Raw genomic sequence first — 57671 nt, 5'->3', positions numbered from 1 at the left:
TTTATTCGATTGCCGTTACCAACATGCATCAATATGCAGATACAGGTACAAAAATGATTCATATTGGTAAGAATACTCGTTCAACGATTATTTCTAAAGGTATTTCTGCAGGAAAATCGAACAACTCCTACCGTGGATTGGTAAAAGTAATGCCGTCTGCAAAAGGAGCGAGAAATTTCTCACAGTGTGATTCTTTACTGATGGGGAATGAATGTGGAGCACACACCTTTCCATACATCGAAATCAAAGACCCAACCGCACAATTGGAGCACGAAGCAACAACATCGAAAATTGGTGAAGACCAAATTTTCTATTGCAACCAAAGAGGAATCGACACCGAAAGAGCAATTGCATTAATCGTAAATGGTTTCAGCAAAGAAGTTCTCAACAAACTCCCAATGGAATTCGCCATTGAAGCTCAAAAACTTCTGGAAATTTCTTTAGAGGGAAGTGTAGGATAATACGTTTTGTTTTGAGTTTAATGTATAAAGTTTAAAGTTGGGAAAAATCACAAGATTCGAAGATTTAGAAATTTGGATTGAAGCTCGCAGAATTTCAAAAAAACTTTATGACTTAATTCAAGCAAACGAAGAATTAAAAAGAGATCATAGATTCAAAAGTCAAATCTTAGCAGCGATTGGTTCAGTAATGGACAACGCAGCAGAGGGATTTGAAAGAGGAGGAACAAAAGAATTCAAACAATTTCTTTCGGTTGCGAAAGGTTCGGTTGGAGAAGTTCGCTCTCAAGTTTATAGAGCATATGATTTTGGATATTTCGACCAAGAAAATTTTGAATCTTTGCTTTTAGAATTGCAAAATTTAAGCGGAAAAATAAGCAACTTTATAACTTATCTTTCCAAAACAGAAATAAAAGGAAACAAGTATAAATAGTGTTTTTTGTTTAATGATAAAGGAAAATGGCTTTCAAATAACATAAGAACTTTAAATGTTCAAACCTTGAACTTTAAACATGAAACCTTAAACCTCGAACTTTAAACTTTAGACTTTAGACCTTCAAACATCAATAATGTTAGAAATTAAAAACTTACACGCCAGAATTGAAGATGGCGCAGAAATTTTAAAAGGAATCAATTTAGAGATAAAACCGGGTGAAGTTCACGCGATTATGGGGCCAAACGGCGCTGGTAAATCTACGCTTTCATCGGTGATTGCTGGTAAAGAAGATTACGAAGTAACGGATGGTGAAATCCTTTTCGAAGGTGAAAATATCATCGAAGATGCACCAGAAGAAAGAGCGCACAAAGGGATTTTCTTGTCGTTTCAGTATCCAGTGGAAATTCCAGGAGTTTCGGTAACGAACTTCATTAAAGCGGCAATGAACGAAAACCGCAAAGCAAACGGTCTTGAAGATATGCCAGCAAAAGAAATGTTGGGGTTGATTCGTGAAAAATCTGAGCTTCTGGAAATTAAAAAAGATTTCCTTTCTCGTTCGTTAAACGAAGGTTTTTCGGGTGGTGAGAAGAAGAGAAATGAGATTTTCCAAATGATGATGCTGAATCCGAAATTAGCGATCTTGGACGAAACCGATTCAGGTTTGGATATCGACGCTTTGAGAATTGTTTCGGATGGTGTTAATAAATTCAGAAATGAAGGAAACGCTGTGCTTTTAATTACGCACTACCAAAGACTTTTGAATCATATTCAACCCGATTTCGTACACGTTTTAGCGGACGGAAAAATCATCAAAACAGGAGACAAATCTCTTGCATTAGAATTAGAAGAAAAAGGCTACGATTGGCTGCTTAAATAGTTTATGTTTGAAGTTCAATGTTTCATGTTTGGAAACGCACAACCTTAAACCATAAACCCTAAACTCAAAACAGGAAAATGGCTCTATTAGACCAAATTTTAGAAAAACATACTTCTTTTTTAGAAAGCTTGAAGCATCGTTTTCTCGATGACAAAAGAAAGGCGGCTTTGCAAAAGTTTGCTGAATTGGGCTTTCCAACAAAGAAAGACGAAGAATATAAATACACCAACCTTGCGGAAATTGTAAAAAAAGAATACAATTTTTTCCCAATCAATGAGCATCACATTACGAAAGAGCAAATTGATGAATTGCATTTGGGCGAGGATAACTTCGATTACATCGTGTTTGTAAACGGAGAATTGCACAAAGAATTGTCGAAAATTTCGATTGCGAATATCGAAATGTTGTCTTTCAACCATGCGTTGAATGATGAAAAACATAAAGCGGTTTTCGATAAATATTTCAATACCATTGCGTTGGAAAACAACCCATTTGTGGATTTGAACGATGCCTATTGCAAATTCGGATTTTTCCTTCACGTTCCAAAAAACACGGTGATTGAAAAACCAATTCATGTGTTCTATCTTTCTCAAAATCAACAAGAAAACACGTTTTACAATACACGTAACTTGTTAATTGTTGAAGAAAATTCGAAAGTAGAAGTTATTGAAAGTCATCATAATTTTGATGAAAGTTTTACGTTCACCAATTCGGTGACGGAAATTTTCGTTTATCCAAATGCAAAAGCAGATTGGCATAAACTTCAAAACGACAGCGACACATCGTATTTGATTGATAATACCTACGCAAAACAAGAAAAAGACAGTTTAGCAACAGTAAATACCTTTTCTTTTGGAGGAAAATTGGTGCGAAATAACCTTGATTTTATTCAAAACGGAAGTAATATTAATTCGTTTATGAACGGAATTACGGTGATTGATAAAGACCAATTGGTGGATCATCATACGGCGGTTCATCACAATCAACCGCATTGTGAGTCGTACCAAAACTATAAAGGAATTTTCGGTGGAAAATCTCATGGGGTTTTCAACGGAAAAGTTTTTGTAGATAAAATTGCTCAAAAAACCAATGCTTATCAGCAAAACAACAATATTTTGCTTTCTGAAGGTTCGTCAATCGACACCAAACCTCAGTTGGAAATTTTCGCTGATGACGTGAAATGTTCGCACGGTTGTACGGTTGGACAATTGGATAAAGATGCGATGTTTTACCTTCGTGCACGAGGAATTTCGAAAAATGAAGCGCAAGCTTTGTTGCTTTACGCTTTCGCAAACGATGCCATGCAAAATATTGATATTGAGCCGCTAAAATTAAAAATTTCAAAACTCTTAGCCGAAAAATTAGGCGTAGATTTGATTATTGAAGAATAAAGAAGTAGGGCGTTAATCGCCCTATTTTTATTTAAATGCAAAATTTTAAAAAAGTAATTCCCAAAATATTATTATTCCTGTTCATCGCTGCGCAGGTTTATTTTATTGTGGCCATCATCAAAGAAAAAACTTTGAAACCTTGGTTTCTCATTGCTTTTTCGTTGATTGTTTTGGGAATGGCTTTGTCCTATCGAAAAAAACACCGTTTGCACATCGAGCATAAACACGAAGTACATTACGATTTGTTCGTTTGGTTTTTGATAGGAAGTTTTGCAACCTATTTTTTACAAACTACTGTTGGTTTAAACACCGTTTTTGCTGCAGGATTGGTAGGTTTTACAGGAAGTTTTACACGAAATATAGAATATCAAATGAAATCGGCGGCGCATTGGCCGATTGCCATCTATTGTGGCGCTTTCGTGGGTATGACGCAACTTCCGTACGGTTATATTTTTATATTTCTTTCAACGATTTTAACGGCGGTTTTTTATACGTTTTCGCATCATTATTTCCATGGAATTGGCGGAAAATTGGGAACTTTAGCTTTTATGGGCGTTTTGTACGCGTATGTCATCTATAAATTATTTTTGCCATGGTAGAAACGCTGATCATCAATATCGTTTTAGCCACTTCTGGCGCTTGGTTAACCTATCATTTAAACAAAAATTTAAAATTAGGTCCCGTTCGAGCGTCAGGGTTAATAGCCATGTTGGTTGGCGGATTTTACCAGTTCAATACGTGGTTTTGGCATTTTGATTTACCGAAAGATATTCCGTTCATCGTGATTGGATCAACTTTCATTGGGATGATTTCGTCAAGAAAACATTTTAAAAATTTCAATTTATTTATCGCTCCAATTATTTTCACTTTGATTTATCACAATATTTCCAAAGAATTTAAAGGTTTTGGTGGCGCGCTCGGAACAGCAGCTTGTATTTCTTTGGTTGTAACCATTTATTTACGATCACTTCGACCAATTAAAAAAATGATTCGACCGTTTAGAAAGGTGAAGGTGAATGCGATGAAGAAAATGAATAAAGGCGAGAAAAACATTTAGCACAAACAAAGTTTTTTTTACATTCGTGAAAATTTATAGGATGAATTACGATCAGCTGATGTTTAACATTAATGCTTATAAAGAGAACAATCAAATTTTGGATTTGGCTAAATTTCTTGTTTATGAATTTGAGCTCGATCATCCAAATTTAGAAGGTTTTGGTTTTCGCGACGAGTTAGAGAAAAACTCTATTTTGTTGACTGCAAATGGTGATATTGGTGAGCGTCAAATGGTTTTAATACCCCGAAATTTATTTGATTTTGAATTTAATTTAGTTATTAATATGATTGCTCACGAGATGTTGCACGTCCGACAAAAATCTCCTGAAATGATGCTGGAAGACAAAAACGAACGCGAATGGCAAGCTTACTACGAAATGTTATTCCATACCAATTTTCCCAATGTTCCCGATGTTAGTGATTATCACAAAAAATTCTTTGCAGAAAAAGCTTTAGAATATTATCGAAGAATGGGCGAAGGATCTGAACTTCAAGCTAAATATGCAGATCAAAAATTAAAAGTTTTGAGTTTAATTGATAATATTCAACATAATCAAGCATAAAAAAAGAGCGAAATTTTCGCTCTTTTTCATTTGGGGATCACAATTAATTTTTAATAAATTTTTCGCTAAAGACTGTATTACCAATATTAAATTTGATAATGTAAGTGTCAGGCAACAGATGACGGACATCTATTTCATTGTTTTGTGTTTTTAGAATTTGAGTGTTTGTTCCAGCGATATTGTATACTTCGATGTTAGAAATATTTTCATTTATTTTTTTACTAAATTTATCCGCCACGGGATTAAGATATATGAGATTTTGGATGTCGTAAGATTATTGGTAGTTCCTAAAGTTGCGTCATCTAGATAAACAGCACAACCATACGCAAATGCTGCCATTGTTGAGTTGATGAAGCCTCCAATATATTTTCCATCTGAAGAAATTATTGATGCAGTTCCTAAAGTTTGATCTGTTGCTGTCGAAAAATCGATTCCGTTAGAAGACAGAAAATCTGTTAAATACATGGTAGTATTTCTCATTGAAGGATGATAAATGACAGCTTTTCTGGAATTTCCGCTCATACTTGCGAAACCAAAAGCAACTCCAGTATTGGAGATGTCCATTAAAGAGCACGAAATAGAACCTGCAGGAATTATCTATTGATTGGAAATTATTATTGTTCAGATCGTAATAAAAAGCTTGGTTTTTATAATTTCCAACAATGATATTGTTCGCATTGATGCCGCCTGCCGCATTAAGAATGGCTGAAGGCCTTGGCGAAAATTCGTTAACCTGCATATCATTAACATTAAGATAGACAGGCGTTCTTTTTGTACCAAGTCCCGTAAAGGTCAGCGCAGCCTACGACAATTCCGTTATCGTTAACGTTATAAGCGGCATAATGCTCATAATCGCCACCGATCACGCGTTTCATTTCCATTGTTTCGGTGTTGAAAACAAACATTCCGTATTGTTCTGTTCCAATTGACATTTGCCCAACAACCCATTTTCCGTTTGGCGAAATTTTGTAAGTTGTAAATTGAGATTGACTTGGGACAGACTCCGAAAACCCAGGAATTGCTTGCCAATTGCTAGATTTTTTAAAATTTGGTTGAAAAATATAATTGACTTCATCCTAAAAAGTAGCGCCTGCATATTGTCCGTTATCGTTGACTGATGCAAGAGCTCCAACTTGTGATTCGGCAGCGGTAAGCGTATTTGTAGCAAAATTATAATATCTTAAACCCATAACACCTTGACCGTTTTTATTAATGCCGTAAATAGCAGTCCCAAATGTTTGATTAAGAAAGTTAAACTTCTTTTGCGAAAATAAAAATGTAATGGATAATAAACTAATTGCAACGCCTAAGTAGATTTTTTTCATGATTTTTATTAAATATCTGATGCTCAAAAATACTAAGCGCCTTTTTTTATTAAAAAATTAAGTGTTTTAAAATTCATGAATCTTGATATTTTAATTAGTGTAAATATCAATAGGAGAGTTGTTTATGCTGTTTTCGTTGCTTTGGATTATTTATGATGTCTTTTAAAAATTCATTCATTTTAAAACTAAAATTTAAAAAAGACAAAAAAAAATGATGCCAGATTTGACATCACTTTATATTTAAAATAGATTGTAAGCAAATTTATACCTACTCAAAATTTTGTAACTCAACCAATTTTCTGTAGACACCATTTTTTTCCATAAGATCATGATGGCTGCCTTGTTCGACGATTTCACCTTTTTCCATCACAACAATATGATTAGCTTTTTGGATGGTTGATAATCTGTGAGCAATAACAAGCGAAGTTCTGTTTTCCATCATTTTTTCTAAAGCATCTTGTACAAAACGTTCAGACTCTGTATCTAACGCAGAAGTTGCCTCGTCCAAAATCATAATTGGAGGATTCTTGAGAACAGCTCTCGCAATTGAAACACGTTGTTTTTGTCCGCCAGAAAGTTTGTTACCATCGTCGCCGATATTGGTGTTGTAACCTTCAGGAAGACTTTCGATAAAGTTGTGGGCGTTAGCAATTTTCGCAGCTTCGATAATTTCTTCGCGAGTTGCATTCTCTTTACCCATCGCAATATTGTTATAAACTGTGTCGTTAAACAAAACCGACTCCTGTGTAACCATTCCTAAAATCGAACGGTATTGTTTTAAGTTTAAGTTTTTAATATTAACGCCATCAATGTTAATACTGCCTTCTGACACGTCATAGAAACGCGTTAGCAAGTTTGCGATCGTTGTTTTTCCGCTTCCACTTTGTCCAACAAGAGCGACAGTTTGTCCTTTTTTAATTTCTAAATTAAAATTCTTTAGAATTAAATGTTCTTGATTGTAATAGAAACCAACGTTTTCAAAAGTGATTTTGTCTTTTAGCTCAAAAATTGGCACAGGATTCGGAATTTCATCAACTTTAACATCAGCGTCCAAAATATCCATCACACGAACCAAAGATCCTTCACCTTTTTGTACATTAGAAATCGAAGAAGAAAGACTTTTGATAGGCGGTAAAATTTGGAAGAAAATACCTAAAAATACCAAGAAATCTTCTGGACGAATACTTTGGTTAACGATAATCTCTTTACCGCCATACCAAGTAATCATTAAAAAAGTTAACGCACCCAAAAACTCGCTGGTTGGTGATGCTAATTCTTTTTTGCGACCAAGACTTACAGAATTATTAATCCATTTTGTCATCGAACCAGAAAAGCGGTTACTTAGTAATTTATCAGCATTAAAGATTTTAATAATTTTAGTGGATTTTAAGGTTTCATCAACGATAGAGAAGATGTTTCCTAATTCATTTTGAGCTTCGTGAGAATCTTTTTTAAGACTTTTTCCAATTAAAGAAATAAGTGTTCCCATGATTGGTAAAACCACTAAACTAAATAAAGTTAATTGCGGACTTAGATAAAATAAGGTCACCAAAGTGCTGATTAACATGAATGGCGAATTGATTAAATCCACCAAACTTCCTAAAATATTACTCTCGACTTCGCCAACATCGTTCGACATTCTCGACATTAAATCACCTTTTCTCTGTTCTGTAAAGAACGAAACTGGCAAAGCTAAAATCTTATTATACATCGCACTTCGCAAGTCTTTTGTCACGCCAACACGATAGAAAATAAGTAAATATGCGCCTAGATAACGGAAAATATTACGTAGTAAAAACATGAATCCTGTTATCAAACAAAGCCAAGCCAAAACCGTTAATGCGCCTTTTTCGTTAACTTGAGATTGAATATAATAATACGAATATTCTTTAAGGTAATTAAAATAGTGTGAAATATGCCCATCATAAATTGGTTCTACAAGTTTGTCTTCCATTTTAATAGTTCCGAACAACATCCCTAAAACGGGCAAAATTGTCCCTAACGATGCTATCTGGAATAGTGAATATAAAACATTGAAAAATAAACTAGCGTAGATATATTTTTGGTGTGGAGCAGCAAATCGTAGAATTCTTCTATATAAATTCATTGAAAATTTATTAAGCTACAAATGTAATGCATTTCCGTAACAACATAAAAAAAACAGCTCCTTAATAAGAAGCTGTTTAAACTCAAAAAAATCGTTGTGTGATTTATCGAAGACGGTCGACAGATTTTACGAGCCTCTCGTCGCGACGGATATACAAATTACTCATGAGTAAAAAGATAATCGCCAACAACGGGAAAATTGGCTCAATACCCTTCTCAGGAAAACTAATTCCTCCGGATAAACTTAGTAACCAATACCCCAACAAACCGATCAACAAAGCGTTTATAACCATACTGATGTTGTTCAGTAGAATTTGTCTTTTTCTATTTTTGAAACTAAAAATACTTAGCAAGCCCAAAAGTACTAGGACAATACATGCAATAAGCATTACCGGTAAACTTTCTACAATGACAACATCTTGCGAAGTCAAAAATAAAAAGACTGCTGATAATACAGCAAAGAACATGGTAACGGACTGTATTCTTTGGATCATAAAATTTTAGTATCTTCTTTATCTTTAAAAGATTAGGCAAATTTAAAATAATTTTTGCGTATTTCAAAAATTAATGTAGATTTGCATAGTAATCACTCAGAAAATAATTAAGCCGCCTGGTTTAACTTTCTTACTTACAAAGTTTTAAAATACAATTTTTTACAACATTTATGTTTAACATTGATACGCTGAAGTCAAAGTCGCTCGACGAATTGACTCAAATTTCAAAAGATTTAGGCGTTAAAATCAGTAGAAAACCCGAACACGAACAAGTGGTTTTTGCGATTTTAGATTATCAGTCAACGCATCAAACCGAAATAAAATCCTACTTAGAAGCCAACAACCAACTTATGAAGGAAGTGGAAATTAAAGAAGAAGCAATAGTACAAAAAGCAACACCAGCCAAAAAACCTGGAAGAAAGCCAAAAGCTAAGCCAGAGCCAGTTGCTACAGAAGCTGCCCCAGTCGAAGAAGCGAAAGTTGAAGAAAAACCAGTTGCTGCTCCAGTAGCAGAAACGCCAACAGCAGAAGCAACTTCGGAACAGGAAGCAGACAAAACAACGAAGAGACCTCGCAAGAGACTTCCAAAAACGGAAGAACCAAAAGCTGAAGAAGCTAACAATGCAGAAACTCAGCCAGAGAGCACAACAAGCACTACACCAGTAGAAGCAGCAGCTCCCAAACCACAGCAAACGCAAAAGCCGCAACACCAAAACAGGAATTCTCAAGGTCAACAAAACCAAAACCGCGGCAACCAACAACACAATCACAACCAAAATAATCAGAATAAGGAACAACAATCTCAGCAGGAAGAAGTGCCAGCTAAGAAAGAATTTAACTTTGATGGACTTGTAACCATCGAAGGCGTTTTGGAGATTCTTCCAGACAACTACGGGTTCTTACGTTCTTCAGATTTTAGTTATATCTCATCGCCAGACGACGTTTATGTATCGACGGCGCAGATCAGAAATTATGGTCTAAAAACTGGTGATACTGTTAAAGGTATCGTGAGACTTCCAAAAGAAGGTGAAAAATACTTTTCATTACAAAAACCAACAGAAGTTAACGGGAGAGATTTAGAATTTATCAAAGATCGTGTAGCTTTCGAATATTTGACGCCACTTTTCCCTCAAGAGAAATTTAATTTGGCTGGACGAAATTCAACGATTTCAACTAGAATTGTAGATCTTTTTGCACCAATTGGTAAAGGTCAGCGTGCGATGATTGTTGCACAACCGAAAACTGGTAAAACGATTTTATTAAAAGATATCGCCAACGCTATTTCTGCAAATCATCCGGAAGCTTACATGATGGTGCTTTTGATCGACGAACGTCCAGAGGAAGTTACCGATATGCAAAGAAGTGTGAATGCTGAAGTGATCGCCTCTACATTTGATGAAGCTGCGGAAAAGCACGTTAAGGTAGCTAATCTTGTGTTGTCAAAAGCGCAAAGAATGGTAGAATGTGGTCACGATGTTGTGATTTTGTTAGATTCTATCACGCGTTTGGCAAGAGCTTACAACACGGTGACACCAGCATCTGGTAAAATTCTTTCTGGAGGTGTTGATGCCAATGCACTTCACAAGCCAAAACGTTTCTTCGGGGCTGCCCGTAAGATTGAAGGTGGTGGATCGTTGACAATTATCGCAACAGCACTTATCGACACGGGATCAAAAATGGATGAAGTGATTTTTGAAGAATTCAAAGGAACTGGTAATATGGAATTGCAATTGGATAGAAAAATTGCCAACAAACGTATTTATCCAGCCGTGGATCTGGTATCTTCGAGTACGCGTCGTGACGATTTGCTTCAAGATGAAGTAACGCAGCAACGTATGTGGATTATGAGAAAATATCTTTCTGATATGAATCCTGTAGAAGCAATGGACTTTGTGATGAAGAATATCAAGAACACACGCAACAACGAAGAATTCTTAATGTCGATGAACAAATAAGATTTTTCTTTACATAGTCAAAAACAGCTTTATGAAAATAAGGCTGTTTTTTTTGATTAAATTTTTAAAAAAAATGGGCGAAATTATATAATAGTTTTACTTTTCTTAAATTTAAACTTTACGGTTTTTCTTGCGGCTTTTGTCGTTTAAAATAATTTGTGATAAAATTTTATTATAGCCTTTGAAAAATTGTTTAAATTTACATTCGTATAAAAATTACAAACAATGCAAAACATTCCTAGTGTTGACTTGCGTGATTTCCTATCGGATAATCCGGTACGTAAACAAAAATTTGTAAATGAAATCGGTAAAGCCTACGAAGACATCGGCTTTGTAGCACTTAAAGGTCACTTTCTAGATGACCAATTGGTTGAAAATCTGTACTCAGAAGTACGCAACTTTTTCAACCTTCCATTAGAAACCAAAGCTAAATACGAGATCCCAGGTATTGGAGGACAACGCGGTTACGTTTCTTTTGGTAAAGAATCTGCAAAAGGTCGTACAACGGGCGATCTTAAGGAGTTTTGGCACTTTGGACAATACGTCGAAAACAATCCAAAACTAGAAGCTGAATATCCTAAAAATGTAATGGTTGATGAGTTACCACAATTCAATGAAGTTGGTAAAGAAGCTTATCAGAAACTAGAAAAAACGGGTATTTATGTGTTGAGAGCGTTGGCTATTTATTTAGGCTTGGACGAGTTTTATTTTGATAATTACATCATTAACGGAAATTCAATTCTGCGTCCTATTCATTATCCACCAATCCAAGATGAGCCAAAAGATGCTGTGAGAGCAGCGGCGCACGGTGACATCAATTTGATTACGTTGTTAATGGGCGCACAGGGTAAAGGACTTCAGGTTCAGAATCACAAAGGCGAATGGATTGATGCGATTGCGCAAGATGACGAATTGGTGATTAATGTTGGTGATATGCTATCAAGACATTCTAACAACAAACTGAAATCTACAATTCATCAAGTTGTAAATCCACCAAGAGAATTGTGGGGCACTTCACGTTTTTCAATTCCGTTCTTTATGCATCCAATTAGTGAAATGCCATTAAATGTTCTAGAAAATACAATTGACGATGACCATCCAAAAGCTTTCGACGACATTACTGCAGGAGAATTTTTAACAGAAAGATTAATAGAATTAGGTTTGATTAAAAAATAAAACCATTCTTTCAAAAAATAGAAAAGTCAGCGTAAATGCTGACTTTTTTTCTTATCTAAAATTTTAGTTTAAACTAAGCTTTCTCTCCATTAACATATACTTCGTAGCTAACTTCAACATTAGGTTCTAAAGTTTTAGAGACAGAACAATATTTTTCAAAAGATAGTTCTGCTGCTTTTTGAGCTTTTTTAGGGTCGATTTCCCCTTCTAGTTTAAAAATCACTTTAATGTGTTTAAAAGGTTTTGCATCATCAACTTGTACGCGCTCACCTTCAACGTCCGCCTTGAAATCCGTAATCGTTTGACGCTGTTTTTTTAAGATAGAAACAACATCAATTCCGCTACATCCAGCAACTGCCATCAAAACTGTTTCCATTGGTGAAACACCTGTTGCGCCTTCTTTTGAGGTATTGTCAATTAAAATCGAATGTCCATTTTGATTACTACATTCAAATAAATAATCGTCGTTGATTCTATTAAGTTGTATTTTCATTTTTAAATTTTTATTGTATTACTTTGTGCGTCAATTCGAGTGGTTTTTCGAGGCGAAGCAAGAAAAATTGTGTCGAGAATTCTCATGTAAAATTACAAAATTCCGCGCGCTTTTATCTCCAAATATTTATTGATAACATCGATGTTGAGATTCTCCGGAAGTGTATAAACAGAGTAGATTCCGTATTTTTTTAATTCTTGAATAATCAGTTTTTTCTCGAACTCAAATTTCTCAGCGATAATCTCGTCGTAGATTTCTTGGATGCTTTCAGGATTGGTTTTTAATAAGGTATTAATTTCTGCGTTTTTAAAAAATACAACTACCAATAAATGGTTTTTAGCAATACCTCTTAAATATTTAATCTGGCGATTTAACGCATCCAAAGTTTCAAAATTTGTAAATAGTAAAACCAAACTTCGTTGGTTGAGACTAAATTTCACGTCTTGATAAAGTCGGTTGTAATCGCTCTCGAAGAAGTTAGTTTGGATGTTGTACAAAGCCTCAGAAATCTTGCGAAGTTGCCCAGATTTATTGTCAACTGGCACACGATTTTCCATTTTTTTTGAGAAAGCCATCATGCCAGCGCGATCACCTTTTTTAAGAATAATATGTGACAAAGTCATCGTCGCATTAATCGAGTAATCTAAAAGACTCAATCCATTGAAGGGCATTTTCATCGTGCGACCTTTGTCAATGAGCATCACGATCCGCTGCGATTTTTCGTCTTGGTATTGGTTGACCATCAATCGAGTGGTTTTGGAAGTCGCTTTCCAGTTGATGCTTCGGATGTCGTCGCCTTGCGCATATTCGCGGATTTGTTCAAATTCCATGGTGTGTCCTAGCTTGCGAATTTTTTTTATGCCTCCAAGTTGAAATTCATTTTGCAGCGCCATCAATTCATATTTTCTAAGATGTATAAATGATGGATAGCTCGGTAACAATGCATCTTTTTGAAACTGAAAACGTTTAGCAACAAAACCAATCGGTGAATTTGCAAAGACATTTAAGCTTCCAAAACTATATTCGCCGCGTTCTTTCGGCTCCAAAATATATTGCATTGAAATTTCTGACTTGGCTTTCAATTCTTTCTGGATAAAGAAATCTCTCTTCTGAAACTGAAACGGAATTTCATCAATAATTTTAATCCTAGTTTTGAAAGGATAATGACTTTTAACATCGATTCTTACTGGGTTTTGGTCGCCGTTTGATAGCTTTTCTGGCAGACTTCTCTGTGCTTTTATCGCGTCTTTTACTTTAAATAAAATAAGATAATCAACGAAAGCTAGAATTAAAATCAAGATTACAACAATATGTGCGAGCCAAATCAGTATTGGAAAAAAGAAAGCCAACACGTAGATAAAGCCCGCTAGCATTAGCGCGAAGAATAATCTGTTGTTGAGGTAAAGTGCTTTCATAGTCTTTGGTTACGAGGTGTTGGGTCGTAGGTTTTAATTTGCGTTAAGAGATTTTATTAATGCATTTATCATTTTTCAAAAGATGAAGATAAGCAAGTGTTATCTGTCATGAATATTTGACGCAATTGTAACTGCGGCTCATGTTATGTGTATTTTTAAACCATAAGTTTAGGTTTTAGTTAAGCTTTCTGTTGTTTTGCATATCCTTACAACAAATGAAATTGCTTTTTGCTAAATTGATCATTCCTTCAAAATTGCCATGTTTTGCTTAGGCTTACCTAAAGCTTTTTTCTTGCTTCCTAACGTGGAATCTCAATTGATTCTAAAATTTGGCGGATAATTTCGTCAGCCGTTAGACCTTCCATTTCGCGTTCTGGTGCGACAATTACTCTGTGTCTTAAGACTGCAAGTGCGGCTTCTTTTATGTCGTCTGGCGTTACAAAATCGCGACCACGAATCGCTGCAAAAGCTTTACTAGCTGTTAACAAAGCCAAGCTTGCTCTAGGTGAAGCGCCAAGATATAAGAATTGGTTTTCTCTTGTGTTTACAATTATTTTAGCGATATATTCAATTAGTTTTTCTTCAACAACAACATCTTTTACAAGATTTTGGTACGTCTTTAATTGTTGTCCAGTTACGACTTTGTTAACCAGATCGGTTTTATCATCAAGCTTGTTGTGGTGCTGGTTTTTAATGATTTCAATTTCCTGGTTAAGGTCAGGATAGCCTACTTCAACTTTAAAAAGAAAACGGTCAAGTTGTGCTTCTGGAAGACGATAAGTTCCTTCGTGCTCGATTGGGTTTTGCGTAGCGATTACCAAAAATGGTTCTTCCATTTGATAAGTGACACCGTCCATTGTAATTTGGCGTTCTTCCATCACTTCGAACAAAGCCGACTGCGTCTTCGCTGGCGAACGGTTGATCTCATCAATCAAAATGAAATTAGAAAAAATTGGTCCTTTTTTAAAATTAAAATCAGATTCTTTAACATTAAAAACCGACGTTCCCAAAATATCCGACGGCATCAAGTCTGGCGTAAACTGAATTCTGCTAAAATCTACATCGATGGTTTTGGCCAAAAGTTTTGATGTAATAGTCTTTGCAACACCAGGAACGCCTTCTATCAACACGTGTCCGTTAGACAAAAGTGCCGCCAAAAGATGGTCGATCATTTTATCTTGTCCTACGATGACTTTAGAAATCTCTTGTTTTATTTGGTGTAAGCTGTTGCTCAGCTCAGACATGTCGATTCTGGACTGGAAGTCGCTACTTGGTTGATCTTGTTGTTCCATAATTTTTAATTTTCAAAATCTATTTTAAAATGTCATCGAGAAGACTATTCATTTTTACAAAATCCTCTTTCATAACGTTAGAATAAGGATCTTGCGCTTTCTTTATTAGAGATACAGCTTCCTGAATAGCTTCTATTTTGACACCCGTTTTTAAGTGTAATTTTTTAATGAACTCCTCGTCCAAATTGGAAGTATCAATCAATAAATCCAATCTAATTTTGTGTAAAAAATATTGCGCTTTTTTCGCCATCATATCATGGAAATCGCCTTCTTGTAAATATAAATTTCCGATGCTTTTTACAAATTCTAATGACGTGTTTTTCAGTGGTTCTACAATTGGGACGATACGTTGTTTTCGTTTAGCATTAAAAATCATAAACAAAGCCAAGCCCAAAACTGCGATATATAAAGCATAACGCAATGGCGGATTTGCAAGGATAAAACGCATTGGCGACTGCGAATTGCCCGCAGATTTACTTTCTGTAAACCAAATTGTTTTCTGTTGAGGCAAGAACGAAAATAACTTGGTAGGATAAGCAGACCGCGATTTTAAAAGATAATAATTGGAAATAGCACTCGGTTCCGAATATAAATAAAAATAACCTTGACCATGTTTAACCTTAATAAAATTGGCGTTTTTGTATTCGTCGTTTCCAAAGCCTGATGTTTTATTATAACCGATGATCTCAGTGCTTTTATTAATCTTGGTAAAACCGCGACTATCGGGCAGTCTGTTAATAAGCAAAGTGTCATTTTTTAGCTTGACATCGGTAAATTCTAGATTGTATGTTGTGTCGGAATTGTTAACCCAAAGTCTAAACTGTAAGCTGTCTTCCAACATTGCGGGAAGAGCTCTCGAAATCAACATGGCGCTAGAACCGGTATTAACGTTATCAAGAATTTTTCTCCAAGATTCGGTGTCGAGATTTTTTTCAATGATTAAAATATTGTGCTTCTGCGTCTCCTTTTCTTTAGAGTAATAATCATAAGGTGATTGGTTAATGCGCTCTAATGCGCCACCGAAAAGATGATCGGCTTCTTTATTAAAAACGAAAAGTCCGAAAGGCGTTTTTGAGTTAGGATCAAAATTTTTGCGCCAATCTACAATTGGTTTTTTATTGACTTGGAAAATTCCCATTATTGCTAAAATAACGAGAAAAACACCAAGATATATTTTGAAATTTTTACTCATTATTTAAAGTTATTAAAATATGATTTGAATGACTCATAACGCGATTGGTCAAGCTCTATCTCGCCATACCAAACGTTTTCGAAAATGTAGGTCAGTCGATTAAACTGTGTTTTTTGATCATCGTTTTTAAGTTCTCGACTGTAGTCACGATTGGTTTTTTCAATATTCCAGTCAATTAATTTTCGGTCAGAAAGCTTTTTTAACAATGATAAAAACTGATAACGCGTTGCCATACGATAATTGGATTTTGCTTCGTATTCGGCAATCGTTTTTTCAAAATTGATTTCGTGGATATTTTCTTTAAGATCTTCCGTTGCGATTTTTAATTTTTTATTCTTTTTACTAAAGAAAATATTACCCTCTTTCAAAAATAATTTTGTGATGATAAAATACAGTAAAAATCCAACGAGTAAAATCACAGAAAGCTTAATGATAATCTCTGTGTATTTGAAAGTATTTGGCGTGTCAACATTTCCAAATAATGTGTTTAGCGCTTTATCTAACCATTTTAAAAACTTTGCAAAAATAGATTCACGAGGTTTTGTCAAGCGATAATCGAAATCTTCACCTTGGTATTTTTTATAGTAATTAGGACTAAACTTTCTAGTCGTTACAGTGTTGTCTGTCTGGTAGTTAGTTTTTAAAATAGAATCGGTTTCCGTAAGAGTTTCGCTTGCTAAGATTGCTGGCGATTGTGGAGGAACCACAACATCATAATCTTGCCCAAAAATAGGGACAAAAACATACATTAATATGATGACTAAAAATTTACGCATCTGTTTGATTACCAATAGTGTCTATTTCGTGAATGTCTAAATCGCGATGTAGATCTTGTCGACTGTCATAATACATAAAACCTACATTAACAGCCATTAGGTTATATACAATAGAACTGACCAAAATTGAAACGCCATAACTAACAAAAAAGATAATACCCATTACGCCAGAAAACAGGCTACTTGGGTCATTGATTTGGTCGTAGTTAGGATTAAGACTCATGTTGCCAATCATCATAAAATACGGAATCGTAGAGAACGCCATACTCACAACATAGATGATAACACCAAGAACTAAAGTTGAACCCCAATATTTCCAGAATTTGGTTTTTTGTGTATTAAACATATCTCCAAAAACGGTTCTAGCTGCATAGCTGAGTGCATCGAAGTATGTTTTATTAGTACTCATGTAATCGTAAAGGGCTAAATAAAGTACGTTGTAAAATGCTGGCGCTAATAATATTAATAATAAGAAACCTACTAGAATTACAATCAAAAATGAGGAAATTGCCAACATAATCATCATAACTGGAGCAACAATAAAGCTTGTTGCTAGACAAAATATGAAAAATTTTCCGATATTTTTTTTCATATCAGAAAGCAGCTCGTCGGTTGTAATTTTAGTTTGATGTTCGCCGATGCGCTTCATGTAGAAAATAGGAAACGTGTACACAACAACAGCAATAATAAACAACAACATAAAAGCAATAATCCCCACCAACACAAGAATTGGCCAGTTGTTGCTAAAATAACTTTCGAACATATAGCTCTGTCCACCAGCATTGGCAACCAAAATTTGCATAAAAAATTCGCGATAGAAGAATATCGTTAACAATGTCATTATGAGCAATAACGCACCATTGATGATAAAGTAACTCTTAAAATAATCTTTCCCATAAATTCGGAAAAAATTAAATGTGTCACTAACCAAATTACCGAAGTTTCGCTCCTGAAAAATCTGCATATTTTACGTGTTTTTTATAAAGCATTCTTGGATATATACCATAGTAGAATCCAATTATTGATAGACAAATAATGATGATCGCCAAGTTAGCCCAAAGCGGCATAGCCTGTGCATGTCTCGTGATAAAACCTTCGATAACGCCAGCAATTATTGTAAACGGAACGGTACTTAGAAAAAGTTTCATACTTGTTTTGAATCCGGTTTTGAAAGACTCGAATCTCGAATAGGTTTTAGGAAATAATATTGATGCTCCCAAAATAAGCCCAGCAGCAGCCTCGATAAGCATTGCGATAATCTCAAATGTCCCGTGTAACCAAATGCCTTTAGCACTTTTTAGTAGTACACTTTGGTCTTTGAAAAAATATTGAAAAGCTCCTAGCATAACACTATTTTGGAACAATGCGTAGATGGTTCCAACTCCTCCGAATATACCGTAGATGTAGAGTCTCGCACCAACATATAAATTATTAAGGATTATGACGAAAGAAGTGCCCCAAGTAGAACCTGTCCCATAGATGGCAGTTGGGTCGCCTTTTTTTATATTTTCTAAAGTTTGGTTGATGTAATCGTCCCCCAAAATAAGTCTTGCAAAATCTTTATCATAAATCGAGGACAAAACGCCAATGCTTGTAAATGCTACAAAAAAACAAATCGCATAGAGTAGATATCTTCGATATTGGTAAGCGATTAGTGGGACTTCTTGTAGAAAAAATGACTTGAAACGATTTTCTTCAACACGTTTTGTCTTATATACTTTTTGGAAAACTTGCGAAGACAAAAAATTGAGATAGATTGTTGTCTTACTTTTTGGGTAATAAGTTTGTGCGTATGAGAGATCGTTGACAATACTTATGTATAAAGATGACAGGTCATCGGGATTTTTTTTAATTTTTCCCTGAATGACTTGGTCGATTTCCAACCATTTTTCTTTATTTTGTTTAATGAAAGCGATTTCTCTCATGATTTTGCTAATGTAACAAAAAAATGAATCAAATAGGCATCAATACATCTCAAAATGTAAACATTAATTTTAAAATTGCTAGTGTTGGCCAAAGATTTTTTGCCTTCATTATTGATATGTTGATAAAAGCAGCTTACGGATTTGCAGTTTTTTGGATTCTTTTTGATGTTTTGGGTATTGGCGGATTAATGCAAGGTTGGGATAGTTGGTCTATCGGTGCTTTTTTATCAATCTTTTATTTACCAGTAATCTTGTACACTTTTGTTTTGGAAAGCCTTTTTGAAGGGCAAACGCCAGGTAAAAGATTATTAAAAATTAGGATTGTAAAAATAGACGGTTATCAGGCTACATTTGGCGATTATCTTATGCGATGGTTCATGCGACTTATTGATGTTTATTCTAATTTTGGTGTTGTCGGTTTGATAAGTATGGTGTCTTCAAAATACAACCAAAGATTGGGAGATGTTGCTTCGGGTTGTGCTGTTATTTCTTTAAAAAGTGAATTTAATATTTCGCATACAATTTTGGAGGAGCTTAAAGAAGATTATGTGCCTATTTTTCCACAGGTTATTTTGCTAAATGATAACGATATGCGAATCATCAAAGAAAATTATGAGCGCGCAATAAAATCAAAAGATAACATTATCATTAAAAAATTAGCAGATAAAATAAAACAAACGATAAAACTTGATACTACCAATTTTTCATATTCTGATCTTGAATTCATCAATATAGTAATAAAGGATTATAATTTTTATACTGGAAGAAATTCTTAAAATTAAGGCTTTAACTTTTACTAATGCAGATGCTGCATCGGCAAGTTCTAAGACAATTGCGACACTTAATAATAGTCAGCTTGGTGCAATGGCTAATGCACTGTTAGACGCATCTCACAGCAAAAAGCAGGAGTCGGAAGCGGATACCTATTCTTACGATTTTATGAAGGCGAATGGCTACGATGTTGTTGGGGCGTATAGAGCTTTTAAAAAACTAGCCTTGTTATCTGAGGATGGTGGTGCAAAACAGAGTGGTTTTCAAAAGATGTTCAACTCGCATCCTGATAGTAATAAGCGTGCTGAAGCAATCAAAAAAAGAGCTAAGAAAGATGGTCTTTGGAAAGATACAGGAACTGTAACTTTGCTTACAACTAAACTTACGAAATAATCTTTATTAAAATAAAAAAAAGCCGCAAATTGTTTGCGGCTTTTTTTTATAATTTTTAAAAAGAAATTAAGAATACATTTGGTCTCTTAGTTCTTTTATTTTTTTATCTTCAAGATATTCGTCGTAAGACATATCGCGGTCAATAACACCTTTTGGCGTTAACTCAATAATACGATTACAAACAGTTTGTAACATTTCGTGGTCATGAGAAGACAAAAGAATGTTTCCTTTGAAGTTGCTCAAAGAGTTGTTCAATGTCGTGATACTTTCTAGATCTAAGTGGTTGGTTGGTTCATCCATTACAAGAACATTGGCTTTTTTAAGCATCATTCTAGAGAACATACAACGCATTTTTTCACCTCCTGAAAGTACTTGGCTAGATTTAAGCGCTTCATCACCTGAGAATAACATTCTACCTAAGAAACCTCTCACATATTCTTCGTGTCTTTCTTCATCGGTTAAAACAAATTGACGTAACCAATCTACAAGATTAATTTCTTCTTGGAAAAAAGAAGAGTTGTCAAGAGGCATATAACTTTGAGTTGTTGTAACACCCCATTGGTAATTTCCTTTGTCTGCTTCTACGTTTCCTGTAATAATTTGGAAGAATTCAGTAATTGCTAAAGAGTTTCTGGAAATGATCGCAACTTTATCATTTTTCTTAAGGTTGATATCAACATTAGAGAATAATAATTCGCCATCCTTTGTTTTTTCTAAACCTTTAACTTCTAAAATTTGATCACCAACTTCTCTTTCTTGGTCAAAAATAATGGCAGGATAACGACGAGAAGATGGTTTAATATCTTCGATGTTTAACTTGTCAATCATTTTTTTACGAGCAGTTGCTTGTTTTGCTTTCGCAACGTTAGAACTAAATCTCGCAATAAAGTCTTGTAATTCCTTTTTCTTTTCTTCCGCCTTCTTGTTAGCTTGAGCTCTTTGTCTTGTCGCTAATTGTGAAGCTTGGTACCAGAATGTGTAGTTACCAGTATATAAGTTAAGTTTAGAATAATCTAAATCGCCGATGTGTGTACAGACAGCATCTAAGAAGTGACGGTCGTGAGATACAACAATAACCGTGTTTTCGTAACCGCCTAGGAAATCTTCTAACCAAGCGATTGTGTCTATATCTAAGTCGTTGGTAGGCTCATCCAAGATCAAAACATCAGGGTTTCCGAATAAAGCTTGAGCAAGTAATACTCTTACTTTATCCTTGTTTTCAAGCTCTGACATCATTTGATAATGCATATCATCTTTAATGCCTACGTTAGATAACATCGTTTGGGCGTCAGACTCAGCATTCCATCCACCCATTTCGTCATAGATAACACTAAGTTCTCCAGCTTTAATACCATCCTCATCAGAGAAGTCCTCTTTTGCATACAAAGCATCCATCTCTTCTTTGATCTCAAATAATTTTTTGTTACCACGAAGAACCGCTTCTAATACGGTGAAGTTATCGAACGCAAAGTGATCCTGCTCAAGAACTGACATTCTTTTGCCTGGTTCCAAAGAGACATTACCTGTAGTCGCTTCTTGCTTTCCACTTAATATTTTAAGGAAAGTTGACTTACCAGCACCATTGGCGCCAATAATACCGTAGCAATTCCCTTTTGTAAATTTTATATTGACTTCATCAAAAAGTACTCTTTTCCCGAACTGTAATGATAAATTAGATACTGTTAACATAGAGTTTTGTAAATTTGTGCAAAATTACGAAAATAAGTTGGTATATTAAACTGTATCTACTTATACTATAAACATCCATATGAAAATCGAAAGAACTGTTAATATTCTTAATAAACGAGCACGATTCGAATACGAAATTCTCGACGAATATGAGGCTGGTATTGTCTTGACTGGTACTGAAATCAAGTCACTGCGGTCTTCTAAGGCTTCTATATCAGAGAGTTTTTGCGAATTTACAGATGGCGACCTCTATATTATTAATATGCAGATAGATGAGTATAAATTGGGGACTTTTTATAATCATAAAGCGAGAAGGGCACGAAAGTTGCTACTGCATAAATATGAATTGCAAAAACTTAAAAAAAAGTTAAAGGATGTTGGCAATACTATAATACCTTTAAAATTATATATTAATGATAAAGGAAAGGCTAAACTTCTTATTGCATCGGCTAGAGGGAAAAAACTTTATGATAAAAGAGAGGCTATAAAAGACAGAGAGAATAAAGTTAACCTTCAAAGACTATTAAAGAAAAGTTAAAAAAACTTTGTTTTTAAAGAAAAATTATATTTATTTTGCATTATCAATTATTTAATCATTTAATTCTATGAAAAATCTAAAATTAGGAATTTCAGCATTGGCACTTACAGTTGCCTCTACTGTTTTCGCTCAGACGACTTCTAACCCTTGGGTTATCGGAGTTGGTATGCACGGAGTGAACCACGTAGCGCAAAGAAGCCAGTTCAGTGGGACTTTCTCTGCATGGAACGTTAAAGAAAATTTATTAGGAGTTTCTAAATACTCTATTACTCCACCTTTATCAAAATTAACTGTTGCTAGAAACTTAAACAAATATTTGGTTTTAGACTGGCAAACGACAGTTGGGAATGTTGATAACAAAAGATTTGGTCTTGATAAAGAATTCTTCTTACAAACAGGTCTTGGTCTTCAATTTAAATTCAACGGTCTTTGGAATGAAGATTCTTGGTTTGATCCTTACTTAAGAGTTGGTGCTAACTACCTAAGACATGATTACACAGGTGTGAATTTCCCTATTACTGATGCTAAAGTAAGAGGTGGGGGTACTTATACAGCATTTGATGGTGATGGAGGAACTGGTAAAGCTAATCACTTTACTGTAGCAACAGGTGCAGGTTTAAACCTTTGGGTTACTAAAAACTTCGGTTTAGGTGTTCAAGGTGATTATGTTTCAACTCCAGTTGATAAATCTAATATCGCTAATTTCTGGCAAGCATCTGCTTCATTATTATTCAGATTTGGTAATACTGACAGAGATAAAGATGGTATCCCAGATAAAGAAGATAGATGTCCTGATACTTTTGGTTTAGCAGAATTCCAAGGTTGTCCTGATACAGACGGAGATGGTATTCCTGATATCGATGATCAATGTCCAGATGTTGCTGGTCCAAAAGAAAACAACGGTTGTCCTTGGCCAGATACTGATGGTGATGGTGTATTAGACAAAGATGATCAATGTCCTACAGTAGCAGGTCCAGCTGAAAACAACGGTTGTCCTTGGCCAGATACCGACGGTGATGGTGTGTTAGATAAAGACGATGCTTGTCCTACTGTATTCGGTCTTAAAGAGTACAACGGATGTCCTAAGCCTGCTGATGCATACGCAACAGAAGCTACAGGAGCACTTCAAGGTATCTTATTTGACTTCAACAAGTCTTCTATCAAGGCAGAATCTAATCCAAAATTAGATCAAGCGTCTACAATTATCAAAGGTTCTAAGGATGGTTTATTCTTAGTTGAAGGTCAAACAGATAAAAAAGGTTCAGAAGCTTACAACTTAAAACTTTCAAGAGAAAGAGCTGCGTCAGTAGTAAGAGCTCTTGAAGCTAGAGGAGTTAGCGGAAATCAATTGAAATCTATTGGTGTAGGTGAGCAAAAAGCTACAGTTGATGAAAAAGCTTCTGATGCTGAAAGAGCTATCGATAGAAAAGTAGTTGTAACTGCTGTTAATAGAGAGGCTTGGCAGTCAATGCAGAAGTCAGATCTTCCAATAGTTCAGAAAAAAGTAGTTAAAAAAGCTCCAGCTAAGAAAAAAGCTCCAGCTAAAAAGAAAAAATAATTAACTTATTTTTCTAAATATAACACCCTCAATTGAGGGTGTTTTTTTGTTCAAAAATTTTTATAATTCACGAATTGAAAGTATTTTTGTAGAATAAATTACAGATTAAAATGGGAAGAGCATTTGAATATAGAAAGGCATCAAAAATGGCTCGTTGGGATAAGATGGCCAAAACCTTTTCTAAAATAGGAAAAGATATTGCATTAGCTGTTAAAGCCGGAGGTCCTGACCCCGAATCTAATCCTGCATTGCGTCGTTGCATTCAAAATGCAAAAGGTGCTAATATGCCAAAAGATAACGTAGAGCGCGCAATAAAGAAAGCTGCTGGTGCTGATGCGGAAAACTATGAAGAAATTACATATGAAGGTTATGGGCAAGGTGGTGTTGCTTTTTTTGTAGAATGTACTACGAATAACCCAACTCGGACTGTGGCTAATGTAAGAGCTATTTTCAATAAGTTTGATGGTAATCTTGGCAAAAATGGAGAATTGTCATTTTTATTTGATAGAAAGGGGATTTTCACTATTGACAAAGCAAACATTACAATGGATTGGGATGATTTTGAAATGGAAATGATTGATGGAGGAGCCGAAGAAATTGATCAAGATGAGACTGAAGTAGTCGTAACAACAGCTTTTGAAGATTTTGGAACACTATCTCATAAATTGGATGAAATTAAAATAGATGCGAAAAGTGCAGAATTGCAACGTATTCCAAATAATTCTAAGGAAGTTACAACAGAGCAATTTGCAGCTAATATGAAAATGTTAGAGCGTTTTGAGGATGATGACGATGTGCAAAATGTTTTCCATAATATGGAGTTTACAGATGAGCATTTAGATTCTTTATAAAATATAAAAACCGCAATTAGCGGTTTTTTTATTTAATTATATTTTTTATTTCGGTTAAGTGATCGACAATATTTACATTTTCCATTTGATGTATTTTTTCATTTAATGCATCAAAATATATGACTTTAATTCCAAAATTGGTGGCGCCAATGACATCAGCAATCCAATCGTCGCCGATCATTAGACTTTCGTCAATATTTGCTCTAGCTTCATTTAAAGCAAACTTAAAAACTTCTGCATTTGGTTTTCTTTTACCAATGGAATCTGCACTGGTTATCGTTTCAAAATACTTATCAATACCAGATAAAATACATTTCCTTTCGGTAACTTCTTGAAAGCCATTGGAAATAATATGTAGTTTGTATTGCTTAGATTTTAGGTGGTCAAGAAGTTCAATAGTGCCTTCAACTAAGTCATTATAAGATAGAATCCGATCTAGAAAATGTTCTTCAAAATATTGTGATAACTCAAAATTATCTACCCCAAATTCTAAAAACGTATCGTAAAATCTATGTTTTCTTAAGTAGTCTTTATCGATTTTAGCATCGCGAATTAACTCCCAAAGATGTTCATTAATAAGATCGTATGTCTTGTGAAAGCTTTCAAAATCAATATTATATTTTTCGTTGATTTCTAGTTTTAAAAATAAATCTTTGATTGTATTGTAAGCATTTTTGCGATGATCCCAAAGCGTGTTATCAAGATCAAAAAAAATGTGCCTTATATTTTCCATAAGGCACAAAACTAATCAATTTTAACCATACAAAATGAATGTATTCATTAATCTAAAACTATTTAAAGTTGAAAAACTTAATTCTTTAAGATCCCAAGAGCACTTCCATTTTTTAATTTAACTATCTCATAGCTTTTTGAGAAGTTTAATAAAAATGCAATTGTTTCCTTTTTGGGTTTCAAAGTTTTAAGTACTAAAGTGTCGTTTTTTTTCATAGGCTACTTTACTATTTATTTTTAAAACGACGGAAGCCTGAAAATATTATATTCTATTTTGTTAAAATTATGTTATTATCTTCCATTATTTTCCGAAGGTTAATAAGAGCATATCTAACACGTCCTAAAGTCGTATTAATACTAGAATCTGTATGCTCTGCAATGTCTTTAAAACTTAAGCCATCAAAAAATCTTAAGCGAATAACTTCTTGCTGATTGTCAGGAAGCATGGATAACATACGGAAAAGATCATCGTTAATTTGTTGATTAATTAATAAATCTTCGATGTTGTCGTCTGGTTCTTTAACAATGTCAAAAATGCTAAATTCTTCATCTTGATACGATGATTCCGACACTTTGATGTGTTTCGATTTTAGTCTGTAATGATCAATAATAAGATTGTGGGCGATACGTTTTGCCCAAAGGATAAATTTGTTTTCTTCCTTATAGCGTCCTTCCTTTAATGTTACAATTATTTTCATAAAAGTCTCTTGGAAAAGGTCATTTGCTAATTCTTCGTCCATTACTTTATAAAATATAAAGTTGAACAATTCTTTCTGATGTCTGTGGATCAGCCTTGATAAAGACGTCTCACAGCCTCCTTGATAAAAATGGATTAATTGACTATCGGTTTGCGTTTTCATAACTCTATCTCTCGCATGAATTCATAGAAATACTTGCGTATTCCTTAGTTTCTTCATTAATTATTTATAAAAGAGATAAAATTTTTGTCGATAGATTGGTGATTTGGTGTTGGTAAATATAGGAAAAAAAAGTTAACGAAATCTTAAATTTTTAATTTTAACATTTTTATTGTGTTAAAATTATTTAAGCATATCATTTAACATTACAAATGGCAGATTTAGACCGAAGTTTATGTTGAGGCCTTTCAATTCTTTTCCATTAATGTTTTGTCCAGAAAACCCAAAGCCATAGCCTGCTGTTAGGTCGATTATTCCCAAAATACTGACACCAACTTTCGGTGCAATATACTTAGTCGTGGCTTCTGCACCCAAAATAAAATAATGCGAGTGATAAAGGTCAACACCTTTTTGAAAATTTAATAATACATCGCCTTGTAGTTTAGGAATAGCTGCAAATTTCCCATTTGCGTTTCCCAAAAGCGCCGATCCGCCTAGTCTGTACAGGACATCATCGTTTTTTAAAAACAAAGCTTTAACACCGATTTCCCCGAAACTTTGTGTTTGATAAGCATAACCAGTGTTTAGTAGCCAATGCGTTGTTGTTTGTGCTTTAGTTTGATTGAGAAATGTGGTACTAAAGATTAGACTTATGATAAAAAATATTTTATTGAAATTCATATTAGAAATTTAAAATTCAAAAATAAAAAAAACAGCTTTATTCAAATGAATAAAGCTGCCAAAGATTTTGAATATATTTTTATAAACCGAATTCTTTTTTGATGTCATCAACTCGGTCAAGTTTTTCCCAAGTGAAGAATTCTAGATTATCTAACGTTAATTCGTTTTTATGTCCTTTATTAAAAGTTTTGCTTCCTACATAGTAATCTTTACCCATGTGGCCATAAGCAGCAGTTTCTTGATAGATAGGATTACGAAGTTTTAAATTTTGCTCAATAGCATAAGGGCGAAGATCAAATAATTTTGTAACACGATTTGCAATTTCGCCATCGTGAAGGTCAACTTTTGATGTTCCGTAAGTATTGATGTAAAGTCCACAAGGCTCTGCAACGCCGATTGCATAAGAAACCTGTACCAAAACTTCGTCAGCAACACCAGCTGCTACAAGGTTTTTAGCAATGTGTCTTGTTGCATAAGCAGCACTACGGTCAACTTTAGATGGATCTTTTCCTGAGAAAGCGCCACCACCGTGAGCACCTTTTCCACCGTATGTATCAACGATAATTTTTCTACCTGTTAATCCTGTATCGCCATGAGGACCACCGATTACGAATTTACCAGTTGGGTTGATGTGATATTTAATTTGATCATTAAATAAAGCTTGAATCTCTGGTTTTTGCTTTTCGCGAACTTTAGGAATTAAAATTTCGATGATATCTTTCTTAATTTTTGCAAGCATCGCTTCTTCAGAACCAAAATCATCATGTTGTGTTGATACAACAATGCTGTCGATTCTAATTGGTTTGTGATCGTCAGAATATTCGATGGTTACTTGACTTTTCGCATCTGGACGCAGATATTTAATCGCATCATTATCTCTTCTAAGAACGGCAAGTTCTTTAAGGATTTGATGTGCTAAATCTAATGCCAAAGGCATGTAATTTTCAGTTTCGTTAGTTGCATAACCAAACATCATCCCTTGGTCACCAGCACCTTGTGCATTTGCTTTTGCTTCAAAATCTTCTGTAGAAGCCGCACGATCAACACCTTGGTTAATGTCTGAAGATTGTTCATGGATTGCAGAAATAACACCGCAAGAATCTCCATTGAACATATATTCGCTTTTCGTATAACCAATTCGGTTAATAACGTCTCTCGCGATCGATTGTACATCTAGATAAGCCTCCGACTTAACTTCTCCAGCCAATACAACTTGACCTGTTGTTACAAGCGTTTCGCAAGCAACCTTTGAGTCTTTATCATAAGCTAAAAAATTGTCGATTAGCGCGTCAGAAATCTGATCCGCAACTTTGTCAGGATGTCCTTCCGATACCGATTCGGATGTAAATAAATATGGCATAATATTCCTTTTTTAAATTGTAGAAAAACCTGCGATTGCAATATAAAAGGAACTAAAAAGATAATTCTGTTTTAGCATTTTTTATGGAGGTTGCAATCAGGTCAAATTTTTCCTCTAGTTTGAGATACAAAGTTAAATACTATTTTTGTCTTAGCAAAATATTGTATCATAAAAATATAAAAACCTCATTTACTGAGGTTTTACATTCTTATAATCGTTAGGCGCTTTGTAGTAATTAAGGCGTTTCTCGATGGAAGATTTTATTTCAGAAATAAGCTCATCAATAATTCTTTGCTTGTAAGTTGGTTTGTAATAAATTAAACTTATTTCGCGATAAGGGAAAGGTTTTCTAAATCTAGTTACTTTGCACTTTTGCTCTGGTCCAAGTTGCTCAACGCCCATCTCTGGGATTATGCTAATGCCGCCTAACTTATCAACCATTTGGATTAATGTATTGACGTTGGATGCTGCAAAGTCCAAATTTTTAGGTTTTAATTTATTCTCTTTTAAATGACAAATGTTTTCAAATTGAGTTCTCAAGCAGTTGCCTTCTTCTAGTAGCCAAACTTTGTCAACATCGATTTCTTCAGGAACAATGAAGCGCTCTTCTTTTTTTTGACAATCTTCATCAGTAGCGTAAAGCATCAGTTCTTCATTAAATAAGAAGTCGTGATAGAATTCATTAGCTGCATCGTAAGGTGTTGAGATAATTCCTGCGTCCAATTCTCCCGATTTTAAAGCTTTAATGACGTTTTCGGTTGTCATTTCTTTAACATTAAGATCGATCTGTTGATTTTTAGAAATAAAACTAAAAATTTCGGTTGGAAGAATGTAACCAGCTACTGTTGGTATAATTCCAATATTTATTTTACCAGCAAGTATGTTGTTAAGCTGGTGCGCTTTGTTCCTTAGTTCGTTGACAGAATCAACAATTTCTTTTGCTTGATCGATGATCACACTTCCCGCATCTGTGGTACGAATTGGGTGTGTTGTACGATCAAAAATCTTAAGATCTAGTTCTTCTTCAAATTTTTGAATCATCGCACTAAGCGTTGGTTGTGTGATAAAACAAGCTTGAGCAGCTTTTCCGAAATGTTTATACTTATCGACAGCAATAAGATATTCTAGTTGTTGAATGTTCACTTTAATATACTTTATCTATTACAAATATAACTATTAATTTGTTTGGTGAATATTTTTTTCAATTGTTTGGTTTTTTAGAAGGCATTTTCTTTTAACTAATAATTATGCTTTAGTCTTCATAAAATAGTGAGATAATGCTTATCTTTATACTTCCAAAAACTTAGTTTTCATGAGCAAGGATAAGTTAACAAACGCAGTTGGTTCACCATATTTTGAACATCAAGATTCTCAGACTGTTGGTCCACGAGGACCTGTGTTATTGCAGGATTTTATACTTCAAGAAAATTTGGCACATTTTGTAAGAGAGCGTATACCAGAGCGTGTTGTCCATGCGAAAGGGACGGGAGCTTATGGAAAATTTACGGTGACTCATGATATTACTAAATATACAAGAGCGAAACTTTTTTCTAAAGTTGGAAATTCTTGTAAAATGTTTGCAAGATTTTCTACTGTTGGAGGAGAAAAGGGAAGTGCTGATACAGAAAGAGATCCAAGAGGTTTTGCACTAAAATTCTATACCGAAGATGGCAATTGGGATTTGGTGGGAAATAACACACCTGTTTTCTTTATTAAAGATTCAAAAAAGTTTCCAGATTTTATACATACTCAAAAAAGACAACCTAAAACCAATCTGAAAAGTGCGACGATGATGTGGGATTTTTGGAGTTTTAATCCAGAGTCACTTCATCAGGTTTTAATATTGATGTCGGATCGTGGTACGCCACATGGTTACCGCCACATGCACGGTTTTGGTTCGCATACTTTTTCAATGATTAATGCTCAGAATGAAAGAACTTGGGTTAAATTTCATTTTAAAACAAGACAAGGCATCAAGAACTTTACTAATGAAGAAGCTACCAAAATGAAAGGTGAAAACCCAGATTTTGCGCAAGAAGATTTGGTTAATGCTATTGAAGCTGGCGATTTTCCAAAATGGACTTTGTATATCCAAACCATGACAGAAGAGCAGGCAAAAGAATTTCGTTGGAATCCTTTTGATGTGACTAAAGTTTGGCCACATTCGGAGTTTCCTTTAATTGAAGTTGGCGAGATGGAACTTAATGAAATTCCTGTTAATTACTTTGCTCATGTAGAACAGGCTGCCTTTTCACCGAGTCATTTAGTTGACGGAATTAGCTTCTCCCCTGACAAGATGTTGCAAGGTAGATTGTTCTCGTATCCAGATGCACATCGTTACAGATTGGGCGCTAATTCGCATCTTTTAGAAGTTAATCGTTGTCCTTTTGCAGTCAATAATTATCAACGAGATGGTTTTATGGCAGATTCTAGTAGCTACAAAGACAGACCAAATTATTATCCAAATAGTTTTGATAACGTTAATCCCGATGCCGCGTACAAAAATTTTGAATACGAATTAGATAGCAATCATGTGGCTAATTTTAATCGAAATGAAAACGATGATGATCACTATACGCAACCAGGATTGTTGTATACAAAAGCTATGAATGCTGACGATAGAAATGCTATGATTAATAATATTATTTCATCCATGAGCGGAATTTCGGGTCCACATCGAGATTTGATTATTAACAGACAATTATGTCATTTCTTCCGTGCTAATATTGAGTTAGGAATGCGTGTGGCACAAGGTTTACAAATTAATATTGATGCTAACACGATGAATCACGCTAAGTAAGTTTTTAGATTTTTCATTATAGAAAGTGCAGTTTTTTGTCTCGGCAGAAAGCTGCATTTTTGTTTTAAATCAAAATCCGATCGCGATTCACGAGGCGTAGATAAAACATTATTCTTAAATTTATTGCTCTAAATTTTATTTATGAAAATTATAGGTCCTTTTAGACAAATTGTAACTTTAGATAAACTTCCTTTAAGAGGAAAAATACAAGACGAATCCTTAGAAATACTTACAAATGCTGGTGTTTTGGTTGATGGTGAAAAAATTGTAGCAACTGGCGATTTTGAAGAATTAAAATCTAACAACCCGAATGCATCAATTGATCTAATTGAAACAGAACAAGTACTTTTGCCAGCTTTGGTGGATGCGCACACGCATATTTGTTTTGGAGGAAATCGCGCGAATGATTTTGCTATGCGAAATGCAGGTAAAACTTATTTGGAAATTGCTGAAGCGGGTGGCGGTATTTGGAGTAGCGTGAAACATACACGTGAAGCTTCTGAGGAAGAATTGTTAAAAACGACTTTAGAAAGAATCGATTATCTTTTAAGTTTGGGTATTACAACAATTGAGATTAAAAGCGGCTACGGACTAAATGTTGATGAAGAATTAAAAATGCTTCGAATTGTTAAAAAAGCACAAGCTTTTACTAAAGCAACTTTAGTTCCTACATGTTTGGCAGCACATCTTAAACCGAAAGATTTCTCTGGAGGACATCAAGAATACTTGGATTATATTTTAAATGAAATTCTTCCTAAAGTTAAAGAAGAAGATTTGGCGAAGCGTGTTGATATTTTTATTGAGAAATCTGCTTTCTTACCAGAAGAATCAAAAATATTCCTGGAAAAAGCAAAGGCAATGGGCTTTTTGATTACGGTTCATGCGGATCAATTCACGGCGGGAAGTTCTCGTGTAGCGGTTGAAGTTGGTGCACAATCTGCGGATCATCTCGAAGCAACTGGAGATGAGGATATTGATTTTTTAGCAAAATCTAATACTGTTGCTATTGCTTTGCCAGGCGCAAGTATTGGTTTGGGCGATCGATTTGCACCAGCCAGAAAATTGTTAGATGCAGGTGCTATTTTCGCAATTGCAAGTGACTGGAATCCTGGGTCGGCACCGATGGGGAATCTTATTACGCAAGCTGCTATTTTGGCAACGTTCCAAAAATTAACGACCGCGGAGGTTTGGGCTGCGATGACTTATCGTGCGGCTTATGCGCTTGGTTTTGAAGATCGTGGCGTTATCGCGAAAGGTAAGAAAGCAGATTTTGTAAGTTTTGAAACGGATAACTTCAACAACGTTTTGTATTATCAAGGAAGAATGTCTGCAAAACATACTTTTATTAACGGTGAAAAAATATAATGATGGCGTTTGATTGGCAAGGTCGTTTTGACGGTGATGAAGCGTTGTATCATAGAGTATTCCAACGTGTTAAAAATTCCAATAATTATTCTGAGGTGTCGGAGAATGCTTTTGCAATCCACGGATTTTCGGTCGATGAAGGTGTAAGACGTAATAAAGGACGTGTTGGCGCTGCAAAATCTCCTGAAATTATTCGTAAGAATATGTCGAACTTTCCTGTTGTACAGGCAGATTTTAGATTATTAGATTTTGGAGATGTCGTTTGTGAAAATCAAAATCTAGAATCGAGTCAAGAAGATTTTGCAACGAAGGTTTCGAAGGTTTTGAAGAAAGGAGGAAAATCTGTCGGACTTGGTGGTGGACACGAGATTACATTTGCGCACTATTCGGGTGTGAGACAAGCTTTTCCTGATGCAAAAATTGGCATTATAAATTTTGATGCACACTTTGATAATCGTGAACCTGAAAATGGATTAGCTAGTTCGGGAACGGGATTTTGGCAAATTGCCCAAGAGGGACCAGTTAACAGTTTGCATATCGGGATCCAAAGAAATAGTAATACGCTGAAATTGTTTGATACGGCGCATCAATTAGGTATGAATTATATCCTTGCAGAGGAGCTGTTTTTCGAAAATCTACCGCGACTTTATATTGAAGTGAATCGATTTTTGGAAAGTGTCGATGTGCTGTATGTTACGATTTGTATGGATGTTTTCAATGCGGCGATTGCACCTGGCGTGAGCGCTTCGGCTTATAATGGAATAATGGCTGATCCCACTTTTTTGAATCTATATAGACATATCTTAGCGAGTCAAAAACTAAAAGCTTTGGATGTTGCTGAAGTTAATCCAGAGTTTGATATCCAAGATAGAACGGCGCGCTTGGCTGCTAGTCTTATTAATGAACTTTTTATGGTGTAGAGGACAACGGCAATGCGTGAGGTGGACGGAGGATTTGTCTGGAAGACAAAGTCCACGTAAAAGGCGAAGCCGCAGGCTTCGCCTTTTACGTGGACCGAAACCAAGTGTAGTCCGTAGGAGACCGACCCAGCGCTACGACAGTTAGAATCTTCCTTCAAAAAACGAAATCTTCTTCCTGTCGGAGTGTTGGGGCACGCCCAAAACTATTTTAAAACTGAATGGGTAAGCTAACTTGTGCGGTGTCCCAACCCGCGACCATATTGGCGCCATCGTCGGTTTTTACAAAGCTAATTGAGAAATATTCCATTGGGGAAGTCAGTTTGGTAGCAGGTACTTTGACACGAACAAGGTCGTTAGCCGCGTTGTAAGCGTAAGCGCCCCAAACGTCTGTGGTTTTGTTGATGATAACGGTCCATTCTGTCTCGCCAGGAATCGCGTAGATGCTATAACATCCGGCTGGGATTTGGTTACCGTTGATTTTGATAGGTTTGAAAACTTTAAGTTCTGTGTTTTCGTTAGCGCCGAAACGCCAAACTTCGTTGTACTTCACCAAGTTTCCGAAAATTGCTCTTCCTTTGCTTGACGGACGCGAATAGGTCACCTTCATAATAGGTGTTATATTCTTGCCAGTCGCCGCATCCAACGGATAATATACCATATCCAATGGACTGACGTCGATGTTTGCGAATTTTAGTTGTTTGGGGTCATTTTTAGTTTGTGCAGTTGCCATTAGCCCGAAACACAAAAGGCTAAGCCCAATTAATCTTTTCATATTTTAAGTTTAACTAAATTTTCAATTGCTTGATCTAAAGTTTCTTGTTTTTTTGCAAAACAAAAGCGAATTACTTTTTCGTCCATAAAATTATGATAAAACGACGAGAAGGGTATAGCTGCAACCTTATAAACTTGTGTTAAATGTTTGCAAAAGTCTTTATCACCTAGCTCGGAAATTGCAGAATAGTCGACCGCCTGGAAGTAAGTGGCTTCACAATTAAGTAATTTTAAATCTGTACCGGCAAGTGCATTTCGAAAATAATCGCGTTTGGTTTGATACATTTTTGCGATTTCATGATAGTCCAAAACCTCGTGCATGTATTTTGCAATCGCATATTGCGATGGCGAGTTGACACAGAAAACATTGTATTGATGGACTTTTCGATATTCTGACATCATCTCTTTTGGCGCTAGAATATAACCTAGCTTCCAACCTGTAATATGCAATAACTTCCCGAAAGATGCCACAATGAAGCTTCTATCTTTCAGTTCAGAATAGCGTGCAAAACTCAAATGTTCTCTATTATCGAAAGTGATATTTTCATAAACTTCGTCACTCAATAAAAAGATGTCGCTGTCTTTTACAATTTTTATCAACTCCCGAATATCGGACTCTTTTAATATTCGAGTTGATGGATTTCCTGGATTGTTAAAAATGATGAGTTTTGTTTTGTTGGTGATTAAGTTTTTAAGATCTTCCCAATGGATGGCATAATCAGGTTTGTGAAGAATTAAATGTTTTGTAACACCTCCAAAAAGTTGAATCGTTGGTTCATAACAATCATAAGCAGGCTCTATAATAATAACTTCGTCACCAGGCTTTACAATTGTTGCAATTGCTGTGAAGATCGCTTGTGTTGCGCCAGCTGTTATGCTAATTTCGGATTCGATGTCGTAGGTTGCTTTGTGACTCTCGTACATTTTTTTAAGAATGGCTTCGCGAAGTCCAATGTAACCGGGCATTGGTAAATATTGATTGAGCCCCATTGCAGAACCTTCTTCTAAAAATTGAGTAAGCTTTGGATCAATCGGAAAATCGGGAAAGCCTTGTGATAAATTAACTGCATTTTCCTCTGCTGCGAGTTGGCTCATTTCTGTAAAGATGGTTACGCCGACATTGGGTAATTTAGATTGAATATTTGGTGTCATATATTGTTTCAAAACTGTATTAAAATTAATAATAATTATTCGTTTTCGTATTTTCGCAAAAAATAAAATTTTGAAAAGACTCATCTCTGTTGTAGGACCAACCGGAATCGGAAAAACTAAATTGGCAATTGAAATTGCAAAGTCTCAAAAGACTGAGATTATTTCTTGCGACTCGCGACAGTTTTATAAAGAGATGAAAATAGGCACCGCCGTACCATCTGACGAAGAATTGACCGAAGTTCCACATCATTTTATCGGTAATCTTAGCATTGACGATTATTATTCGATAGGGCAATTCGAAAAGGAAGCTCTCGAGAAATTGGATGAGTTATTCAGTAATCACGATGTTGTGGTTATGGTTGGTGGAAGCGGTATGTACGAAAAAGCTGTTGTGGAAGGTATGAATGATTTGCCAGAAACAGACGAAGACAACCAAAAGTTGCTGCAATTTATTTTTGAAAATGAAGGAATTGAATCACTTCAGAATCTTCTGAAAATTTTGGATCCAGAGTATTACAACAATGTCGATTTAGAAAATCCTCGAAGATTATTCCGCGCTTTGGACATTATTTTTCAAACCGGGAAATCATATACTGAAAATCTTGATTCTCCAAAAAATAAAAGAAATTTCGAAACCATAAGAATTGGCATCGATGCGCCACGAGAAGTTATCTATGACCGAATTAATCGTCGCGTAGATATTATGATGGAACAAGGTCTTTTGGAAGAAGCGAAAACTCTTTTGTCACATCGTGATAAAGTTGCTTTGCAAACAGTTGGTTACACCGAATTATTTAGGTACATGGATGACGAATGGACGCTGGACTTTGCGATTGAGGAAATTAAGAAAAATTCGCGTCGTTATGCAAAACGTCAAGTCACGTGGAACAAAAAGTTAGTTGATGTTAATTGGGTTAACTACGAAAATTCTGTTGAAGAAAGCTTATCTTTGCTACATAAAATTTTATAAAAATGGCTAATACTCCTTCTAATATGTTGGCTTTAGGAACTGTTGCTGCAGATTTTGCGCTACCTAATCCTTCCAAAGAAAATAAAATTGAAACGCTTAATGCGCTGAAAGGTGAAAAAGCGACTTTGGTGATGTTCATTTGTAATCACTGTCCTTTCGTATTGCATGTGATCGAAAAGTTGGCTGAACTTTATGACGATTATAAATCACAAGGCATCGAGTTTATTGCAATTAGTTCTAACGACGCAATTGCATATCCAGCTGATGGACCAGAATTGATGGTAGATTTCGCGGAGGAACATGGTGTTAATTTTCCATATTTATACGATGAATCTCAAGAAGTTGCTAAAGCTTATGAAGCAGCTTGTACGCCAGATTTCTTTTTGTTTGATAAAGATTTGAAGTTGGTATATCGTGGTCAGATGGATGATTCGCGTCCAGGAAACCAAAAAGAAATAACAGGTGAAGATCTTATCATTGCTTTCGAAAACCTTTTGGCAGACCAACCGCAAGAAGAATTGCAAAAACCAAGTATGGGTTGTAATATCAAGTGGAAAGCCTAATAAATATAAACGCTCTCAAATTTTTGAGAGCGTTTTTTTATTGAATGAAAAGCATTTGTGGTTTAAAAAAAACAGGTTTAATAGTCAAAAATAGTTGGTAGAATTCTTTCTATCGCCTATTATTATTGATGATACGAGAAGTTTATTGAACTTTGTTTCAATAAACTTTTTTTATGTCTGAAAAATCAAAAAAAATCCTTGTTGGAGCTGTAAAAGTCTGAATGTAATTTCGTGGGGAAAACAAAATAATAAGAGACGTTTTAAATGTAAAAATTGTGGTATTTATTTTACCTCCGAGAACAAGTCTGTTGGCTTAAAAAATAAGGAAGTTTGGTTCAAAAAATGGATTGTCGGAAAACAGACTTATGAAGAAATTTCACGAGACTCAGGATACTCAGTTAGTACTCTGCAACGATATTTCAATATAATGCTTGGGAATACACCCAAGCTTAGTTATAGTCAGAACAAGGAGGTTTATTTACTAATTGATGCGACTTATTTTTCTAATGAAATTTGCTTAGTAGTTTTTAGGGATGATATATTTAAGCAAACTCAGCTTTATAGAATTACTGATGGAGAGCATTATGAAGAACTAAAAGAAGACTTGGAAAATATCTTGAGCTTAGGAATACAAGTTGGAGGAATAACTTGTGATGGTGATAAATCTTTGCTCAAAGCTATACGAAAAGTCTGCCCAAAAGTTCCTGTACAGAGGTGTCTAGTTCATATCCAGAGAATGTGTAAAATATGGCTTTCCGCTCATCCGAAATCAAATGCGGGATTTGAACTTCGCGAAATTGCTTGTAAACTTCATTTCATTGATAATGAATTGAAAAAGCAATATTGGATAAAAGAAGTACTTGACTGGTATACAAAACACGAAAATTTTGTAAATGAGAAATCATACAACCACGAAACAGGAAGATATTGGTATACGCATAAAATGGTACGACGATGTTTTTCCGTAATCAGAAAGGCTTTGCCGAATATGTTTGTATTTCTTCAGAATTCTAAAATACCAAAAACAACAAATGGTATAGAGTCCTTTTTTGGTCACTTAAAAGGCAATCTCAATATTCATAGAGGTCTTACCAAAAGTAGAAGAAAGCAATTTATCCAATGGTATCTTTTTTACAAAAATCAAAAACAATAATACATTAGGTAGTTAAGGTTTTTTTTAGCCATAAAGCTGTTCCAATAATTTACAAAGAAGGATGGCAAAAGCCACCCTTCTAAACTATTGTTTACAGCATTGATTGTATTGCTAATAAGTTGCTCCTCAGCAGAGCTCATTTCCTCTTCCAATCAATCTCAGTATATTACAAAATATTTTGTGAAAAAACACCAACTATTTTTGACCACATTACCAAAAACATCAGTTTTACTATTTTTTCAAAATCTTAAATTGCTTTGTGAAATTTTTAAATGAAGTTTACTTCAAGAAAGGATTAAAATCCTTTTCGAAACCGATCGTTGTTGGATCGCCGTGTCCGCTGTAGACTTTGGTGTCGGGATTCAGAACTAATAACTTTGTTTTGATACTGTCGATAAGTTGTTCGTAACTCGCTTTGTAAAGATCCGTTCTGCCAATACTTCCGTAGAATAAAACATCGCCCGAAATTACAAAGCCTTCTTTCTCGTTATAGAAAGCAATACTTCCTGGTGAATGGCCTGGTACAAACAAAATTTTAAATTCTTCATCGCCAAGTTTGATAACATCGCCTTCGTTCAGAAATTCTAAATTTCCAACAAAAGGCGTAAAAGCAAATCCAAATTGCATCGCGCTCATTGGCGCTCTGTCCAATAATTCTTTATCATTAAGGTGTAACAATACAGGAACATCATATTTGTCATAAGCCCACTGAAGTCCCAAAACATGGTCAATATGCGCATGCGTCAACAAAATGTTTTTAACTTTTAGTTGGTTGTCGTCCAAGAAAGATTCAATCTGTTGCGTCTCGTGGATTTGGAAATTTCCTGGATCGATGATAAAAGCTTCTTTGTTGTCGTTGTAGATAATGTATGTATTTTCCGAAAACGGATTAAATGCAAAAGTCTTGATGTGTAACATAGGTATTTCTTAATATTACAAAAATACCAAATCGAATCTAATTTTCTTATCTTCGTGATATGAAGAAGTTAAGTTTTGTTTTTCTTTTAATGACAAGCCTTTTGCAGGCTCAGAAAATTGCTGGTGTACAATTGTTTAATCCACAAACTAATGACGAGACGCCGATTATTAGTTTCAACCAACAACTTATTTTAAGGTTTGATGATTTAACCAATAGCAGCCAAATTTATCGATATACCATTAAACATTATGACCGAAATTGGCAAGATGATGGACTTTTCTTTACAGAATATGCTAACGGAAGTCTCAATGCATTGATCGATAATTTTCAGTATTCGTTTAATACAACTCAGGCTTATACACATTATCAATTGACGTTCCCGAACGAAAAAATCACTCCAAAGATCTCTGGTAATTACGAGATTATCGTTTATAAAGATTCTGCGGACAAACCACTTTTCAAAAAAAGATTTGCAATTTATGAAGAAGCGGCTAATGTGGGTTTGCAAATGTCAAGGTATCAAGATGCCAAAAAGCCAGACTTGCGTCAACGTATAGAGGTGCAGGCGGTTGGTAGTGGGACAAGCGTTACCAATAACATCAATTCGATTTCGATGTCGTTGATGCAAAATAACAACTGGAATACGATGATTACTAACCAACGTCCGACGTCGACTTTGGGTAACAAAATGTTGTTTCAACAACTTGGTTTAGCATTTCCAGGTAATAGCGAATTTTATTATTTCGATAACAAAATCCTCAATCAGGCTTACGACATGGTTGCCAATGTCGGCTCAGAAAATGGTCAAAACCAAACTTTCCTGTTCCCAGTTTGGGCGTATCCCGAGACTTACCAAGCTTATGGCGACGTTAACGGTGCTTATTATTTCCGTCGAAACGACCTAGGCATCGAACGTGACGCCAACAAAGAAGCCGATTATTCTATGGTTCATTTCGCTTTAGAAAGTTTAAAAATGAACAAAAACATCTACGTTCTTGGACAGTTTAACGATTACAAAGCCGACGAAAATAGCTTGATGAGTTATGACGAAGCCAACAAAATGTATGTTGCAAAAATCTACCTAAAACAAGGTTTTTACAATTATATGCTCGCTACTAAAAACGAGGATGGAAGTCTCAATTTTGGAGAAATAAACGGTAATTTTTGGCAAACAGAAAATCTTTATCAGTCCTTATTATATTACACGCCATTTGGTCGCAACTATGATGGATTACTAGGTTACGGCGAATTGAGAACGCCAGTTAGATAGTATTTTGGGCGATTCCCGAGCCTTCGCTTTTTCCCAAGCTTTCGGGTCGGGCTATCCGCTGCTATCTTTTGCGAGGTGCATTTCGCTGCGCTCAGCACCTCACAAAAGGATTTTCACTCTTATCCCTATCGCGTCCCGCAGTTGCCTAATTTGGAATAATATTTGAAATTTCATTTAAAAATAAAAAGATTATGAATTACACATACCAAAACAACCAATCTGGCAACGGCGGATTTATGACAATGCACAATGACAGCGAAGAAGTGGGAAGATTAACCTACACGATAATACCAGAAGATAATCGATATGTCATTTCGTTTGTCAACATTTATCCAAAATTTGAGGGACAAGAACTTGGCAAATTAATCGTGAAAGAAGCCATCGATTTTGCTCGAGATAAGCATTGGAAAGTCTATCCACATTGCTCATACGCAAGAACCGTGATGTCTCGTATGGATGACGTACAAGACATTTTACTGAAATCTTAATTAGACTTTCAAAAAATATAAAATCAAGGATTTTAGATTTAGCACAAATAAAAATCGGCGAAATAAATTCCGCCGATTTTTTGTTTTTATAAAGCTTTATAGTCCTAGACTTTTTCTCGCTTTTTCTAAAGTTTGTTGTGCAATTGGACGTGTTTTGGCAGCACCTTCTTGCAATTTCGATTCTAGCTCATCAAGGTGCGACATATAATAGTTGAAGGTTTCTCTCTCTTTTTCGAAACGTGTTAAGATAAGATTTAGCAATTCTGTTTTTGCATGGCCATATCCGAAGTTCCCAGCCAGATATTTAGCTCTAAGTTCTTCGGTTTGTTCTTGTGTTGCAATCAGTTGGTAGATCGCGAATACTTTATCCGTTTCAGGATCTTTTGGTTCTTCCAAAGATTTAGAATCTGTTTCGATGGACATCACTTGTTTTTTCAATTCTTTTTCTGGTAAGAAGATGTTGATGATGTTGCCAATTGATTTTGACATTTTGCGACCGTCGGTTCCTGGGACATACTTTGTGTTTTCTTGTAACTCAGCGGACGGCAAAACAAAAACTTCGCCCATTTGACGATTGAATTTTTCTGCAACGTCTCTTGTAATTTCAAGGTGTTGAAGTTGATCTTTTCCTACCGGAACAATCTCAGCGTCGTACAACAAAATATCTGCAGCCATCAAAATGGGATAATTGAATAGGCCAACATTAACATCCGCCAATCGATCCGATTTATCTTTGAAAGAATGTGCCAATTGCAATCTTTGGAACGGAAAAAAACAATCCAAATACCAAGTCAATTCACAAGTTTCTGGGATGTCGCTTTGGCGGTAAAAATGCGTCTTTTCTGTGTCTAGTCCACAAGCAAGCCAAGTTGCAGCAATCTCATAGGTGTTTTGTTTCAGAGCTGCTGCATCTTTAATCAGGGTTAAAGTATGAAGATTTGCAATGAATAAAAATGATTCGTTCTCTGCTTTTTTTGATAATTCGATTGCAGGAATAATCGCTCCTAAAAGATTTCCCAAATGTGGGGTTCCGGTCGCTTGGATGCCGGTTAAGACTCTTGCCATAATAGTGTTCTATTTAATAGCAAAAATACAAAAGATTGTGTTGTTGACCAATTTCTTGACCTTCTGACTTTGCATAAAAGATTAGTCAGTGCGTTGGCTTTCTAATTTTTGAGTAGGCGTTTTGTCTGGTTTTGTAAGACTAAACATTCTTTTTAATATAATAAGTGAAGTTAAAATTACATTGGACCAGATGATGATTTGATAAATAGAAAACTTTTTTCAGGATTCTAAAAGTTTTTTTTAATGTTAACAGATGTTTTGTTGATATGACAAAGCGTATTAATTAGACGCGGTTTCTAAGTTCCGAAAGTTTCTTTAAAAATGACCACTTGTCGGGGCGATATTTAGAGATCTGTGCTGTTAGGAAGTTTTACCATGAGATTTCCGCTGAACCAAGGCGCAATCTTTTGGATAAAACTTACATTGATTATTTTGTTACGATGGGCTGGGAAATAGTCTTCGATGGCAAATTTTGCTACAATTCTTTCTGATTGTTTTTATAAATTTTCAAAGCATATATAAAAGCAAGCCAGTTAAAAGACATGAATAGAAAAAACATATAATTAACCAATTGTCTTTCTGTTAATTCTAATTGGTTTCTTTTAGATTGTAAAGATCTAATACCAGTAAAGTATACAAAATACTCTGGTATTGGCCATAACACAATTTGAAAAAGTATGTGTAGAAGTAGCGTAATTGTAATAGAAAAGCATAAGAAAGCCATTTTAATAAAAAGTAGATTGTTAGATTATTGTTATTCATATTTGCGGCTGTGACAACTTGATCAAACGAGAGCGAGAAAAAGCACGTGCAAAAAAATAAACATCACAGTAAAAAATTGGATTTTCCAGTTGATAAGCATTTTCACATCTACTTATTTTAAAAAAGACGATTTATAAAACTAAGACAAAGTGCAATGATAACATCGCTTAGAATAAATAAAACAAAGAATAAAAGCACCTTCGCAATAATACATAACCACGACTTTTTTGGATAAAAACCAGGTTTTTTGAGGGTGTTTTTAATAGAAAAAAATTTTGTTGGTATTTGAGTTTTTTCTAAAACAAATATAATATCACATGATCAGCAATTAAAGTTATAAATGATAAACGGTAATTTTGAAATGTCGAATGGTAAATTACGGAATCTGAATCTTCTCGCCACCGAATTTAGGTTCCACACCAAAGAACATATCCCAATAGACTTTGGCTCTCGCGAACTTTTCTCGAAGATTGGTTTTGAAGCCCATTGCTTTGTTGACATCTTTTGCGTTGTAAGCATAAGCCGTCATTCCGTTTTGTTGCGCTAGAAAAACCGCACGTTGATTATGGAATTTTTGCGAAATGATAACGAGTTCTTTTTGACCAAAAATTTCTTTTGCTCTAACTACAGAATCCAAAGTTCGAAAGCCAGCAAAGTCTTCAAAAATATGATTTTCGGGAACGCCTTTTTCCATTAAAGCAAACTTCATGTCTTCAGGTTCGTTGTAGTTTTTTTTAGAATTGTCACCACTTACGATGAAATATTGGACTTTTCCTGCCTTGTGTAATTCTGCAGCAGCGTCGATCCTATAATTAAAATAAAGATTTGGTTGACCATTCGCTAGCGTTTTCCCAGTGCCAAGCACGATACCAACTTTCTCCTTCGGAATATCATTAATATTAAATGAGTTAAAAGCTTCGGTATCGCTTTCTATCGTTGTGTTGGACCACCAAACAAAAAGGGCCGATACTACGATGAGTATCAGTCCTGTATTTAATATTTTCTTGAAAATTTTCATTTTAAAACTCGTATCATTTAATCGAATTTTAAAAATAAGATTTATTTATTGCTTTTCAAAAATTTTAATTTAAAAATCTAAACCATTTGGGAAAGCTTTCTTTCTAAATATATAAAGGAACAAAGCGCCAACTGTAATCGCAGAATCTGCTACATTAAAGATATATTTGAAAAACTCAATCTGTTTACCGCCAAATATAGGGACCCAATCTGGCCAGGTCGTATCCACCAATGGGAAATGTAGCATGTCAACCACGCAACCACGCATAAAGTACGAATAACCATCACCGAAAGGCGTTAGTTTTGATACGCTGTCATAGTCTATCCAACGGCCAATACTTTCTTCATACATCGTTCCAGAATCGAAAATCATCCCATAAAACATCCCATCGATAACGTTACCAATTGCACCTGCAAAAATCATTGCCATCGGAATGATGAGGTAATTGGACGCACCTTCTTTTAACCATTTTCTGAAAAGGAAAATCATTCCGCCAGCTAAGAAAAGTCTTAACAAGATCAAAGTATATTTTCCCCAAAGTCCTCCGAAATGAAGACCATAAGCCATGCCCGGATTCTCTACAAAAGTCAATCGGAACCAGCTAAGTCCAAAGACTTCCACACTTTCGCCAAGATGGAAATGCGTTTTGATGTAGATTTTTGAAGCTTGGTCGATTATTAAAATTAATAAAGTGATTAATGCAATCTTCTTCATTATTGTCCTTTTGGCTTGTTAGGTCTATTGATTTTTTGCTCTTTTTTTTCGTTGATTTTCTTCACAGTTTTTTGATTGTGAAAATGATTTCTTGTATGAAATTTTTCAAACTCGATATTCATGTCTTTCAAAACACTTTTAAGAGCCGCTAACTCCATAGCATTTTTTGTGTGTACTATTATAGATTCCATTATTTAGGATTTATTTTTTTGATAATTCGTCTAGTCTTTTTCGTTCTCTAGGACTTAAATCGTCTATTCCGTTTTCGCCAATTTTGCTTAGCAGTTGGTCAATTTCTTTTTCGCGTTCACGTTTATCATTATTAAAACGGTCATCGATGCTCATGTACTTTTCTTCTGGTTTAGAAATTGAAGCGCTAAACTTGTCTTTAAAAACAAACGCAAAAATAAGGATAATAATAAGAAAGATGATAACTAATGTCATGACTTTATAACCAAAAAAGGTTTACAATTTCTTGTAAACCTGTATTATTACTTAATTAAAGAAAATAATCGTTTATACAATCTCAAATGTTTTTGAATTAACGTTGCATATTTTTAGCTTCAATACTCAAAGTTGCGTGTGGTACAGCTTTTAGTCTTTCTTTTGAGATTAACTTTCCTGTCACACGACAAATCCCGTAGGTTTTGTTTTGTATTCTGATTAACGCATTTTTCAGATCACGGATAAACTTCTCTTGTCTTCCTGCCAACAACGCATTTTGCTCTTTGCTTAGCGTCTCAGCACCCTCCTCAAAAGCTTTGAAGGTTGGTGACGTATCGTCCGTTCCGTTATTTTGATCGTTAATAAAACTTTCTTTAATAAGACTTAAATCTTTTTCAGCTTTATCTATTTTATCTTGAATCAGTTGTTTAAATTCTTGTAAGTCGGCGTCACTATATCGTAATTTCTCTTCTGCCATGTTCATAACTTTAAATAATTTGGTTTTTTTATATTAATTAAAGATAGTAAAAAATATTTATAAAACTGTTACAAAAAAACAAGCAATATTAACAATTTTTAAACTTTTTCTACCTTTATTTTAAATTTCACTTCATCTATCTCAATCTCTTTGAAGTTTTCAGAAATCGCTTCTGTAACAATATTATTTGCTAAAACTTCTTCAGAAATATAAGCTTTATTTCTTTCGATGTCAGCTAAGAAAGGATTATCGTTTTCTATAAAAATGTTAATTCTATCCGTTAGCTCAAAATCTTTGTCTTTTCTAAGGTTTTGAACGCGATTGATGAATTCTCTAGCAATTCCTTCCGATTTCAACTCGTCCGTTAACGTCAAATCTAATGCCACAGTGATTTTTCCTTCACTTGCTACCGTCCAACCTGGGATATCTGATGTGAAAATTTCAACATCATCAATCGTGATTTCGTGTCCAGAAACTGTAGCTTTTCCTGTTTTTTCAAGATCTGCAATTTGCTCACTTGTGAAAGCAGAAATTTCTCCTGCAACCGCTTTCATATCTTTTCCTAACTTCGAACCTAAGGTTTTAAAGTTCGGTTTGATTTGTTTTACAATTAAATGAGATGCTTCCTCTGCATTAATTAATTTAAGTTCTTTTACGTTCACTTCTTGCTTAATTAATTCAGCAACAGCATTAATTTGAGCTTCTGTTTTTGCATCCAAAACTGGAATCATCACTTTTTGAAGTGGTTGACGAACTTTTTGGTTTTCTTTCTTTCTTAAAGAAAATACCATCGATGTGATTTGTTGCGCTAAATGCGTTTTTTCAACCAAATCGGTATCTATTAAACTTTCACCAGCAACGGGGAAGTCCGTTAAATGCACAGATTCGCCATTTGTTTTTTCTGTTACCGCATTCAAATCTTGGTACAATTGATCCATAAAGAACGGCGCAATTGGAGCCGAAAGTTTTGCAATCGTATCCAAACAAGTGTATAAAGTTTGGTAAGCTGAAATTTTATCATCGCTGTAATCGCCTTTCCAGAAACGTCTTCTACATAATCTTACATACCAGTTCGATAAATTATCATTCACAAAAGTATTGATAGCTCTTGCCACTTTTGTTGGTTCGTAATCTTCGTAGAATGCTTTTACATCTTTAATTAAAAGATTTAATTCTGATAAAATCCAACGGTCGATTTCTGGTCTGTTTTCAACATCTTTTTCAGAATAATTAAATCCATCAACATTTGCATATAAAGCAAAGAAAGAATACGTGTTGTAAAGCGTTCCGAAGAATTTTCTACGAACTTCATCAATTCCTTCAATGTCGAATTTCAGGTTTTCCCAAGGATTCGCATTCGAAATCATGTACCAACGCGTCGCATCGGGACCGTAAACAGAAAGCGTTTCGAAAGGATCAACGGCATTTCCTAGACGTTTAGACATTTTTTGTCCGTTTTTGTCTAAAACCAAACCGTTAGAAACCACATTTTTATACGCCACAGAATCGAAAACCGTCGTCGCAATCGCATGCAACGTGTAGAACCAACCACGAGTTTGATCAACACCTTCCGCGATAAAATCTGCTGGATAAGCTTTTTTGTCGTCAATCATTGCTTTGTTCTCGAACGGATAATGCAATTGTGCATAAGGCATTGCTCCCGAATCGAACCAAACGTCGATTAGGTCACTTTCACGCTTCATTGCTTTTCCTGATGCTGAAACCAAAACGATTTTGTCCACCACATTTTTGTGAAGGTCGATGATTTCGTAGTTTTCTTTCGCCATATTTCCGATTTCAAAACCTTTGAAAGGATTCTCCGTCATCAAACCTGCAGCAATTGATTTTTCGATTTCATTATACAATTCTTCAACTGAACCTATGATGATTTCTTCTTTTAAATCTTCCGTTCTCCAAATCGGCAACGGAATTCCCCAATATCTTGAACGGGAAAGATTCCAGTCGTTTACATTTTCTAACCAATTCGCAAAACGTCCTTCACCAGTAGATTTAGGCTTCCAATTGATGGTTTCGTTCAGTTCAACCAACCGATTTTTAACGGAAGACATTTTCACGAACCAAGAATCCAACGGATAATACAAAACCGGTTTGTCGGTTCTCCAACAATGCGGATAACTATGGACATATTTTTCAACTTTGAAGGCTTTGTTTTCGGTCTTTAGCAAAATCGCTAATTCCACATCCCAAGATTTCTCAGGTGCTTTTCCGTCGTCGTAATATTCGTTTTTAATATATTTTCCTGAAAATAATTCAGGAACATTTTCACCTTTAATGAAACGACCTTGCAAATCCACCAATGGAACCAAATTGTCGTTTTCGTCTTTCACCAACATTGGTGGAACACCAGCGTCTTTAGCAACTTTCGCATCATCTGCACCAAAAGTTGGCGCCGTGTGCACAACTCCCGTTCCGTCTTCCGTTGTCACGAAATCTCCAGGAATTACTACAAATGCTTTTTCTGGATTTTCAGCTGGTAAAAACCATGGAACCAATTGCTCATAAGTTGTTCCAACCAAATCCAAACCTTTGAATTCTGCTAAAATTTGGTAAGGAATTGTTTTGGATTCCGCCGTGTAATTAGCGAAATCTTCGTTAGTTCCTTCCACGAATTTCTTCCCGAATTGTTTTGCTACCAAAGCTTTCGCCAAGATAATGTTAATCGGTTCGAACGTATATTGATTAAAAGTTTTAATTAAAACATAATCGATGTTTGGACCAACCGTTAACGCCGTGTTAGAAGGCAAAGTCCAAGGTGTTGTCGTCCAAGCCAAAATGTGAATTGGCTGCTCTTTTTCATTGTCAAATTCTGCCCAATGCAAAGCGCCACCACAAGTGTTTTCTGCAATATCGCAAGCTTCAATTGAAGAAAGACCTTTGATTTTTGAGGCAACTTTTTCAGAAAGTTTTTTAACTTTAAATTGAGCCACAACCGTTGTATCCGAAATATCGCGATAAGTCCCTGGCTGATTCAATTCGTGTGAAGAAAGCCCAGTTCCTGCTTTCGGCGAATACGGCTGAATGGTGTAACCTTTGTACAACAAATTTTTATCATACAATTTTTTCAACAACCACCACACCGATTCCATGTATTTTGGTTCGTATGTAATGTACGGATCTTCCAAATCTACCCAGTAACCGATTTTTTCGGTAAGATCGTTCCAAATATCCGTGTAGCGCATTACCGCATTGCGGCAAGCTTGGTTATATTCTTCGATAGAAATCTTCTTTCCGATATCTTCTTTGGTGATGCCCAGTTCTTTCTCAACGCCTAATTCCACAGGAAGTCCGTGAGTGTCCCAGCCAGCTTTACGGAAAACTTGCTTTCCGTTCTGCGTTTGGAAACGACAAAAAATATCCTTAATCGCTCTCGCCATGACGTGGTGGATGCCCGGAAGTCCGTTTGCAGATGGCGGTCCTTCGTAAAACACGAATTCTGGATGCCCTTCGCGGATTTCCACCGATTTTTTGAAAGTGTCGTTTTCCTTCCAGTTCGCAGCAACATTTTCTGCAACTTGGCTAAGGTTTAGGTTTTTATATTCTTTAAATTGACTCATTTTCAGTCTCAAGTTCTTTTATACTAAATAATTAAGTTTGCGAATTTAGTAAAAATATAGCAAAAAATAATGGTCTGCACGGTGAGAAATATGGTGTTGAAACATGAATTTAATATCAAATATTTTAAGAAAGATTAAAAAAGCAATGATGTTACAAAAGTTTGTATCTTAAATTCTTATATTTTTGCAATTATAAAAATGAACAAATGAGAATCTTTGCGGTCTAACGTAAAGAGAAAAAATATTGAATATCCATGTCAAATCTACTGAAAGGAAGCCTGAATTATTTCTTGATTGTAATAGTTTTTCCTTTTTTATTGTTGTTTATGACATATTACGGTTTCGAATCGTCCTATGTTAAAATAAAACATCTCGAGCAGCCACCAGATTTTATATTTTCGTCGGTGTACGCTTATCGAATTATTCCAAATTATGTAAGTGTTGCGATGAATAATGTTCTTCACTTTGTTGTGGAAAATTATTTAATGGTTGTTAAGCCTATTCTAGTAAAAAACGGGAGCATATATTATCATAGTATTTTTTTGACCAATGCCTTGTTTTTTGTAATTTCTTTTATTGTTCTCGAACGCATTATTAATGTTGTAAGTGAAGGATCGGGTTTTAAAAGTCAGAAGAATTTGCTGCTTTTTATTATCGCTGTTTTCTTAACCTGTATGACGCAGTATGTGCCTACTAATGGCGATTCTATTGCGTTAGCGTTTTTCCTTGTAGGTGTGTATTTTAGTTTGAAGTTTAAAGAGCAGCAGAAGTCTTTGTATGTTATTTTGACGGCTATTGTGATTTTTGTGTCGACATTTGTTAGAGAAACAGCTTGTCTTAATATTGCTTTTTTTGCTGCATTATTTGTAGATTTTAAGAAGTTAAAAACTCTGAATAAAAGTTTGATTGTCAACGTGTTGATTTTGGTTTTCTCGTTTATAATTCCTTATGTTTTACTCAGAACAATGATTATCAAACAAGAAACAACATTTTTTGAAGGAGTTTATTTAAAACAAAATTTCACGAGTCCTTTTAATCTGTTGGGATTGTTATATGGACTTGTTGGGGTTTGGCTTCTGAATAAATTTGTTGACATAAAAGAGCGCAGAAATGTGTTTTTTAATTTTTTAATTTTCTCTATACCTTATCTGCTCATGGTAGTATTGGTAGGGTTGTTTTGGGAAACAAGACTGTTTTTGCCGATATTGATTATCGTAGTAATTTTTGCGATTAATTCTAAATCTGATTTGACATTAACTATTTAACGATATGAATATACTACACCCTTACTTTATCGTTGCAATGGTTATCATGATGATCTGCAGTTTTTATGAAGCCTATTCTGGGAAGATTAATAGAAAATATCTTTATTATTTAGGGTTTTATTTTATTATTCTTGCTGGTTTTAGAGATAATGTAGGTGCCGACTTTGGAAGCTATTTAGGGATATATTACTGGTCGGAAACAAAAGATTATTGGAGTATTTTTCTAAAATCCTTAGGATTGACACCTCCTAATCCTGTTGAATTGGAATGGGGTTTTGTCTTCATTAATAAAGTGGTGAAGATGTTTAACTTTCCTTTTTATATGTTAACCTTTGTTGTTGCAGCCCTTGCAGTAACATTTAAAAACAAATTTGTAGAGGAAAACACGATGTATCCTTTTACATTTTTGTTGATATTTTTTATTCCGGGGTTTTTCGTTGGTGAGAGCGGGCAGATTAGACAAAATTTAGGATCTTTTATTGCTTATTTTGCAATGCGATACATTAAGGAGCGTAGAGTTTGGATGTATTTGCTGTTTATTCACATTGCAGGCGGAATGCATAGTGTTTGTTATATACTTTTACCAATGTATTGGATTGTTCGTATTCCGCTTAATAAAATCATGATGTTTTTACTGATAATAGGTTCTTTAATTGCATCCCCATTTGAGGTATATAGGATATTTGGTAGCTGGTTAGAAAACTTGACCGCTGACGCAACAGTTTCCGTGGGGTTTAACGGCTATATGAACGAAACTATCGTACGACAACGAGGTGAGTTTGGGTTACCCGAACTTATGATGACCATTGTTACCTTTTTTCTATTCGCTTTTGATACGCCAATGAAAAAGAAGTACCCTTATTATGAATATCATAGATGGTATGCATTGATAGCGATTTGTTCCTATTTTATATTCAGAAATAATCCAATCTTTTCGTCAAGATTAGCTGGGGTATTTGTTGGGGTTTCTTATCTAATAATTCCAAATGCTATGTATGTGGTTAATGAAGGAACTAAAAGATTGATACATCTGTTTATCATGTGTCTTGCGATTTTTAACTTTTTAGTATTCTCATCATTTAACAACATTAGTAAAGGAAGGTTTACAATTGAAAAATATAAAAACTGGATTCTTCCATAACTGTACGATATGAAGCTCCATAAATTTCTAAGTAAACTAAACTTAAAACTTATCGCATATCTTATAACGATTGCGACCGCGGTTTACACATTAGTTTTTACGTTTCTTCACAACAAAAAGTCGGACGGCTATATTCTTGGAGATTGGTTGATTAACTATCAAGATGGCGGATTTAAGAGACGAGGTCTTTCAGGAAGTTTTTTCTTTTTATTGCAAGACTTAACAAGTTTTCCGCTTAACTATTTAGTTTTTGGATTTCAGTTAACGATTATTGTTAGTTTCTTTTTAATTTACTTTAAAATCATAAAAAATAGGAAACTCGATTTGCGATATATCTCACTAATGCTTTCTTCTGTGGGATTCGTTGGACTTTTCAATTGTGTTGATTATGCCGGAAAAAAGGAGTTTATTATATTCTTACTTTTTGCGTTGTTAGTTTTTTGGTTAATCAATAATAAGCTCACAAAAACGAAAGAATGGATAATAGTTCTCGGACTTTTTATCACCATGTTTTTGCACGAAATAGCGCTATTTTTTGTTCCTTATTTTATAATCGCATTATATCTAAAAGAAAGAAAATTTGAATTAAAACGCTATCTTAAATACTTTGCTGCGGTTTTTATACCTGCAGTTCTAATTGTTCTTTTCGGAAAAGAAATCAACGAAGGACATTCGCTCGCAATTCTTAAAGAACGCGGCGTTGTTTTCACACGAGGGATTTTCTTTTGGGATATTGATGAAAGAGAATATATTAAAAACGCATTCGATGATTATCGTTGGTATTTTTTGAGTGTAGCTATTAGCGTTTTTCATGTTATTTTTTATTTAAAAACTGAAAAAATCAGTAAAATTGTCGGGTGGATGATTTTAGGAGCATTTCTATTTTCGCTGCCATTATTTGTTTTAGCGATTGATTGGGGACGCTGGATGTATATCCACATGATGTTCCTTATTATCATGTTTCCAGTTTTAATTAAACCAACTAAAACGATCTGGGAATATTCGCCAATTCAACTTAATAAAATAGATCTTATTACTTTTGTAATTATTTTTATATCACTTATTTATAGAGTAGAAATGTCAGGAAAAGGATTCACTTTCGAAGGCTTGTTGTATCGGGTTTTCTTTGTTCCTTTTGAACTGATTCATAAAATGATTTAAAACAATAAATCTCATTTAATAAAAAACTTCTACTTTTGCAAAAAATTTCAGAATGTCCAAAAATCTAGTTATCGTTGAGTCACCAGCAAAAGCAAAAACCATCCAAAAGTACTTGGGGAAGGATTTCGAAGTGAAGTCTAGCTTCGGTCACATAAGGGATTTGCCGAAAAAAGGCATGGGAATCGACCTGACGTCTTTCACGCCAGATTATGAGGTTTCTGCCGATAAAAAGAAATTGGTTGCCGAGTTGAAGGCAGCTGTCAAAAAAGCCGAGATGGTTTGGCTCGCATCCGATGAAGACCGCGAAGGAGAAGCTATTGCTTGGCATTTGGCGGAAGAACTGAAATTAAAACCCGACAACAGAAAACGTATTGTTTTCCACGAGATTACTAAAAATGCGATTCTAAAAGCAATCGAAAATCCTCGCGATATCGATCAAAATCTAGTCAATGCACAACAAGCAAGACGTGTTTTGGACAGAATTGTAGGTTTTGAAATGTCACCCGTACTATGGAAAAAAGTAAAACCAGGGCTCTCTGCAGGTAGAGTTCAATCGGTTGCCGTTAGACTTGTCGTAGAAAGAGAAAAAGAAATTAGAAGCTTTAAGCCTACTGCAAGTTTCAAAGTGGACGCAGTTTTTCTAAATGATCAAAAACAAGATATCGCTGCAAAACTCAAAAAAGATTTTAATAAAGAATCCGATGCGGAAAACTTTTTAGAACAAGCAAAAAATACAGAGTTCAAAGTTCTTAATGTTGAGACAAAGCCAGGAACGCGTTCTGCGTCGGCACCGTTTACGACTTCGACTTTGCAGCAAGAGGCGTCTTCGCGTTTGGGTTACAATGTGACCACGACGATGCGTTTGGCGCAGCGTCTTTACGAAGAAGGTTTCATCACGTATATGAGAACAGATTCCGTGAATTTATCTCAGGAAGCGATTAATGGTGCGAAAGCGCAAATTCTTTCAGAATACGGAGCAGATTATTCTCAACCAAGAAATTATACAACCAAATCTGCGTCTGCACAAGAAGCGCACGAGGCGATTCGTCCAACGGATTTTGGTGTTAAAACAATTGGTGATGCGCAATTGAGCAAATTGTATCAATTGATTTACCGTCGAACGTTAGCGTCGCAAATGTCGAATGCTAAAATTGAAAAAACCGTTATCGAAATCGGAAATCCAAGTTTGCCACAGCATTTTGAAGCGCAAGGAGAAGTTATTGTTTTTGATGGTTTCCTTAAAGCTTACGGAATAGTAAAAACTGAGGAAGACGATGAGGAAAACAACGAAAAGCTACTTCCGAAAGTTAAAATCGGTGAAGTTTTAGATTATAAAAAAATTACAGCTTCAGAAAAATTCACCAAGCCAAGTGCACGTTATACGGAAGCAGGTTTGGTTAGAAAACTTGAGGAATTGGGGATTGGTCGTCCATCGACGTATGCGCCAACAATTCAGACAATTCAAAATCGTGAATATGTTGATAAACGCGAGATTGAACCGCAAACGCGAGAAGTTGTTCGTATTTCGCTAACGAAAGGAGCGATCAAAAAAGAAGTTCTGGACGAAAAGTTTGGTGGCGACAAAAATAAATTTGTCCCAACAGACATCGGCGAAGTTGTTAACGATTTCTTGATTGACAATTTCCAAGAGATTTTAGATTACGGCTTTACGGCGCGTGTTGAAGGAAGTTTTGACGAAATTGCTGATGGTTCTGAAGATTGGAAAAAAATGATGACGGATTTCTATTCCAAATTCCATCCAAGAATTGAAGATGTTGAAGAAAATGCGGAACGTGCAACCGGAGAACGTATTTTGGGTATTGATCCAAAATCGGGAAAACAAGTTCATGCGAGAATTGGACGCTTTGGACCGATGATTCAGATTGGAGAACAAGACGATGAAGAGAAACCAATTTTTGCTTCGTTGTTGAGTGGCCAAAATATTGCAACAATTTCATTGGAAGAAGCTTTAGAATTGTTCAAGCTTCCATTTGAATTAAATGAATATGAAGGTCGGACCGTTGCGATTGGTGTTGGACGTTTTGGACCGTATGTGAAATGGGGCGAAACTTATATTTCGATTCCGAAAGGTGAAGATCCATTATCGGTTGATCAAGATCGTGCCGAAGAAATTATCAAAGAAAAGCAAAAAGCCGATGCGCCAATTGCAAGCTATAAAGGCGAGCCGGTAACGAAAGGAACTGGGCGTTTTGGACCGTTCATTAAATACAAATCGATTTATGTGAATGTTCCTAAAAAGTACGATTTTAATAATCTTTCGCAATCGGATATTGTTGAGTTAATCGATGCTAAACTAGAAAAAGAAGCTAATCGTTACATTCAACAATGGGAAGATGAAAAAATAGCTTTGGAAAATGGACGTTGGGGACCTTTTATCAAATTCGGAAAAACGAATCTTAAAATTCCGAAAAGAGCAGACGGTGAAAAATACGATGCCGAAGAATTGAAACAAATGGATTTGGAAACGGTGAAAGCTTGGATTAAAGAGCAAGATCCGAAAGCTTTTGAAACTAAGAAGAAAGCTCCAGCTAAAAAGACCGCTGCCAAAAAAACAACCACAGCAAAGAAAACGACGACAACCAAAAAGGCGAGTCCGAAAAAATAAAGAAAAGCCATCTGCAAGTTTTGTAGATGGCTTTTTTATTGGTAAATTGGAGTGTCCAAAATAATTCAATTATGTCAGATATCAAAATCCTCGATTTACAATTTCTCAATACGCCACATGCGATTGGTTCTTTTTTTATCGAAAGTCAAGATGGTTTAATTCTTATCGAGTCGGGTCCCGAATCCACTTACGAGCGTTTAAAATCAGCTATCGAAAAAGCGGGTTTCAATATTAATGATGTTAAGCACGTTTTGTTGACGCATATTCATTTTGATCATGCGGGCGCCGCTTGGAAGTTTGCGAAAGCGGGCGCGAAGATTTATGTTCATCCGAAAGGCTATTTGCACATGCTCAATCCAGAAAAGTTATGGAATTCTGCCAAGATGATTTATGGCGACGATATGGATCGACTTTGGGGAAAAATGGAACCGATTGCCGAAGAAAATCTTGTTCAAGTTGACGATAATGATATTATTAAAATAGGAGAACACGAATTTAAAACCATTTACACACCTGGCCACGCCATTCATCACAATGCGTATAGGCTTGGGAATGTTATTTTCACGGGCGATGTGGGAGGTGTCAAAATCGGAAATCATCCTGTCGTTCCGCCTTGTCCGCCGCCAGACATCAACATTGAGCTTTGGAAACAGTCTTTAGATAAACTCGATGCCGAAAATGCAGAAGCTTTTTATCTTACGCATTTTGGACGTCAAGAAAACACCAAACAACATACGCAAGAGCTTCGGGCGATTTTGGATGATTGGGCAAATTGGATAAAACCTTATTTCGAAAACGGAACTTCACCTGACGAAATTACCCCAAAGTTTATGGACTATACACAAAATCAACTTTGCAAAAAAGGATTGTCTTCCGAAGAAATCCAAGTTTACGAATATGCGAACCCAAGTTGGATGTCTGTTTCTGGACTTTTGCGCTATTGGAAGCTGAAGCAACAAGGCAGAATTTAAATTTTTATTTTTTCTATTTCGGGCAATCCTCGCGCCTTTCTGAAGTCCTTACTAGCTCGGTCGGGCTGTCCGCTGTATCTTGTGAGCTTCGCTCGGCCGTCTATGTTACGCTGCTCCTTCGTCGCGCAGTAACACCGTCGCCTCGCTCCGCTCCAAGGATGCCGCTTCCATCCCTATTGCGGTTGGAGGATAATAGTAAGATTTACGATTTTCAATTTTAGATTTCCGATTTTTAATTTAGAATTATGAATTATGAATTATGAATTATGAATTATGAATTATGAATTATGTTTTGCATTATAAGAAACAAGTTGTTGTTAAATCTTATGTTTTCTTTTGTGGTTAACTCGCCACTTCAAATAAACTTTGTATTACGTAACTAAGCTTTGCGCCTTTGGTTTCCTTAAAATAGTAGTGATAATTAAAAACCTTAGTTTCGCTTTGTGATAAAATCTCTTTTGATTATTAAGTATAAAGGCAGATCCGAAATTCACGTTCCCTATTTTAATTAAACTTAAAACAAAATAAACATGAAACGAAAAATAAACTCATTTGATAACAAGTGAGTTAAGATTAAATTAAGAAATAGTTTACAAAAAGTTTGGATTGGTAGGGTTAAAGAAACTACTTTTGCACTCGCAAATCAGAAGTGGTTAGCAGCGCAGAAGTTACTATAAACAAATAAAAAGAATACACTACAATGTGAATTCGGGTTACGGAAAAAAACTTGAAAAAACATTTGTGAGATTCGGAAAAAGTTTTTAGTTTTGCACTCGCAAATCAGAAATGACAAGCAGCGCAGGAGCTATTTAGAAATAAGCTTTAATATTCGGAAGGATGTTTTTAGAGTGTTTGAAAAAAAACATTAAAAAACATTTGCGGGTATTAGAAATTTTAATTACTTTTGCACTCGCAAATCGGCAGACAGATGACAGAATTTAGAGAAGCCGAGGAAGCGAACAGAAAAGAGATCATTGACATAAATAATATAACAACCAAGTAAGGAAAAAAAACCAAAGCGTCAATTTTAAATTGAGCAAGAGTTTAAGGATTAAACAAACATTACAATGGAGAGTTTGATCCTGGCTCAGGATGAACGCTAGCGGGAGGCCTAACACATGCAAGCTGAGCGGTAGATTTTCTTCGGAAGATTGAGAGCGGCGTACGGGTGCGTAACACGTGTGCAACCTGCCCTTATCAAGAGGATAGCCTTTCGAAAGGAAGATTAATACTCTATAATATATTGGCTGGCATCAGTTAATATTGAAAGATTTATCGGATAAGGATGGGCACGCGCAAGATTAGGTAGTTGGTAGGGTAACGGCCTACCAAGCCGATGATCTTTAGGGGGCCTGAGAGGGTGATCCCCCACACTGGTACTGAGACACGGACCAGACTCCTACGGGAGGCAGCAGTGAGGAATATTGGACAATGGGTTAGCGCCTGATCCAGCCATCCCGCGTGAAGGACGACGGTTCTATGGATTGTAAACTTCTTTTATATAGGGATAAACCTACTCTCGTGAGAGTAGCTGAAGGTACTATATGAATAAGCACCGGCTAACTCCGTGCCAGCAGCCGCGGTAATACGGAGGGTGCAAGCGTTATCCGGATTTATTGGGTTTAAAGGGTCCGTAGGCGGGCTTGTAAGTCAGTGGTGAAATCCGGCAGCTCAACTGTCGAACTGCCATTGATACTGCAAGTCTTGAGTAAATTAGAAG

General features: G+C 35.3%; 56 protein-coding genes, 1 rRNA gene and 1 pseudogene (1 of these 58 running past the window's edge). 28 read left to right on the top strand and 30 right to left on the bottom strand.

Annotation, left to right across the window (positions count from 1 at the left end):
* The 7 genes from sufB to AC23MB_RS10265 form a co-directional block, all read left to right on the top strand.
* A protein-coding gene (gene sufB / locus AC23MB_RS10295) for a Fe-S cluster assembly protein SufB (RefSeq protein ID WP_487787195.1) crosses the window boundary here: on the top strand, positions 1-461 show its 3' portion. Its footprint begins 988 nt before the window's first position; 461 of the gene's 1449 nt are visible here — the last part of the coding sequence; its start codon lies beyond the left edge, outside the window; its stop codon occupies positions 459-461.
* A gap of 37 nt (positions 462-498) precedes the next feature.
* A complete protein-coding gene (locus AC23MB_RS10290; protein WP_313029365.1) occupies positions 499-891 on the top strand; it encodes a four helix bundle protein in 393 nt (130 codons plus the stop codon).
* Between the two features lie 136 nt (positions 892-1027).
* Entirely contained in the window at positions 1028-1771 is a 744-nt protein-coding gene (gene sufC, locus AC23MB_RS10285; RefSeq protein ID WP_374329725.1) for a Fe-S cluster assembly ATPase SufC, read from the top strand.
* Between the two features lie 77 nt (positions 1772-1848).
* A complete protein-coding gene (gene sufD / locus AC23MB_RS10280) occupies positions 1849-3162 on the top strand; it encodes a Fe-S cluster assembly protein SufD (RefSeq protein WP_419308988.1) in 1314 nt (437 codons plus the stop codon).
* A gap of 35 nt (positions 3163-3197) precedes the next feature.
* Positions 3198-3761, top strand: coding sequence for a hypothetical protein (locus tag AC23MB_RS10275; RefSeq protein WP_312324146.1), 564 nt, complete (start codon positions 3198-3200; stop codon positions 3759-3761).
* Entirely contained in the window at positions 3755-4219 is a 465-nt protein-coding gene (locus tag AC23MB_RS10270; protein ID WP_312324145.1) for a hypothetical protein, read from the top strand. Before AC23MB_RS10275 ends, AC23MB_RS10270 begins: the two co-directional genes overlap by 7 nt.
* A gap of 40 nt (positions 4220-4259) precedes the next feature.
* Positions 4260-4781 carry a hypothetical protein gene (locus tag AC23MB_RS10265; protein WP_079667685.1) on the top strand — a complete coding sequence of 174 codons (522 nt, stop codon included), beginning with the start codon at positions 4260-4262 and terminating at the stop codon, positions 4779-4781.
* Positions 4782-4824: 43 nt separating this feature from the next.
* Here the strand turns inward: AC23MB_RS10265 and AC23MB_RS10260 are convergent, their stop codons facing one another.
* From AC23MB_RS10260 to AC23MB_RS10235, 6 genes are all read right to left on the bottom strand, one after another.
* A complete protein-coding gene (locus AC23MB_RS10260; protein WP_374329719.1) occupies positions 4825-5019 on the bottom strand; it encodes a T9SS type A sorting domain-containing protein in 195 nt (64 codons plus the stop codon).
* The gene (locus tag AC23MB_RS10255) at positions 4992-5345 is read right to left on the bottom strand and encodes a hypothetical protein (RefSeq protein ID WP_313029376.1); all 354 of its coding nucleotides are present in this window, start codon (positions 5343-5345) and stop codon (positions 4992-4994) included. Before AC23MB_RS10255 ends, AC23MB_RS10260 begins: the two co-directional genes overlap by 28 nt.
* Before the next feature lie 185 nt (positions 5346-5530).
* Complete coding sequence (locus AC23MB_RS10250; protein ID WP_312324141.1) at positions 5531-5713, bottom strand: hypothetical protein; 183 nt, start codon at positions 5711-5713, stop codon at positions 5531-5533.
* A gap of 144 nt (positions 5714-5857) precedes the next feature.
* Positions 5858-6106 (bottom strand): hypothetical protein, encoded by a 249-nt coding sequence (locus AC23MB_RS10245; protein ID WP_313029381.1) that lies wholly within the window; start codon positions 6104-6106, stop codon positions 5858-5860.
* Positions 6107-6374: 268 nt separating this feature from the next.
* Positions 6375-8213: an ABC transporter ATP-binding protein gene (locus AC23MB_RS10240; protein WP_312322724.1), complete on the bottom strand. Its 1839-nt coding sequence runs from the start codon at positions 8211-8213 to the stop codon at positions 6375-6377.
* Positions 8214-8316: 103 nt separating this feature from the next.
* Positions 8317-8706 (bottom strand): DUF4293 family protein, encoded by a 390-nt coding sequence (locus tag AC23MB_RS10235; protein WP_312322723.1) that lies wholly within the window; start codon positions 8704-8706, stop codon positions 8317-8319.
* Positions 8707-8876: 170 nt separating this feature from the next.
* Between AC23MB_RS10235 and rho the strand changes: the two genes are divergently transcribed.
* The gene (gene rho / locus AC23MB_RS10230) at positions 8877-10661 is read left to right on the top strand and encodes a transcription termination factor Rho (protein WP_487787194.1); all 1785 of its coding nucleotides are present in this window, start codon (positions 8877-8879) and stop codon (positions 10659-10661) included.
* Between the two features lie 225 nt (positions 10662-10886).
* Positions 10887-11837: an isopenicillin N synthase family dioxygenase gene (locus tag AC23MB_RS10225; RefSeq protein ID WP_487787193.1), complete on the top strand. Its 951-nt coding sequence runs from the start codon at positions 10887-10889 to the stop codon at positions 11835-11837.
* 73 nt (positions 11838-11910) lie between these two features.
* Here AC23MB_RS10225 and AC23MB_RS10220 read toward each other — a convergent pair whose 3' ends face one another.
* From AC23MB_RS10220 to AC23MB_RS10190, 7 genes are all read right to left on the bottom strand, one after another.
* Positions 11911-12330, bottom strand: coding sequence for an OsmC family protein (locus AC23MB_RS10220; protein ID WP_487787192.1), 420 nt, complete (start codon positions 12328-12330; stop codon positions 11911-11913).
* A 92-nt stretch (positions 12331-12422) separates the two neighbouring features.
* On the bottom strand, positions 12423-13745 hold the full coding sequence (locus tag AC23MB_RS10215) for a DUF58 domain-containing protein (RefSeq protein WP_487787191.1): 1323 nt from the start codon (positions 13743-13745) through the stop codon (positions 12423-12425).
* A gap of 299 nt (positions 13746-14044) precedes the next feature.
* Positions 14045-15037 (bottom strand): AAA family ATPase, encoded by a 993-nt coding sequence (locus tag AC23MB_RS10210; RefSeq protein ID WP_409507478.1) that lies wholly within the window; start codon positions 15035-15037, stop codon positions 14045-14047.
* A gap of 19 nt (positions 15038-15056) precedes the next feature.
* The gene (locus AC23MB_RS10205) at positions 15057-16229 is read right to left on the bottom strand and encodes a hypothetical protein (RefSeq protein ID WP_487787190.1); all 1173 of its coding nucleotides are present in this window, start codon (positions 16227-16229) and stop codon (positions 15057-15059) included.
* On the bottom strand, positions 16229-17005 hold the full coding sequence (locus AC23MB_RS10200) for a DUF4129 domain-containing protein (RefSeq protein ID WP_487787189.1): 777 nt from the start codon (positions 17003-17005) through the stop codon (positions 16229-16231). The genes AC23MB_RS10205 and AC23MB_RS10200 overlap by 1 nt, the downstream gene beginning before the upstream one ends.
* Positions 16998-17969, bottom strand: coding sequence for a DUF4013 domain-containing protein (locus AC23MB_RS10195; protein ID WP_487787188.1), 972 nt, complete (start codon positions 17967-17969; stop codon positions 16998-17000). Before AC23MB_RS10195 ends, AC23MB_RS10200 begins: the two co-directional genes overlap by 8 nt.
* Positions 17938-18930 carry a stage II sporulation protein M gene (locus tag AC23MB_RS10190; RefSeq protein ID WP_487787187.1) on the bottom strand — a complete coding sequence of 331 codons (993 nt, stop codon included), beginning with the start codon at positions 18928-18930 and terminating at the stop codon, positions 17938-17940. Before AC23MB_RS10190 ends, AC23MB_RS10195 begins: the two co-directional genes overlap by 32 nt.
* A gap of 23 nt (positions 18931-18953) precedes the next feature.
* On the opposite strand from AC23MB_RS10190, the gene AC23MB_RS10185 reads away from it, so the two are divergent.
* Positions 18954-19706 carry an RDD family protein gene (locus tag AC23MB_RS10185; protein ID WP_374329696.1) on the top strand — a complete coding sequence of 251 codons (753 nt, stop codon included), beginning with the start codon at positions 18954-18956 and terminating at the stop codon, positions 19704-19706.
* A gap of 28 nt (positions 19707-19734) precedes the next feature.
* Positions 19735-20094, top strand: a pseudogene (locus AC23MB_RS10180) (M48 family metalloprotease); the annotation flags it as partial.
* 66 nt (positions 20095-20160) lie between these two features.
* Here AC23MB_RS10180 and AC23MB_RS10175 read toward each other — a convergent pair.
* Entirely contained in the window at positions 20161-21783 is a 1623-nt protein-coding gene (locus tag AC23MB_RS10175; protein ID WP_487787186.1) for an ABC-F family ATP-binding cassette domain-containing protein, read from the bottom strand.
* Between the two features lie 79 nt (positions 21784-21862).
* Here AC23MB_RS10175 and smpB point away from each other — a divergent pair, with 79 nt between their 5' ends.
* From smpB to AC23MB_RS10160, 3 genes are all read left to right on the top strand, one after another.
* Positions 21863-22321: an SsrA-binding protein SmpB gene (smpB, locus tag AC23MB_RS10170; protein ID WP_487787185.1), complete on the top strand. Its 459-nt coding sequence runs from the start codon at positions 21863-21865 to the stop codon at positions 22319-22321.
* A gap of 67 nt (positions 22322-22388) precedes the next feature.
* Entirely contained in the window at positions 22389-23879 is a 1491-nt protein-coding gene (locus AC23MB_RS10165) for an OmpA family protein (RefSeq protein WP_487787184.1), read from the top strand.
* A gap of 110 nt (positions 23880-23989) precedes the next feature.
* Positions 23990-24730: a YebC/PmpR family DNA-binding transcriptional regulator gene (locus tag AC23MB_RS10160; protein WP_374329691.1), complete on the top strand. Its 741-nt coding sequence runs from the start codon at positions 23990-23992 to the stop codon at positions 24728-24730.
* Positions 24731-24758: 28 nt separating this feature from the next.
* On the opposite strand, the gene AC23MB_RS10155 is transcribed toward AC23MB_RS10160, so the two are convergent.
* The 5 genes from AC23MB_RS10155 to AC23MB_RS10135 form a co-directional block, all read right to left on the bottom strand.
* On the bottom strand, positions 24759-25463 hold the full coding sequence (locus AC23MB_RS10155) for an HAD family hydrolase (RefSeq protein WP_313029421.1): 705 nt from the start codon (positions 25461-25463) through the stop codon (positions 24759-24761).
* 268 nt (positions 25464-25731) lie between these two features.
* Positions 25732-26322 carry an RNA polymerase sigma factor gene (locus AC23MB_RS10150; protein WP_312321993.1) on the bottom strand — a complete coding sequence of 197 codons (591 nt, stop codon included), beginning with the start codon at positions 26320-26322 and terminating at the stop codon, positions 25732-25734.
* A 180-nt stretch (positions 26323-26502) separates the two neighbouring features.
* Positions 26503-27000, bottom strand: a complete 498-nt coding sequence (locus AC23MB_RS10145) for a hypothetical protein (RefSeq protein WP_312321994.1) — start codon at positions 26998-27000, stop codon at positions 26503-26505.
* A 79-nt stretch (positions 27001-27079) separates the two neighbouring features.
* Positions 27080-28360, bottom strand: coding sequence for a methionine adenosyltransferase (gene metK / locus AC23MB_RS10140; protein ID WP_079667661.1), 1281 nt, complete (start codon positions 28358-28360; stop codon positions 27080-27082).
* Positions 28361-28549: 189 nt separating this feature from the next.
* The gene (locus AC23MB_RS10135; RefSeq protein ID WP_487787183.1) at positions 28550-29503 is read right to left on the bottom strand and encodes a hydrogen peroxide-inducible genes activator; all 954 of its coding nucleotides are present in this window, start codon (positions 29501-29503) and stop codon (positions 28550-28552) included.
* Between the two features lie 169 nt (positions 29504-29672).
* On the opposite strand from AC23MB_RS10135, the gene AC23MB_RS10130 reads away from it, so the two are divergent.
* The 3 genes from AC23MB_RS10130 to hutG all read left to right on the top strand — a co-directional run bounded on the left by AC23MB_RS10130 (position 29673) and on the right by hutG (position 33445).
* Positions 29673-31160, top strand: a complete 1488-nt coding sequence (locus AC23MB_RS10130; protein ID WP_374330722.1) for a catalase — start codon at positions 29673-29675, stop codon at positions 31158-31160.
* Positions 31161-31301: 141 nt separating this feature from the next.
* The gene (gene hutI, locus AC23MB_RS10125; RefSeq protein ID WP_487787182.1) at positions 31302-32525 is read left to right on the top strand and encodes an imidazolonepropionase; all 1224 of its coding nucleotides are present in this window, start codon (positions 31302-31304) and stop codon (positions 32523-32525) included.
* Between the two features lie 2 nt (positions 32526-32527).
* Positions 32528-33445 carry a formimidoylglutamase gene (gene hutG, locus AC23MB_RS10120; protein ID WP_487787181.1) on the top strand — a complete coding sequence of 306 codons (918 nt, stop codon included), beginning with the start codon at positions 32528-32530 and terminating at the stop codon, positions 33443-33445.
* A 208-nt stretch (positions 33446-33653) separates the two neighbouring features.
* On the opposite strand, the gene AC23MB_RS10115 is transcribed toward hutG, so the two are convergent.
* A complete protein-coding gene (locus AC23MB_RS10115; RefSeq protein WP_419309024.1) occupies positions 33654-34217 on the bottom strand; it encodes a DUF2911 domain-containing protein in 564 nt (187 codons plus the stop codon).
* On the bottom strand, positions 34214-35368 hold the full coding sequence (locus tag AC23MB_RS10110) for a methionine aminotransferase (protein ID WP_487787180.1): 1155 nt from the start codon (positions 35366-35368) through the stop codon (positions 34214-34216). Before AC23MB_RS10110 ends, AC23MB_RS10115 begins: the two co-directional genes overlap by 4 nt.
* Positions 35369-35435: 67 nt before the next feature.
* On the opposite strand from AC23MB_RS10110, the gene miaA reads away from it, so the two are divergent.
* The 3 genes from miaA to AC23MB_RS10095 all read left to right on the top strand — a co-directional run bounded on the left by miaA (position 35436) and on the right by AC23MB_RS10095 (position 38054).
* A complete protein-coding gene (miaA, locus tag AC23MB_RS10105; RefSeq protein WP_487787220.1) occupies positions 35436-36338 on the top strand; it encodes a tRNA (adenosine(37)-N6)-dimethylallyltransferase MiaA in 903 nt (300 codons plus the stop codon).
* A 2-nt stretch (positions 36339-36340) separates the two neighbouring features.
* Positions 36341-36901 carry a thioredoxin family protein gene (locus AC23MB_RS10100; RefSeq protein WP_487787179.1) on the top strand — a complete coding sequence of 187 codons (561 nt, stop codon included), beginning with the start codon at positions 36341-36343 and terminating at the stop codon, positions 36899-36901.
* A 184-nt stretch (positions 36902-37085) separates the two neighbouring features.
* Entirely contained in the window at positions 37086-38054 is a 969-nt protein-coding gene (locus tag AC23MB_RS10095) for an IS256 family transposase, variant Zn-binding type (protein WP_487787219.1), read from the top strand.
* A gap of 279 nt (positions 38055-38333) precedes the next feature.
* Here AC23MB_RS10095 and AC23MB_RS10090 read toward each other — a convergent pair whose 3' ends face one another.
* The gene (locus AC23MB_RS10090) at positions 38334-38972 is read right to left on the bottom strand and encodes an MBL fold metallo-hydrolase (protein WP_487787178.1); all 639 of its coding nucleotides are present in this window, start codon (positions 38970-38972) and stop codon (positions 38334-38336) included.
* 59 nt (positions 38973-39031) lie between these two features.
* Between AC23MB_RS10090 and AC23MB_RS10085 the strand changes: the two genes are divergently transcribed.
* Both AC23MB_RS10085 and AC23MB_RS10080 read left to right on the top strand, forming a co-directional pair.
* Positions 39032-40243, top strand: a complete 1212-nt coding sequence (locus tag AC23MB_RS10085) for a type IX secretion system plug protein (protein ID WP_487787177.1) — start codon at positions 39032-39034, stop codon at positions 40241-40243.
* A gap of 191 nt (positions 40244-40434) precedes the next feature.
* Positions 40435-40731 (top strand): GNAT family N-acetyltransferase, encoded by a 297-nt coding sequence (locus tag AC23MB_RS10080; protein WP_487787176.1) that lies wholly within the window; start codon positions 40435-40437, stop codon positions 40729-40731.
* 96 nt (positions 40732-40827) lie between these two features.
* Here the strand turns inward: AC23MB_RS10080 and trpS are convergent, their stop codons facing one another.
* The 8 genes from trpS to ileS all read right to left on the bottom strand — a co-directional run bounded on the left by trpS (position 40828) and on the right by ileS (position 48787).
* Positions 40828-41796, bottom strand: a complete 969-nt coding sequence (gene trpS / locus AC23MB_RS10075) for a tryptophan--tRNA ligase (protein ID WP_487787175.1) — start codon at positions 41794-41796, stop codon at positions 40828-40830.
* Between the two features lie 344 nt (positions 41797-42140).
* Complete coding sequence (locus AC23MB_RS10070; protein WP_487787218.1) at positions 42141-42260, bottom strand: LytTR family transcriptional regulator DNA-binding domain-containing protein; 120 nt, start codon at positions 42258-42260, stop codon at positions 42141-42143.
* A 674-nt stretch (positions 42261-42934) separates the two neighbouring features.
* Complete coding sequence (locus AC23MB_RS10065) at positions 42935-43576, bottom strand: SanA/YdcF family protein (protein WP_487787174.1); 642 nt, start codon at positions 43574-43576, stop codon at positions 42935-42937.
* 69 nt (positions 43577-43645) lie between these two features.
* Entirely contained in the window at positions 43646-44290 is a 645-nt protein-coding gene (locus tag AC23MB_RS10060) for a lipoprotein signal peptidase (RefSeq protein ID WP_312321972.1), read from the bottom strand.
* Entirely contained in the window at positions 44290-44481 is a 192-nt protein-coding gene (locus tag AC23MB_RS10055) for a DUF2683 family protein (protein ID WP_312321974.1), read from the bottom strand. The genes AC23MB_RS10060 and AC23MB_RS10055 overlap by 1 nt, the downstream gene beginning before the upstream one ends.
* A gap of 10 nt (positions 44482-44491) precedes the next feature.
* The gene (locus AC23MB_RS10050; RefSeq protein ID WP_312321975.1) at positions 44492-44734 is read right to left on the bottom strand and encodes a DUF6576 domain-containing protein; all 243 of its coding nucleotides are present in this window, start codon (positions 44732-44734) and stop codon (positions 44492-44494) included.
* Positions 44735-44831: 97 nt separating this feature from the next.
* On the bottom strand, positions 44832-45212 hold the full coding sequence (locus AC23MB_RS10045; protein ID WP_312321976.1) for a TraR/DksA family transcriptional regulator: 381 nt from the start codon (positions 45210-45212) through the stop codon (positions 44832-44834).
* Positions 45213-45310: 98 nt separating this feature from the next.
* Entirely contained in the window at positions 45311-48787 is a 3477-nt protein-coding gene (gene ileS, locus AC23MB_RS10040) for an isoleucine--tRNA ligase (protein WP_487787173.1), read from the bottom strand.
* A 254-nt stretch (positions 48788-49041) separates the two neighbouring features.
* On the opposite strand from ileS, the gene AC23MB_RS10035 reads away from it, so the two are divergent.
* From AC23MB_RS10035 to AC23MB_RS10010, 6 genes are all read left to right on the top strand, one after another.
* Positions 49042-50052: a hypothetical protein gene (locus AC23MB_RS10035; protein ID WP_487787172.1), complete on the top strand. Its 1011-nt coding sequence runs from the start codon at positions 49042-49044 to the stop codon at positions 50050-50052.
* Positions 50053-50056: 4 nt separating this feature from the next.
* The gene (locus tag AC23MB_RS10030) at positions 50057-51193 is read left to right on the top strand and encodes an EpsG family protein (protein WP_313216072.1); all 1137 of its coding nucleotides are present in this window, start codon (positions 50057-50059) and stop codon (positions 51191-51193) included.
* Between the two features lie 9 nt (positions 51194-51202).
* Positions 51203-52354, top strand: coding sequence for a hypothetical protein (locus AC23MB_RS10025; protein ID WP_487787171.1), 1152 nt, complete (start codon positions 51203-51205; stop codon positions 52352-52354).
* A gap of 52 nt (positions 52355-52406) precedes the next feature.
* On the top strand, positions 52407-54980 hold the full coding sequence (topA, locus tag AC23MB_RS10020) for a type I DNA topoisomerase (RefSeq protein WP_487787170.1): 2574 nt from the start codon (positions 52407-52409) through the stop codon (positions 54978-54980).
* Between the two features lie 71 nt (positions 54981-55051).
* Positions 55052-55951: an MBL fold metallo-hydrolase gene (locus AC23MB_RS10015; protein WP_313029528.1), complete on the top strand. Its 900-nt coding sequence runs from the start codon at positions 55052-55054 to the stop codon at positions 55949-55951.
* Between the two features lie 1064 nt (positions 55952-57015).
* A 16S ribosomal RNA gene (locus AC23MB_RS10010) occupies positions 57016-57671 on the top strand; the annotation flags it as partial.

It is taken from the genome of Soonwooa sp. T0.1_25 (assembly GCF_057652215.1).
The sequence above is the reverse complement of the archived record's forward strand: the minus strand, read 5'-3'. Positions and strand labels throughout refer to the sequence as shown.

What these genes read in the sequence shown, in the direction of transcription:
- AC23MB_RS10225 (WP_487787193.1), top strand. Translation starts at nt 10,887, where the DNA reads ATGCAAAACATTCCTAGTGTTGACTTGCGTGATTTCCTATCGGATAAT.
- AC23MB_RS10210 (WP_409507478.1), bottom strand. Translation starts at nt 15,037, where the DNA reads ATGGAACAACAAGATCAACCAAGTAGCGACTTCCAGTCCAGAATCGAC.
- topA (WP_487787170.1), top strand. Translation starts at nt 52,407, where the DNA reads ATGTCCAAAAATCTAGTTATCGTTGAGTCACCAGCAAAAGCAAAAACC.
- AC23MB_RS10055 (WP_312321974.1), bottom strand. Translation starts at nt 44,481, where the DNA reads ATGGAATCTATAATAGTACACACAAAAAATGCTATGGAGTTAGCGGCT.
- AC23MB_RS10275 (WP_312324146.1), top strand. Translation starts at nt 3,198, where the DNA reads ATGCAAAATTTTAAAAAAGTAATTCCCAAAATATTATTATTCCTGTTC.
- AC23MB_RS10250 (WP_312324141.1), bottom strand. Translation starts at nt 5,713, where the DNA reads ATGTCAATTGGAACAGAACAATACGGAATGTTTGTTTTCAACACCGAA.
- trpS (WP_487787175.1), bottom strand. Translation starts at nt 41,796, where the DNA reads ATGGCAAGAGTCTTAACCGGCATCCAAGCGACCGGAACCCCACATTTG.
- AC23MB_RS10015 (WP_313029528.1), top strand. Translation starts at nt 55,052, where the DNA reads ATGTCAGATATCAAAATCCTCGATTTACAATTTCTCAATACGCCACAT.
- AC23MB_RS10085 (WP_487787177.1), top strand. Translation starts at nt 39,032, where the DNA reads ATGAAGAAGTTAAGTTTTGTTTTTCTTTTAATGACAAGCCTTTTGCAG.
- AC23MB_RS10185 (WP_374329696.1), top strand. Translation starts at nt 18,954, where the DNA reads ATGAATCAAATAGGCATCAATACATCTCAAAATGTAAACATTAATTTT.
- AC23MB_RS10045 (WP_312321976.1), bottom strand. Translation starts at nt 45,212, where the DNA reads ATGGCAGAAGAGAAATTACGATATAGTGACGCCGACTTACAAGAATTT.
- AC23MB_RS10270 (WP_312324145.1), top strand. Translation starts at nt 3,755, where the DNA reads ATGGTAGAAACGCTGATCATCAATATCGTTTTAGCCACTTCTGGCGCT.
- AC23MB_RS10200 (WP_487787189.1), bottom strand. Translation starts at nt 17,005, where the DNA reads ATGCGTAAATTTTTAGTCATCATATTAATGTATGTTTTTGTCCCTATT.
- AC23MB_RS10240 (WP_312322724.1), bottom strand. Translation starts at nt 8,213, where the DNA reads ATGAATTTATATAGAAGAATTCTACGATTTGCTGCTCCACACCAAAAA.
- AC23MB_RS10060 (WP_312321972.1), bottom strand. Translation starts at nt 44,290, where the DNA reads ATGAAGAAGATTGCATTAATCACTTTATTAATTTTAATAATCGACCAA.
- AC23MB_RS10025 (WP_487787171.1), top strand. Translation starts at nt 51,203, where the DNA reads ATGAAGCTCCATAAATTTCTAAGTAAACTAAACTTAAAACTTATCGCA.
- hutG (WP_487787181.1), top strand. Translation starts at nt 32,528, where the DNA reads ATGGCGTTTGATTGGCAAGGTCGTTTTGACGGTGATGAAGCGTTGTAT.
- AC23MB_RS10160 (WP_374329691.1), top strand. Translation starts at nt 23,990, where the DNA reads ATGGGAAGAGCATTTGAATATAGAAAGGCATCAAAAATGGCTCGTTGG.
- AC23MB_RS10145 (WP_312321994.1), bottom strand. Translation starts at nt 27,000, where the DNA reads ATGAATTTCAATAAAATATTTTTTATCATAAGTCTAATCTTTAGTACC.
- AC23MB_RS10175 (WP_487787186.1), bottom strand. Translation starts at nt 21,783, where the DNA reads ATGTTAACAGTATCTAATTTATCATTACAGTTCGGGAAAAGAGTACTT.
- AC23MB_RS10090 (WP_487787178.1), bottom strand. Translation starts at nt 38,972, where the DNA reads ATGTTACACATCAAGACTTTTGCATTTAATCCGTTTTCGGAAAATACA.
- AC23MB_RS10100 (WP_487787179.1), top strand. Translation starts at nt 36,341, where the DNA reads ATGGCTAATACTCCTTCTAATATGTTGGCTTTAGGAACTGTTGCTGCA.
- AC23MB_RS10195 (WP_487787188.1), bottom strand. Translation starts at nt 17,969, where the DNA reads ATGCAGATTTTTCAGGAGCGAAACTTCGGTAATTTGGTTAGTGACACA.
- hutI (WP_487787182.1), top strand. Translation starts at nt 31,302, where the DNA reads ATGAAAATTATAGGTCCTTTTAGACAAATTGTAACTTTAGATAAACTT.
- AC23MB_RS10265 (WP_079667685.1), top strand. Translation starts at nt 4,260, where the DNA reads ATGAATTACGATCAGCTGATGTTTAACATTAATGCTTATAAAGAGAAC.
- AC23MB_RS10115 (WP_419309024.1), bottom strand. Translation starts at nt 34,217, where the DNA reads ATGAAAAGATTAATTGGGCTTAGCCTTTTGTGTTTCGGGCTAATGGCA.
- AC23MB_RS10150 (WP_312321993.1), bottom strand. Translation starts at nt 26,322, where the DNA reads ATGAAAACGCAAACCGATAGTCAATTAATCCATTTTTATCAAGGAGGC.
- AC23MB_RS10165 (WP_487787184.1), top strand. Translation starts at nt 22,389, where the DNA reads ATGAAAAATCTAAAATTAGGAATTTCAGCATTGGCACTTACAGTTGCC.
- AC23MB_RS10235 (WP_312322723.1), bottom strand. Translation starts at nt 8,706, where the DNA reads ATGATCCAAAGAATACAGTCCGTTACCATGTTCTTTGCTGTATTATCA.
- sufC (WP_374329725.1), top strand. Translation starts at nt 1,028, where the DNA reads ATGTTAGAAATTAAAAACTTACACGCCAGAATTGAAGATGGCGCAGAA.
- AC23MB_RS10155 (WP_313029421.1), bottom strand. Translation starts at nt 25,463, where the DNA reads ATGGAAAATATAAGGCACATTTTTTTTGATCTTGATAACACGCTTTGG.
- sufD (WP_419308988.1), top strand. Translation starts at nt 1,849, where the DNA reads ATGGCTCTATTAGACCAAATTTTAGAAAAACATACTTCTTTTTTAGAA.
- AC23MB_RS10080 (WP_487787176.1), top strand. Translation starts at nt 40,435, where the DNA reads ATGAATTACACATACCAAAACAACCAATCTGGCAACGGCGGATTTATG.
- AC23MB_RS10130 (WP_374330722.1), top strand. Translation starts at nt 29,673, where the DNA reads ATGAGCAAGGATAAGTTAACAAACGCAGTTGGTTCACCATATTTTGAA.
- AC23MB_RS10205 (WP_487787190.1), bottom strand. Translation starts at nt 16,229, where the DNA reads ATGAGTAAAAATTTCAAAATATATCTTGGTGTTTTTCTCGTTATTTTA.
- AC23MB_RS10215 (WP_487787191.1), bottom strand. Translation starts at nt 13,745, where the DNA reads ATGAAAGCACTTTACCTCAACAACAGATTATTCTTCGCGCTAATGCTA.
- AC23MB_RS10035 (WP_487787172.1), top strand. Translation starts at nt 49,042, where the DNA reads ATGTCAAATCTACTGAAAGGAAGCCTGAATTATTTCTTGATTGTAATA.
- AC23MB_RS10110 (WP_487787180.1), bottom strand. Translation starts at nt 35,368, where the DNA reads ATGACACCAAATATTCAATCTAAATTACCCAATGTCGGCGTAACCATC.
- AC23MB_RS10190 (WP_487787187.1), bottom strand. Translation starts at nt 18,930, where the DNA reads ATGAGAGAAATCGCTTTCATTAAACAAAATAAAGAAAAATGGTTGGAA.
- AC23MB_RS10065 (WP_487787174.1), bottom strand. Translation starts at nt 43,576, where the DNA reads ATGAAAATTTTCAAGAAAATATTAAATACAGGACTGATACTCATCGTA.
- AC23MB_RS10220 (WP_487787192.1), bottom strand. Translation starts at nt 12,330, where the DNA reads ATGAAAATACAACTTAATAGAATCAACGACGATTATTTATTTGAATGT.
- AC23MB_RS10245 (WP_313029381.1), bottom strand. Translation starts at nt 6,106, where the DNA reads ATGAAAAAAATCTACTTAGGCGTTGCAATTAGTTTATTATCCATTACA.
- ileS (WP_487787173.1), bottom strand. Translation starts at nt 48,787, where the DNA reads ATGAGTCAATTTAAAGAATATAAAAACCTAAACCTTAGCCAAGTTGCA.
- AC23MB_RS10050 (WP_312321975.1), bottom strand. Translation starts at nt 44,734, where the DNA reads ATGACATTAGTTATCATCTTTCTTATTATTATCCTTATTTTTGCGTTT.
- AC23MB_RS10255 (WP_313029376.1), bottom strand. Translation starts at nt 5,345, where the DNA reads ATGGACATCTCCAATACTGGAGTTGCTTTTGGTTTCGCAAGTATGAGC.
- AC23MB_RS10030 (WP_313216072.1), top strand. Translation starts at nt 50,057, where the DNA reads ATGAATATACTACACCCTTACTTTATCGTTGCAATGGTTATCATGATG.
- rho (WP_487787194.1), top strand. Translation starts at nt 8,877, where the DNA reads ATGTTTAACATTGATACGCTGAAGTCAAAGTCGCTCGACGAATTGACT.
- metK (WP_079667661.1), bottom strand. Translation starts at nt 28,360, where the DNA reads ATGCCATATTTATTTACATCCGAATCGGTATCGGAAGGACATCCTGAC.
- smpB (WP_487787185.1), top strand. Translation starts at nt 21,863, where the DNA reads ATGAAAATCGAAAGAACTGTTAATATTCTTAATAAACGAGCACGATTC.